The sequence below is a fragment of the Blastococcus sp. TF02-09 genome (assembly GCF_003319105.1).
GTDB lineage: Bacteria > Actinomycetota > Actinomycetes > Mycobacteriales > Geodermatophilaceae > Blastococcus.
In genome coordinates, this window is record NZ_QOHH01000007.1 from 171198 (window position 1) to 227604 (window position 56407).

Annotated in this window: 53 protein-coding genes (2 of these 53 only partly in view); 33 read left to right on the plus strand and 20 right to left on the minus strand. The window is 73.7% G+C overall.

The features are described 5' to 3' along the window. Nucleotides 1-1708, plus strand: the 3' portion of a protein-coding gene (locus DQ239_RS12620) for a catalase (RefSeq protein ID WP_113834758.1). It extends 410 nt beyond the left edge of the window; 1708 of the gene's 2118 nt are visible here — the last part of the coding sequence; its start codon lies off the left edge, out of view; its stop codon occupies nucleotides 1706-1708. Between the two features lie 63 nt (nucleotides 1709-1771). Here the strand turns inward: DQ239_RS12620 and DQ239_RS12625 are convergent, their stop codons facing one another. Genes DQ239_RS12625 through DQ239_RS12635 form a run of 3 tightly spaced genes read right to left on the minus strand, consistent with a single transcriptional unit; the run spans nucleotide 1772 to nucleotide 4694 of the window. Next, nucleotides 1772-3358, minus strand: a complete 1587-nt coding sequence (locus tag DQ239_RS12625; protein WP_113834759.1) for a succinic semialdehyde dehydrogenase — start codon at nucleotides 3356-3358, stop codon at nucleotides 1772-1774. Between the two features lie 27 nt (nucleotides 3359-3385). Then, on the minus strand, nucleotides 3386-4093 hold the full coding sequence (locus tag DQ239_RS12630) for an FAD-binding oxidoreductase (protein WP_233489144.1): 708 nt from the start codon (nucleotides 4091-4093) through the stop codon (nucleotides 3386-3388). Further along, nucleotides 4086-4694, minus strand: a complete 609-nt coding sequence (locus tag DQ239_RS12635; protein WP_113834837.1) for a molybdopterin-dependent oxidoreductase — start codon at nucleotides 4692-4694, stop codon at nucleotides 4086-4088. Before DQ239_RS12635 ends, DQ239_RS12630 begins: the two co-directional genes overlap by 8 nt. Nucleotides 4695-4897: 203 nt before the next feature. Here DQ239_RS12635 and DQ239_RS12640 point away from each other — a divergent pair, with 203 nt between their 5' ends. Genes DQ239_RS12640 through DQ239_RS12650 form a run of 3 tightly spaced genes read left to right on the plus strand, consistent with a single transcriptional unit; the run spans nucleotide 4898 to nucleotide 8393 of the window. Then, nucleotides 4898-5599, plus strand: a complete 702-nt coding sequence (locus tag DQ239_RS12640) for a succinate dehydrogenase cytochrome b subunit (protein WP_113834760.1) — start codon at nucleotides 4898-4900, stop codon at nucleotides 5597-5599. 29 nt (nucleotides 5600-5628) lie between these two features. Then, nucleotides 5629-7575: a fumarate reductase/succinate dehydrogenase flavoprotein subunit gene (locus tag DQ239_RS12645; RefSeq protein ID WP_113834761.1), complete on the plus strand. Its 1947-nt coding sequence runs from the start codon at nucleotides 5629-5631 to the stop codon at nucleotides 7573-7575. Nucleotides 7576-7595: 20 nt separating this feature from the next. Then, on the plus strand, nucleotides 7596-8393 hold the full coding sequence (locus tag DQ239_RS12650) for a succinate dehydrogenase/fumarate reductase iron-sulfur subunit (protein ID WP_233489145.1): 798 nt from the start codon (nucleotides 7596-7598) through the stop codon (nucleotides 8391-8393). A 109-nt stretch (nucleotides 8394-8502) separates the two neighbouring features. On the opposite strand, the gene DQ239_RS12655 is transcribed toward DQ239_RS12650, so the two are convergent. After that, nucleotides 8503-10767 carry an EAL domain-containing protein gene (locus DQ239_RS12655; protein WP_113834762.1) on the minus strand — a complete coding sequence of 755 codons (2265 nt, stop codon included), beginning with the start codon at nucleotides 10765-10767 and terminating at the stop codon, nucleotides 8503-8505. A 136-nt stretch (nucleotides 10768-10903) separates the two neighbouring features. Here DQ239_RS12655 and DQ239_RS12660 point away from each other — a divergent pair, with 136 nt between their 5' ends. Next, nucleotides 10904-11287 (plus strand): MmcQ/YjbR family DNA-binding protein, encoded by a 384-nt coding sequence (locus DQ239_RS12660; RefSeq protein WP_113834763.1) that lies wholly within the window; start codon nucleotides 10904-10906, stop codon nucleotides 11285-11287. Between the two features lie 53 nt (nucleotides 11288-11340). Continuing rightward, nucleotides 11341-11733: an MmcQ/YjbR family DNA-binding protein gene (locus DQ239_RS12665; RefSeq protein ID WP_113834764.1), complete on the plus strand. Its 393-nt coding sequence runs from the start codon at nucleotides 11341-11343 to the stop codon at nucleotides 11731-11733. Between the two features lie 6 nt (nucleotides 11734-11739). Here DQ239_RS12665 and DQ239_RS12670 read toward each other — a convergent pair whose 3' ends face one another. From DQ239_RS12670 to DQ239_RS12685, 4 genes are all read right to left on the minus strand, one after another. Next, the gene (locus tag DQ239_RS12670; RefSeq protein ID WP_113834765.1) at nucleotides 11740-12639 is read right to left on the minus strand and encodes a DUF1028 domain-containing protein; all 900 of its coding nucleotides are present in this window, start codon (nucleotides 12637-12639) and stop codon (nucleotides 11740-11742) included. Further along, nucleotides 12636-13625 carry an LLM class flavin-dependent oxidoreductase gene (locus DQ239_RS12675; protein WP_113834766.1) on the minus strand — a complete coding sequence of 330 codons (990 nt, stop codon included), beginning with the start codon at nucleotides 13623-13625 and terminating at the stop codon, nucleotides 12636-12638. Before DQ239_RS12675 ends, DQ239_RS12670 begins: the two co-directional genes overlap by 4 nt. Before the next feature lie 67 nt (nucleotides 13626-13692). Continuing rightward, entirely contained in the window at nucleotides 13693-15132 is a 1440-nt protein-coding gene (locus DQ239_RS12680; RefSeq protein WP_113834767.1) for a M1 family aminopeptidase, read from the minus strand. Continuing rightward, entirely contained in the window at nucleotides 15038-15880 is an 843-nt protein-coding gene (locus tag DQ239_RS12685; RefSeq protein WP_233489146.1) for a hypothetical protein, read from the minus strand. Before DQ239_RS12685 ends, DQ239_RS12680 begins: the two co-directional genes overlap by 95 nt. Nucleotides 15881-16024: 144 nt before the next feature. Here DQ239_RS12685 and DQ239_RS12690 point away from each other — a divergent pair, with 144 nt between their 5' ends. The 4 genes from DQ239_RS12690 to DQ239_RS12705 all read left to right on the plus strand — a co-directional run bounded on the left by DQ239_RS12690 (nucleotide 16025) and on the right by DQ239_RS12705 (nucleotide 19841). Beyond that, nucleotides 16025-16282, plus strand: coding sequence for a hypothetical protein (locus tag DQ239_RS12690; protein WP_113834768.1), 258 nt, complete (start codon nucleotides 16025-16027; stop codon nucleotides 16280-16282). Between the two features lie 177 nt (nucleotides 16283-16459). Beyond that, on the plus strand, nucleotides 16460-17290 hold the full coding sequence (locus tag DQ239_RS12695; protein ID WP_113834769.1) for a hypothetical protein: 831 nt from the start codon (nucleotides 16460-16462) through the stop codon (nucleotides 17288-17290). Further along, entirely contained in the window at nucleotides 17290-19086 is a 1797-nt protein-coding gene (locus tag DQ239_RS12700; RefSeq protein ID WP_199582956.1) for a fumarate reductase/succinate dehydrogenase flavoprotein subunit, read from the plus strand. Before DQ239_RS12695 ends, DQ239_RS12700 begins: the two co-directional genes overlap by 1 nt. Continuing rightward, the gene (locus DQ239_RS12705) at nucleotides 19083-19841 is read left to right on the plus strand and encodes a succinate dehydrogenase/fumarate reductase iron-sulfur subunit (protein ID WP_113834770.1); all 759 of its coding nucleotides are present in this window, start codon (nucleotides 19083-19085) and stop codon (nucleotides 19839-19841) included. Before DQ239_RS12700 ends, DQ239_RS12705 begins: the two co-directional genes overlap by 4 nt. A 14-nt stretch (nucleotides 19842-19855) precedes the next feature. On the opposite strand, the gene DQ239_RS12710 is transcribed toward DQ239_RS12705, so the two are convergent. After that, nucleotides 19856-20440 carry a gamma carbonic anhydrase family protein gene (locus DQ239_RS12710; protein ID WP_113834771.1) on the minus strand — a complete coding sequence of 195 codons (585 nt, stop codon included), beginning with the start codon at nucleotides 20438-20440 and terminating at the stop codon, nucleotides 19856-19858. Between the two features lie 74 nt (nucleotides 20441-20514). Beyond that, the gene (locus tag DQ239_RS12715) at nucleotides 20515-20853 is read right to left on the minus strand and encodes a PspC domain-containing protein (RefSeq protein WP_113834772.1); all 339 of its coding nucleotides are present in this window, start codon (nucleotides 20851-20853) and stop codon (nucleotides 20515-20517) included. A gap of 134 nt (nucleotides 20854-20987) precedes the next feature. Here DQ239_RS12715 and DQ239_RS12720 point away from each other — a divergent pair, with 134 nt between their 5' ends. From DQ239_RS12720 to DQ239_RS12745, 6 genes are all read left to right on the plus strand, one after another. Next, entirely contained in the window at nucleotides 20988-22445 is a 1458-nt protein-coding gene (locus DQ239_RS12720) for a protein adenylyltransferase SelO (RefSeq protein WP_113834840.1), read from the plus strand. A gap of 401 nt (nucleotides 22446-22846) precedes the next feature. Then, nucleotides 22847-24799, plus strand: coding sequence for an acyltransferase family protein (locus DQ239_RS12725; RefSeq protein ID WP_255411232.1), 1953 nt, complete (start codon nucleotides 22847-22849; stop codon nucleotides 24797-24799). 91 nt (nucleotides 24800-24890) lie between these two features. Continuing rightward, nucleotides 24891-25487 carry a DUF4352 domain-containing protein gene (locus DQ239_RS12730; RefSeq protein ID WP_147252115.1) on the plus strand — a complete coding sequence of 199 codons (597 nt, stop codon included), beginning with the start codon at nucleotides 24891-24893 and terminating at the stop codon, nucleotides 25485-25487. A gap of 161 nt (nucleotides 25488-25648) precedes the next feature. After that, nucleotides 25649-26545: a polysaccharide deacetylase family protein gene (locus DQ239_RS12735; RefSeq protein WP_113834775.1), complete on the plus strand. Its 897-nt coding sequence runs from the start codon at nucleotides 25649-25651 to the stop codon at nucleotides 26543-26545. 146 nt (nucleotides 26546-26691) lie between these two features. Continuing rightward, on the plus strand, nucleotides 26692-28380 hold the full coding sequence (locus DQ239_RS12740; protein WP_113834776.1) for a M48 family metalloprotease: 1689 nt from the start codon (nucleotides 26692-26694) through the stop codon (nucleotides 28378-28380). A 72-nt stretch (nucleotides 28381-28452) separates the two neighbouring features. After that, nucleotides 28453-29022 (plus strand): TIGR03086 family metal-binding protein, encoded by a 570-nt coding sequence (locus DQ239_RS12745; protein ID WP_113834777.1) that lies wholly within the window; start codon nucleotides 28453-28455, stop codon nucleotides 29020-29022. A gap of 40 nt (nucleotides 29023-29062) precedes the next feature. Here DQ239_RS12745 and DQ239_RS12750 read toward each other — a convergent pair whose 3' ends face one another. Together DQ239_RS12750 and DQ239_RS12755 are read right to left on the minus strand one after the other, a co-directional pair. After that, the gene (locus tag DQ239_RS12750) at nucleotides 29063-29683 is read right to left on the minus strand and encodes a maleylpyruvate isomerase family mycothiol-dependent enzyme (RefSeq protein ID WP_113834778.1); all 621 of its coding nucleotides are present in this window, start codon (nucleotides 29681-29683) and stop codon (nucleotides 29063-29065) included. Nucleotides 29684-29823: 140 nt separating this feature from the next. Next, nucleotides 29824-31140: a GAF domain-containing SpoIIE family protein phosphatase gene (locus DQ239_RS12755; protein WP_233489147.1), complete on the minus strand. Its 1317-nt coding sequence runs from the start codon at nucleotides 31138-31140 to the stop codon at nucleotides 29824-29826. Nucleotides 31141-31557: 417 nt separating this feature from the next. On the opposite strand from DQ239_RS12755, the gene DQ239_RS12760 reads away from it, so the two are divergent. Further along, entirely contained in the window at nucleotides 31558-32382 is an 825-nt protein-coding gene (locus DQ239_RS12760; protein WP_113834779.1) for a class I SAM-dependent methyltransferase, read from the plus strand. Between the two features lie 58 nt (nucleotides 32383-32440). Here the strand turns inward: DQ239_RS12760 and ychF are convergent, their stop codons facing one another. After that, on the minus strand, nucleotides 32441-33514 hold the full coding sequence (ychF, locus tag DQ239_RS12765) for a redox-regulated ATPase YchF (protein ID WP_113834780.1): 1074 nt from the start codon (nucleotides 33512-33514) through the stop codon (nucleotides 32441-32443). A 128-nt stretch (nucleotides 33515-33642) separates the two neighbouring features. On the opposite strand from ychF, the gene DQ239_RS12770 reads away from it, so the two are divergent. Continuing rightward, entirely contained in the window at nucleotides 33643-34878 is a 1236-nt protein-coding gene (locus DQ239_RS12770) for an EAL domain-containing protein (protein WP_113834781.1), read from the plus strand. Nucleotides 34879-34896: 18 nt separating this feature from the next. Here DQ239_RS12770 and DQ239_RS12775 read toward each other — a convergent pair whose 3' ends face one another. From DQ239_RS12775 to DQ239_RS12790, 4 genes are read right to left on the minus strand one after another with little or no spacing between them, the layout of a single operon-like run. Continuing rightward, nucleotides 34897-35529, minus strand: coding sequence for a response regulator transcription factor (locus DQ239_RS12775; protein WP_113834842.1), 633 nt, complete (start codon nucleotides 35527-35529; stop codon nucleotides 34897-34899). Between the two features lie 2 nt (nucleotides 35530-35531). Then, nucleotides 35532-36776: a sensor histidine kinase gene (locus DQ239_RS12780; protein WP_113834782.1), complete on the minus strand. Its 1245-nt coding sequence runs from the start codon at nucleotides 36774-36776 to the stop codon at nucleotides 35532-35534. Beyond that, on the minus strand, nucleotides 36773-37600 hold the full coding sequence (locus DQ239_RS12785) for an ABC transporter permease (protein WP_113834783.1): 828 nt from the start codon (nucleotides 37598-37600) through the stop codon (nucleotides 36773-36775). Before DQ239_RS12785 ends, DQ239_RS12780 begins: the two co-directional genes overlap by 4 nt. Next, the gene (locus DQ239_RS12790) at nucleotides 37597-38505 is read right to left on the minus strand and encodes an ABC transporter ATP-binding protein (RefSeq protein WP_113834784.1); all 909 of its coding nucleotides are present in this window, start codon (nucleotides 38503-38505) and stop codon (nucleotides 37597-37599) included. The genes DQ239_RS12785 and DQ239_RS12790 overlap by 4 nt, the downstream gene beginning before the upstream one ends. 150 nt (nucleotides 38506-38655) lie before the next feature. Between DQ239_RS12790 and DQ239_RS12795 the strand changes: the two genes are divergently transcribed. From DQ239_RS12795 to DQ239_RS12815, 5 genes are all read left to right on the plus strand, one after another. Continuing rightward, entirely contained in the window at nucleotides 38656-39705 is a 1050-nt protein-coding gene (locus tag DQ239_RS12795; RefSeq protein WP_113834785.1) for an alcohol dehydrogenase catalytic domain-containing protein, read from the plus strand. 65 nt (nucleotides 39706-39770) lie between these two features. Then, entirely contained in the window at nucleotides 39771-41261 is a 1491-nt protein-coding gene (locus DQ239_RS12800) for an AlkA N-terminal domain-containing protein (protein WP_304543137.1), read from the plus strand. Further along, nucleotides 41261-41794: a methylated-DNA--[protein]-cysteine S-methyltransferase gene (locus DQ239_RS12805; RefSeq protein WP_113834787.1), complete on the plus strand. Its 534-nt coding sequence runs from the start codon at nucleotides 41261-41263 to the stop codon at nucleotides 41792-41794. The genes DQ239_RS12800 and DQ239_RS12805 overlap by 1 nt, the downstream gene beginning before the upstream one ends. 41 nt (nucleotides 41795-41835) lie before the next feature. Then, nucleotides 41836-42960, plus strand: a complete 1125-nt coding sequence (locus DQ239_RS12810; RefSeq protein WP_233489148.1) for a DNA recombination protein RmuC — start codon at nucleotides 41836-41838, stop codon at nucleotides 42958-42960. Nucleotides 42961-43274: 314 nt separating this feature from the next. Continuing rightward, a complete protein-coding gene (locus DQ239_RS12815) occupies nucleotides 43275-43889 on the plus strand; it encodes a DUF6542 domain-containing protein (protein WP_113834788.1) in 615 nt (204 codons plus the stop codon). A gap of 67 nt (nucleotides 43890-43956) precedes the next feature. Here the strand turns inward: DQ239_RS12815 and DQ239_RS12820 are convergent, their stop codons facing one another. Next, a complete protein-coding gene (locus DQ239_RS12820) occupies nucleotides 43957-44925 on the minus strand; it encodes a 4-hydroxy-3-methylbut-2-enyl diphosphate reductase (protein ID WP_113834789.1) in 969 nt (322 codons plus the stop codon). Between the two features lie 125 nt (nucleotides 44926-45050). Here DQ239_RS12820 and DQ239_RS12825 point away from each other — a divergent pair, with 125 nt between their 5' ends. The 3 genes from DQ239_RS12825 to DQ239_RS12835 all read left to right on the plus strand — a co-directional run bounded on the left by DQ239_RS12825 (nucleotide 45051) and on the right by DQ239_RS12835 (nucleotide 47704). After that, nucleotides 45051-46124, plus strand: a complete 1074-nt coding sequence (locus DQ239_RS12825; RefSeq protein WP_113834790.1) for a hypothetical protein — start codon at nucleotides 45051-45053, stop codon at nucleotides 46122-46124. Nucleotides 46125-46268: 144 nt separating this feature from the next. Next, a complete protein-coding gene (xseA, locus tag DQ239_RS12830) occupies nucleotides 46269-47492 on the plus strand; it encodes an exodeoxyribonuclease VII large subunit (RefSeq protein WP_113834791.1) in 1224 nt (407 codons plus the stop codon). Next, nucleotides 47489-47704 carry an exodeoxyribonuclease VII small subunit gene (locus DQ239_RS12835; RefSeq protein WP_113834792.1) on the plus strand — a complete coding sequence of 72 codons (216 nt, stop codon included), beginning with the start codon at nucleotides 47489-47491 and terminating at the stop codon, nucleotides 47702-47704. The genes xseA and DQ239_RS12835 overlap by 4 nt, the downstream gene beginning before the upstream one ends. A 19-nt stretch (nucleotides 47705-47723) precedes the next feature. Here the strand turns inward: DQ239_RS12835 and DQ239_RS12840 are convergent, their stop codons facing one another. Beyond that, nucleotides 47724-48365, minus strand: coding sequence for a DUF4245 domain-containing protein (locus DQ239_RS12840; protein WP_113834793.1), 642 nt, complete (start codon nucleotides 48363-48365; stop codon nucleotides 47724-47726). Nucleotides 48366-48479: 114 nt separating this feature from the next. Here DQ239_RS12840 and glpX point away from each other — a divergent pair, with 114 nt between their 5' ends. After that, nucleotides 48480-49529, plus strand: a complete 1050-nt coding sequence (glpX, locus tag DQ239_RS12845) for a class II fructose-bisphosphatase (protein ID WP_199582957.1) — start codon at nucleotides 48480-48482, stop codon at nucleotides 49527-49529. A gap of 12 nt (nucleotides 49530-49541) precedes the next feature. On the opposite strand, the gene DQ239_RS12850 is transcribed toward glpX, so the two are convergent. Further along, on the minus strand, nucleotides 49542-50138 hold the full coding sequence (locus DQ239_RS12850) for a hypothetical protein (RefSeq protein ID WP_113834794.1): 597 nt from the start codon (nucleotides 50136-50138) through the stop codon (nucleotides 49542-49544). 151 nt (nucleotides 50139-50289) lie between these two features. Between DQ239_RS12850 and DQ239_RS12855 the strand changes: the two genes are divergently transcribed. The 6 genes from DQ239_RS12855 to DQ239_RS12880 form a co-directional block, all read left to right on the plus strand. Beyond that, nucleotides 50290-50979, plus strand: coding sequence for a hypothetical protein (locus DQ239_RS12855; RefSeq protein ID WP_158544830.1), 690 nt, complete (start codon nucleotides 50290-50292; stop codon nucleotides 50977-50979). A gap of 70 nt (nucleotides 50980-51049) precedes the next feature. Further along, nucleotides 51050-52444 carry a class II fumarate hydratase gene (locus DQ239_RS12860; RefSeq protein ID WP_113834796.1) on the plus strand — a complete coding sequence of 465 codons (1395 nt, stop codon included), beginning with the start codon at nucleotides 51050-51052 and terminating at the stop codon, nucleotides 52442-52444. Between the two features lie 96 nt (nucleotides 52445-52540). Beyond that, the gene (locus DQ239_RS12865) at nucleotides 52541-53074 is read left to right on the plus strand and encodes an FdtA/QdtA family cupin domain-containing protein (protein WP_233489149.1); all 534 of its coding nucleotides are present in this window, start codon (nucleotides 52541-52543) and stop codon (nucleotides 53072-53074) included. Beyond that, nucleotides 53071-54189, plus strand: a complete 1119-nt coding sequence (locus tag DQ239_RS12870) for a DegT/DnrJ/EryC1/StrS family aminotransferase (protein ID WP_304543149.1) — start codon at nucleotides 53071-53073, stop codon at nucleotides 54187-54189. Before DQ239_RS12865 ends, DQ239_RS12870 begins: the two co-directional genes overlap by 4 nt. A 33-nt stretch (nucleotides 54190-54222) precedes the next feature. Beyond that, nucleotides 54223-56181 carry a hypothetical protein gene (locus DQ239_RS12875; protein WP_113834798.1) on the plus strand — a complete coding sequence of 653 codons (1959 nt, stop codon included), beginning with the start codon at nucleotides 54223-54225 and terminating at the stop codon, nucleotides 56179-56181. Next, nucleotides 56181-56407, plus strand: the 5' portion of a protein-coding gene (locus DQ239_RS12880; RefSeq protein ID WP_113834799.1) for a citrate synthase. It continues 1075 nt past the right edge of the window; the window shows 227 of its 1302 coding nt (coding positions 1-227); it begins with the start codon at nucleotides 56181-56183; its stop codon lies off the right edge, out of view. Before DQ239_RS12875 ends, DQ239_RS12880 begins: the two co-directional genes overlap by 1 nt.

Here is a 56407-nt window from a genome sequence, read left to right on the forward strand (position 1 = left end):
GGTGCGCGACACCCGCGGCTTCGCGACGAAGTTCTACACGAAGGAAGGGACCTGGGACCTGGTCGGCAACAACATGCCGGTCTTCTTCATCCAGGACGCGATCAAGTTCCCCGACATCATCCACGCGGGCAAGCCGCACCCGGACCGGGAGATCCCGCAGGCGCAGTCGGCGCACGACACCTTCTGGGACTTCGTCACCCTCCACACCGAGGCGACCCACCACACGATCTGGAACATGAGCGACCGCGGCATCCCGCGCAGCTACCGGACGATGGAGGGCTTCGGCGTCCACACCTTCCGGCTGGTGAACGGCGAGCGGGGCACGACCCTGGTCAAGTTCCACTGGAAGCCGCGGCTCGGCGTGCACTCCCTCACCTGGGAGGAGGCGCAGATCGCCGCGGGCGTCGACCCCGACTTCCACCGCCGCGACCTCTACGACGCCATCGAGAACGGCGCCTTCCCCGAGTGGGACCTCGGCATCCAGGTCTTCCCCGACACCCCGGACGAGACCTTCGAGGGGATCGACCTGCTCGACCCGACCAAGATCGTGCCGGAGGAGCTGGCACCGGTGCAGATCATCGGCACCCTGGTCCTGAACGCCAATCCGACGAACTTCTTCGCCGAGACCGAGCAGGTCGCCTTCCACACCGGCCACCTCGTCCCGGGCATCGAGGGCACCAACGACCCGCTGCTGCAGGGCCGCAACTTCTCCTACCTCGACACCCAGCTGACCCGGCTGGGCGGACCCAACTTCACGCAGATCCCGATCAACCGGCCGCACGCCCCGGTGAACGACAACACCAGGGACGGCTTCCACCAGCACGCGGTGCACACCGGGCAGGCGCCGTACACGCCCAACAGCATCGACGACGGCGTGCCCTTCCCGTCCGACTGGTCCGAGGGCGGCTACGTGCAGGTGCCCCGGCACGTCGAGGGCGAGGTGGGCCGGACCGCGCCCGCGTCGTTCGACGACCACTTCTCGCAGCCGGCGCTGTTCTACCAGAGCCTGACCAGCGTCGAGCAGCAGCACGTGATCGACGCGTACACCTTCGAGCTCGGCAAGTGCTACGAGCAGGCGATCAAGGAGCGCGCGCTGACGGTGCTGGCCCGCATCGACGCGACGCTCTGCGCGCAGGTCGCCGCCGGTCTGGGCCTGCCGGTGCCGAAGAAGATCAAGGCGGAGAAGACGCGGTCGCAGTCCCCCGCCCTGCGCCAGATCACGCCGACCCCCTTCCCGATCGAGGGCCGGATCGTCGGCGTGGTGGCCGGCCCCGGCGCCGACCTGGACGGCATCGCCACGCTGCGGAAGGCCCTGGAGGCCGAGGGCGCGCTGCTGCGGGTCATCGCCCCGCACGGCGGTCAGCTGGTCAAGGGCAAGACCGTCGAGATCGTGGAGCGCACCTTCGCGACCGGCCGGTCGATCGAGTTCGACGCCCTCGTCGTCGCCCACGGCGCCCCGAAGGACGGCGACTTCCGCGCGCTGGTGATGCTGCAGGAGGCCTTCCGCCACCTGAAGGCGGTCGGCGCCTGGGGTGACGGCGTCGAGGTGCTGAAGGCGGCCGGCATCGACCCGGAGGCGCCCGGCGTCCTCACCGGGAAGAAGGCCAACGCCAAGCTGGCGGCTGCCACGGTGGCGGCGCTCGGCATGCACCGGGCCTGGGACCGCACCCCGCTGGTGCGCTCTTCGATGGTGCCGCCCACCGTCTGACCCGGTAGGCCGACGAGGGGCGGGGCGGTAGCTGCCGTCCCGCCCCTCATCGGCTCCGCCGCATCACTTGAGGAAGGGCGCCCGCTTCAGCAGCTTGAGCCCGGCGGTCATCACCGAGGCGTACTTCTCCAGCGGCTGGCCCGGGACCGGGCCCATGGACATCCCGCGCTGGACCGCGACGGTCTGCGCCTCGGTGTACTTGAGGATGCCCTCGCGCCCGTGCCGCCGGCCGACGCCGGAGTCCTTCATCCCGCCCATCGGTGCGTCGTGCGAGGCCCACGCCGCGGCATACCCCTCGTTGACGTTGACCGTGCCGGCCTGGATGCGGGTGGCCAGCTGCGCGCCGCGCTTCGGCGTGGTCCAGATGCTGGCGTTGAGCCCGTAGTCGGTGTCATTGGCGCGACGCACCGCCTCCTCGGCGTCGGCCACCCGGGCGACCGCCACGACCGGCCCGAAGGTCTCGTCGCGGGCCAGCGCCATCTCGTCGGTCACGCCCTCGAGCACGGTCGGCTCGTAGAACAGCGGGCCCAGGTCGGGGCGCGGCTTCCCGCCCGCGAGCACCCGGGCCCCCTTGGCGACGGCGTCGTCGACGTGCCGGGTGACGACGTCGAGCTGGTCGGCGCTGACCAGCGAGCTCATGTCGGCGTCCCAGCCCAGCCCGGCGCCGAGCTTCATCGCCCTGACCCGCTCGGCGAAGGCCGGGACGAAGCGGTCGTAGATCGCGTCCTCGACGTACATCCGCTCGACGCTGATGCACAGCTGCCCGGAGTTGGAGAAGCAGGCCCGGATCGCCCCGTCGACCGCCTTGTCGAGGTCGGCGTCGGCCAGCACGATCATCGGGTTCTTGCCGCCCAGCTCGGCGGAGAAGCCGATCAGCCGCCGCGCGCACTGCTCGGCCACGATCCGGCCGGTCGCGGTGGACCCGGTGAACATCAGGTACTCGACGCCCTCGATCAGCGGCGCGCCGAGCACCCGGCCCGCGCCGGTGACGACCTGGAACAGGTCCCGGGGCAGGCCGGCCTCGAACAGGAGCTCGACGGCGATGAGCGCGGTGAACGGCGTCTGCGCGTCGGGCTTGAGCACGATGCCGTTGCCGGCGAGCAGGGCGGGGATGGCGTCGGACACCGCGAGGGTCAGCGGGTAGTTCCACGGGCTGATGACGCCGATCAGGCCCTTGGGGTGGTGGTGCTCCACGGTGCGGGTCAGCAGCGGGAGCGCCCCCTGCCGGCGCGTGGGCCGCAGGTGCGACGCCGCGGTGTTGGCGTAGTACCGCGCGGTCGCGGCGACGTCGGCCAGCTCCTCGAAGGCGCTGACCCGGTTCTTGCCGGTCTCGACCTGGGTGATGTCGAGGATCTGCTCCTGCCGCTCGAGGACCAGGTCGTGGTACCGGTCCAGCACCGCCCGCCGCTCGGACAGGGGGCGGGCCGCCCACTCGACCTGCGCGGCGCGCGCCCGGCGCTGGGCCTCGGCGACGTCCTCGGCGGTGCAGGTGGGCACCTCGCCGACGAGCGCCCCGTCGAACGGGGCGCGCGACGCCTGCCGCGGGCGGCCGGGCGCGGCGGTGACCAGCGCGGCCAGGCGGGCCACGAGGGCGGGGTCGAGGGGGCCGGGTGCGGCGGTGCCCGTCGGGGCGAGCTCGGCGGTCGTCATGCGACCTTCCTACTCCTGACCCGCAGATCAGGCAGGCGAGCCGCTGGGACCGAACCGTTCCACCCGGATGGACGACGCCGGCACGCCCGCGGTCTCGAGCAGCTGGGTGGCCGCCTCGGCGAAGGACGCCGACCCGCAGACGTAGGCTGTCTGCCCCGGTTCCCACAGCGGCACCAGCTCGTGGGCGGCCAGCCGTCCGGCCGGGCGGATGCCGTGCTGCTCGCGGGTGAGCGCGATCAGCGCCCCGGCGTCGGCGAGCTCGTCGGCGTAGGGCAGCCCGGCGAGGGTGCGCGAGGAGACGGCGATCCGCAGCAGGTCCTCCTGCCCGGTCGCGCGGGCGTGCCGCAGCATCGACACGAAGGGGACGACGCCCGATCCGCCGGCCACCAGCAGCGCCGGGGTCCCGCCGTCCCACACGAACCAGCCGCCGATCGGCCCGCGCACCTCCAGCTCGTCACCGGGCTCGACGACGTCGGCGAGGTAGGTGGACACCTCGCCGTCGTCCAGCCGCTCCACGAACAGCTCGACCAGCGGGTCGCCGGGCGCGGAGGCCACCGAGTACGAGCGCTGCGCGGTGTAGCCGTCCTCGGCGGTCAGCCGGACGACGTAGTGCTGCCCCGGCAGGTGGTCGATCCGGTCGTGCACGTCCAGCCGCAGCTGCACCGAGCGCTGGATCGGGCGCCGCACCCCCGACACCGTCGCCGTCGTCCAGCCACCCGCGGGGGCCTTAGTCACCTTGGTACCGCTGCTGGCGCCAGGGGTCCCCGAGGTCGTGGTAGCCGTTCTGCTCCCAGAAGCCGGGCTGGTCGCGCTGCAGGAGGGTGAGCCGGGTGACCCACTTGGCGCTCTTCCAGAAGTAGAGGTGCGGCACGAGCAGCCGGACCGGCCCGCCGTGCTCGATCGGCAGCGGCTTGCCGTCGTACTCCCACACGACCCAGGCCTGGCCGCCGGTGACGTGCTCCAGCGGCAGGTTGGTGGTGTAGCCGGTCTTCGAGGTCGCCATGACGAAGCGCGCGTCGGCCGTCGGCCGGGCCGCCGCCAGCAGGGAGTCGACGGAGACGCCGGCGAACCAGGTGCCGAACTTCGACCAGGTGGTGACGCAGTGGATGTCGCCGCGGTACTCCGACCGGGGCAGGGCGTGCGCCTGGTCCCAGTCCCACGTGGTCGGGGACTCCACCTCGCCGTCGACGGTGATCGACCACGTCTCCGGTGCGATGCGCGGCGTCGGCTCGGCGGTGAGCACGGGCCAGTCGGTGCCGACGTCGTACTGGCCGGGCGGGAGGCGGGGGTCGCGGTCGCGGCGGCGGCCCAGGAAGCCGCGGGTGGGTCCAGGCATGGGGCCCACTCTTCCGCATCCGGCGGGTGGGAACCCCACGTCCGCGGCCGCCGTTGCTGGATGTGGACTCCCCGCCACGGCGCGGTGAACGCGGGCCGACCTGTCAGTGAACGGGGCGGGGCCCGGTAAGGCACCCCTTACGAGAGCTGTGTCACCGCGCGTTGACGTGGTGGGCGGCCCGGGAAGGTCCTAGTTTGGGCGCCGTGGTGACGGTGACGGACTCGACGCAGCGCAGGGCCCCCAAGGCGGCGAAGACCACCTCGGTCTTCAAGAAGGCCGTCATGGCGATCAGCGGCATCATCCTGGTGCTGTACCTGATCGCCCACATGATCGGGAACCTCAAGGCCTTCGCCGGCGAAGAGGACTTCAACCACTACTCGGAGTGGCTCCGCACCATCGGCAACCCGGCGCTGCCGGGCGCGACGGCGCTGTGGCTGATCCGGATCGTCCTGCTGGTCGCCGTGTTCGCCCACATGTGGGCCGCGATCTCGCTGTGGCGCCAGGCCAAGCGGGCCCGCCCCCAGGGGTACGTCACCAAGAAGGCCGTCGCCCAGAGCTACGCCTCGCGGACCATGCGCTGGGGCGGCGTCATCATCGCCGCCTTCGTCATCTGGCACCTGCTCGACCTCACGTGGGGCACGGTCAACAGCGCGGGCGACTCCGGGCCCTACGACAAGCTGGTCGCCAGCTTCTCCAACCCCGTCTCCACCGCCTTCTACGCGATCGCGGTGATCCTCGTGGGCATGCACCTCCGCCACGGCATCTGGAGCGCCACCCAGACCCTCGGTCAGAGCAACCGCCGCCGGGAGGTGACCGTGAACTACACCGCCACCGCCATCGCCACGGTCCTCACCCTGGGCTTCCTGCTCGTGCCCTTCTCCGTCCTCTTCGGTCTGATCGACTAATGACTCTTCTGCCTAGGAGACCCGCAGGCATGGCTCTCGAACTCTTCACCGAAGGCGACCCGATCGCCGACACCAAGGCGCCGATGGACGTGCCGATCGGCGAGCGCTGGAGCGAGCGCAAGTTCCGCGGTCGCCTGGTCAACCCGACCAACCGCCGCAAGATGACGATCATCGTCGTCGGCACCGGCCTGGCCGGTGGCTCGGCCGCCGCGACGCTGGGCGAGGCCGGCTACCACGTCAAGTCCTTCTGGTACCAGGACAGCCCGCGCCGCGCGCACAGCGTCGCCGCGCAGGGTGGCATCAACGCCGCGAAGAACTACCGCAACGACGGCGACAGCGTGCACCGGCTGTTCTACGACACGGTCAAGGGCGGCGACTTCCGCGCCCGCGAGAACAACGTGCACCGCCTCGCCGAGGTCAGCGTCAACATCATCGACCAGGCGGTCGCCCAGGGCGTGCCCTTCGCCCGCGAGTACGGCGGGCTGCTGGACAACCGCTCCTTCGGTGGCACCCAGGTCTCGCGCACCTTCTACGCCCGCGGCCAGACGGGGCAGCAGCTGCTCTACGGCGCCTACCAGGCCCTCGAGCGGCAGATCGCGGCCGGCAGCGTCGAGCAGAACGCCCGCACCGAGATGCTCGACCTGATCGTCGTCGACGGCCGCGCCCGCGGGATCGTCGCCCGCGACCTGGTCACCGGCGAGCTCAGCACCCACTTCGGCGACGCCGTGGTGCTCGCCAGCGGCGGGTACAGCAACGTCTTCTACCTCTCCACGAACGCCAAGGGCTCCAACACCACGGCGATCTGGCGGGCGCACAAGCGGGGCGCGTACTTCGCCAACCCCTGCTACACGCAGATCCACCCGACCTGCATCCCGGTCAAGGGCGACTACCAGTCGAAGCTCACCCTGATGTCGGAGTCGCTGCGCAACGACGGCCGCGTGTGGGTGCCCAAGGAGCGCGGCGACGACCGCGACCCCCGCGACATCCCCGAGTCCGAGCGGGACTACTACCTCGAGCGGCTCTACCCGTCATTCGGCAACCTGGTGCCCCGCGACATCGCCTCCCGCCAGGCGAAGAACGTGTGCGACGAGGGCCGTGGCGTCGGCCCCGGCGGTCTGGGCGTGTATCTGGACTTCGCCGAGGCCATCCAGCGCCTGGGCCGCCCCGCCGTCGAGGCGAAGTACGGCAACCTCTTCGACATGTACGCCCAGATCACCGGCGAGGACCCGTACGCCACCCCGATGCGGATCTACCCTGCCGTGCACTACACGATGGGCGGGCTGTGGGTGGACTACGACCTGCAGTCGACGATCCCCGGCATGTTCGTGATCGGTGAGGCGAACTTCTCCGACCACGGCGCCAACCGCCTCGGGGCGAGCGCGCTCATGCAGGGCCTGGCCGACGGCTACTTCGTCCTGCCGTCGACCATCAGCAGCTACCTGGCCGACGGCCCGTTCGAGAAGGTCGACGAGAGCCACCCCGCCGCCGTCGAGGCGCTGCAGGGCGTGCAGGAGCAGGTGCAGAAGCTGCTCAGCATCAACGGCACCCGCACGCCGGCGTCCTTCCACCGCGAGCTCGGCCAGCTGATGTGGGACCTGTGCGGCATGGAGCGCACCGACGAGGGCCTGCGCAAGGCCATCGACCGCATCCGCGAGATCCGCCAGGAGTTCTGGACCGACCTCAAGGTCACCGGCGACTGGCACTCGTTCAACCAGACGCTCGAGCACGCCGGCCGCGTCGCCGACTTCATCGAGCTCGGCGAGCTCATGTGCATCGACGCACTGCACCGCCGCGAGAGCTGCGGCGGGCACTTCCGGGCGGAGAGCCAGACCCCCGAGGGCGAGGCACTGCGCGACGACGAGCACTTCGCCTACGTCGCCGCCTGGGAGTGGACGCCGGAGAACCAGCCCCCGGTCCTCCACAAGGAAGACCTCATCTACGAGTACGTCCACCTCGCGCAGCGGAGCTACAAGTGACAGCGACCCACGAAGGCACCATGCGCTCCAGCGTCGGCGACCCCGGCGCGGAGAAGCGCGGCATGAACCTGACGCTGCGCGTCTGGCGTCAGCAGGGCCCGACGGTGAAGGGCAAGATGGTGACCTACAAGGTCACCGACATCTCCCCCGACATGTCGTTCCTGGAGATGCTCGACGTCCTCAACGAGCAGCTGATCCTGCAGGGCGACGACCCGGTCGCCTTCGACCACGACTGCCGCGAGGGCATCTGCGGCATGTGCGGGCTCATGATCAACGGGCAGGCGCACGGTCCCCAGCAGACCACCACCTGCCAGCTGCACATGCGCTCGTTCAAGGACGGCGACTCGATCGACATCGAGCCGTGGCGCGCCTCGCCGTTCCCGGTGATCAAGGACCTCGCCGTCGACCGGCGGGCGTTCGACCGGATCATCCAGGCCGGCGGCTACATCAGCGTCCCGACCGGCACCGCGCCGGAGGCGCACGCCACCCCGGTGCCGAAGAAGGACGCCGACAACGCCTTCGACGCCGCCACCTGCATCGGCTGCGGCGCGTGCGTGGCGGCCTGCCCGAACGCCTCGTCGATGCTGTTCACCGCCGCGAAGGTCACCCACCTCGGGCTGCTCCCCCAGGGCCAGCCCGAGCGCAACGACCGCGTGGTCAACATGGTCGCCCAGCAGGACCGCGAGGGCTTCGGTGGCTGCACCAACATCGGCGAGTGCTCCGCGGCGTGCCCGAAGGGCATCTCCATGGAGACCATCTCGCGGCTGAACCACGACCTGCTCGGCGCCCTGCGCGCGGGGGCCCGCCCCAAGAGCTGAGCACATCGTCATCCTCCGGATGACACCGCGGCCACGTGCCGTCCCCGACGAGGGTTGAGCCTCCGCGAGCCCTCGTCGGGGAGGCCTCCGGCCCCCCGCTCCTCGGGACTCAGACGACGAGAGCCCTCCCCCGCTCGTCGAGCCACGTCCACAGCACCTCGGGCGGCAGCGGGCGGCTGAGGTGGTAGCCCTGGACGACGTCGCAGCCGTGGAAGGTGAGCACGTCGACCGTGGCCTGGTCCTCCGCGCCCTCGGCGACGAGCACCAGCCCGAGGGCGTGGGCCAGCTGGAGGGTCGAGGTGACGATCGCCTCGGCCCGGGGGCTCTCGGTCATGCCGGTCACGAAGGTGCGGTCCAGCTTGAGCTCGGTGACCGGCAGCGTCGCGAGGTAGGCCAGGCTGGAGTAACCGGTGCCGTAGTCGTCGATGGCGACGCCGATGCCGTCGTCCCGCAGCCGGCGGAGCACCCGCACGGCGCGGTCGCGGTCCTCCATGAGCAGGCTCTCGGTGACCTCGAGGACCAGGCACCCGGCGGACAGCTCGTACCGCGCCAGCAGGGCGCGCACCTGGTCGGGGAAGGCCTCGTCCACCAGGTTGGACGGGCTGACGTTGACCGCCATGGTGAGCAGGCGGCCGCGGTCGTACCACGACCGGCACTGGGCCAGCGCCAGGTCGATGACCTGGGCGGTCAGCTGCGCCATCAGGCCGGCTGACTCGGCGAGGTCGATGAACGCGTCGGGGTAGAGCAGGCCGCGGGTGGGGTGCTGCCAGCGGACCAGCGCCTCCACGCCGTCGACCGAGCCGGTCGCGAGCGCCAGCTTGGGCTGGTAGTGCAGCACCAGCTCGTCCTGCTCGAGGGCGCGGCGCAGCTGGGCGACGTCCTCGAGCCGGTGCCGGCCGTGCCCGTCGCGGTCCCGGTCGTACACCTCGACACCGGTGCGGGTGGACTTGGCCGCATACATGGCCAGGTCGGCCAGCTGCAGCAGCTCGACGGCGCTGCCCGACTCGTCGGGGCCGATGGCGACGCCCACGCTCACGTCGACGTGGAGGACCACGCCGCTGACGGCGAAGGGCCGCTGCAGGCGGGAGCGCAGCCGCCGGGCCATGGTCCGGGCGTCGTCGGCGGACAGGTCCCGGGTCAGGACCACGAACTCGTCACCGCCGAGGCGGGCCAGCAGGTCCTCGGCCCGGAGCTCGCCGCGCAGCCGCGGGCCCACCTGGGCCAGCAGCGCGTCGCCGACGGCGTGGCCCAGCGAGTCGTTGATCTCCTTGAACCGGTCCAGGTCGAGCACCAGGACGGCGGTGCGCTCACCGGCCGCCAGGCGGACGTCGGCCTCCGCCAGCGCCTCGAACACCGAGCGACGGTTCGGCAGCCCGGTCAGCTCGTCGGTGCGCGCCTGCCGGCGGCTGTCGGCCAGCGCCCGCACGTCGCGGAAGGTCAGGCCGGTACGGGCCAGCGCGGCCAGGACGGCGACCAGCGCCAGTACGCCGGCGACGGGGTCCCCGCTGGCGAGGTAGCCGGTGAAGAGCAGGGCGAGCGCGGCCAGGGCGCAGACGCCCGGGATGACCAGGGCGCCCCGCCCGTCCACCCGCCCGCTGCCGCCGGCCGACGTCCGCTGGGTGGCGGCCATGCCGCAGCAGACGAAGGCCAGACCCCAGGCGAGGTCCAGCGGGCCGCCGATGACGTAGGTGCCGTGGGCCAGCTGGTAGGCGTAGACGGTGTCGGTCACGACGAACAGGCCGAGGGCGGCGGTGACCCACCACCAGCCCGGCCCCGCACCGCGGCGCATCAGGGCCAGCCCGCCGGCCACGAGGCTGAGCAGCAGCAGGTCGCCGATCGGGTAGAGCATCGCGATCGCCACCACCGGAGCGCCGCCCTCGGCCGCCTGGAGCAGCGCCCCGAGGCCGGCCGCGGCCGCGACCGCGGCGGCGGTGCACCCGGTGACGGCGGAGTCGAGCCACATGCTCGCCGTGAGCCGGCCGACGCGGCTGCGGAGCAGCAGGAGGAAGGCGGCGAAGGCGAGCGGGAAGAACCCGAGGAAGGCCACGTCGGACCACCGGAGATCGGGCAGCTCCGCGAGACCCCGGTAGTGGAACTCGTAGACGGCGGCCCCCGTGAAGTAGGACAGCACCGCCGCGGCGAAGCACCACCAGGAGGCCCGGTCGGCCGACCCGGCACCACGGACGACCAGGACCAGCACGAGACCGGCGAGGAAGACGAGCTTGCCCTGGGCGGCCAGCAGGTCACCGACGGCGTCCGCGCCCAGCGCCACCGCGGTCAGCGCCACGACCCACATCCCGACCAGCGCGACGGCCAGCCGGCGGACCAGGCGCAGCGAGCGCGCGTCGTCGCACGCCTCGTCGGAGAGGTCCACGAGGACCTCCGGTTCCCCTTGCCGCATGCTCTCCCCATCGGCCGGACGCCCGGTGATCTGGAACACCCGGGGCCCGCTTCCCGCCTGCCCTCCCCCTCGCGGGGGAGGTCCGGCCCGGCAGGTTTACCGTCCACCCGTGCTGACCTGGGACGACGTCGCGCGCGCCTGCCTGGCGCTGCCGGCCACGACCGAGGCCGTGTCCGCGTCCGGACGGCGCCGCTGGCTGGTGCGCGGGCGGACGTTCGTGCGCGAGCGGCCGCTGCACCGCGTGGACCTCGACGAGCTCGGCGCGGCGGCTCCCGAGGGCCCGGTGCTGGTCGCCTACGTGCCCGACGAAGGGGCCAAGGCGGCCCTGCTGGCCACCGAGCCCGACGTCTGGTTCACCACGTCGCACTTCGACGGCCGGCCGGTGCTGATGTGCCGCCTCGAGCGCCTCGACCGGCAGGGGCTGAGGGAGCTGGTCGCCGAGGCGTGGGCCGCCCGGGCGCCACGGCGGCTCGTGGCGAGCCACCTCGGCTGAGCCGGCGCCTCGGGGCTGTCCCCCGGACCCGCCGAGGCTCTACCGTCCCCGGCATGGCGACGTGGGACGACGTGGCACGCACCTGTCTGGCGCTGCCGGACACGACCGAGGTCACCTCGCGCGGCTCCCGGCAGTGGAAGGTGGCCGACAAGCTCTTCGTGTGGGAGCGCCCCCTCGGCCGCAAGGACCTCGCCGAGCTGGGAGTGACGTCCCAGGAGTGGCCGGTCGTGGCCGCCCGCGTCCCGGACGAGGGCGCCAAGGCGGCGCTGATCGCCGAGGAGCCGGAGCTCTACTTCACGACGTCGCACTTCGACGGCTACGCCGCGGTGCTGTGCCGCCTGGACCGGCTGGACCAGGAGGACCTGACCGAGCTCGCGGCCGACGCGTGGGCCTGCCGGGCGCCGCGCCGGCTCCTGGCCCGGGGCCCGCTGCCGCCGGCCGGCTGACCCGTGTCAGGCGCGCGCCGGCAGGATCCGCTCGATGACGTCGGCCGGCATGAGCCCCGCCTTGCCGAAGCGGCGGGCCGCCTCCACGAACTGGGGCGAGCACGACTGGAGCTCGCCGAGCATCTCGCGGGCGGCGTCCTCCCGGCCGGCCAGGGCCGCGACCACCGCGCGCCACAGGAGCTGGTCGGGCTCGGTGGCGGCGTCCATCGGCCGCAGCAGTTCCAGCTCGCGGTCCGCGGTGACCGGGTCGCCGTCGATGGCCAGCTGGAACGCGCGGACGACGTCCTGGTAGCGGGCCCGGGTGGCCATGAGGCCGGCCAGCGCCTCGATCGGGTCGGTCGAGTCGTCGATCCGCAGGTCGACCACCGTGTCGTGCCAGGGGCGACCCGTGGTCGTCGCGCGGATGACCATGATCGCGGCCGACCGGCGCCCGCGGAAGTCGCCACCGGCCTCCTCCCCCGCCTGCAGCGCACTGAGCAGCCGCTCGGCCAGCTGCCCCCCGGAGCTCTCGAACCGCTCCACCATCGACTCCCACACCTGCGGGGAGTCGGCCATGTTGGCCAGGGCCACGCAGGTGTCGCCGACCAGGTGGCCGGCGGCGTCGACGCACTGGCGGCCGGTGTAGGCGGCGAGGTCGCCGTTGACCCCGAGGACGGCGACCTGCCGTCGCTCCGGCTGCGGGTCGACGCTGCTCAGCGCGGTGAGCACCTCCTGGGCGGTGAACCCGCCCCGCAGGAGGTCCAGTCCCACCGCGCCGTACATGGGCTCGGCCATCGACTGGGTGGCGATGACCCCGTGGCCGGGGAGCGCGAACGGCACGCTGTTGCCGACGGCGAAGGCCTGGGACTGGGTGGCTACGCCCAGGTCCCCGCTCACGGGGTCGCGGGCGACGATCGAGTAGGTCACGCGCGCACCGGCTCCATCGCCTGCGCCAGCAGCTCGACCGACCGCAGCCGGCCCTCCACGGACGTCGACTGGTGGGCGACGATCAGCTCGTCGGCGTCGGCGTGCTCCCGGAAGGACTCGACGTACTCGGCGAGCTGGGCCGGGGCGCCGACGGCGGTGTGCGTGAGCATCCCCTCGACGTGGTGGCCGGCGCCCTGGGCGAGCAGCTGGTCGGCCTGCTCATCGGTGAGCGACTGCCCCCGGCCGAACAGGCTGATGGCGAGGGTGCGCTTCACGCCCTGCAGCGTCTCGCGGGCGGCCGCCTCGGTGTCGGCGCCGACGACGTTCAGCCCGGCGATCACGTAGGGCCGGTCCAGCTGGTCGGAGGGCTTGAACTGGCCGCGGTAGGCCTCGACGGCCGGCTGGAGCATCTGCGGCGCGAAGTGGGAGGCGAAGGCGAAGGGCAGCCCGAGCGCGGCCGCGAGCGTGGCACCGAACATCGAGGAGCCGAGGATGTACAGCGGCACCTTGGAGCCCTTGCCGGGGATCGCGTCGACGCCGGCCACCCGCGTCTCGCCGGCCAGGTACCCCTGCAGCTCCAGGACGTCCTGCGGGAAGCGGTCGGCGGAGTCCGGGGTGCGGCGCAGCGCGTACATCGTGTTCTGGTCGCTGCCGGGCGCGCGGCCCAGGCCCAGGTCGATGCGGCCGGGGTACATCGCGTCGAGGGTGCCGAACTGCTCGGCGATGGTCAGCGGCGAGTGGTTGGGCAGCATGACCCCGCCGGCGCCCAGCCGGATGGTGCGGGTGTGCGCCCCCACGTGGGAGATGAGCACGCTGGTCGCCGAGGACGCGATGCGCGGCATGTTGTGGTGCTCGGCGTACCAGACCCGCTCGTAGCCGTGCTCCTCCGCGCGCTGGGCCAGGGCGACGCTCGCGGCGATGCTGCTGGTCGCGGTCTCCCCGCGGTTGATCGGCGCGAGGTCGAGGACGGACAACGGGATGCGCATGAGGAGGTGCCTTTCACGTCGGTTGCCCTGAGCAACCCCGGCACCGGCGCCAGGCTTCCCGGGCGGCTCAGCCGCCGACGGACAGGTCCGCGCGGTCGAGGGCGCCGGCCTCGACGAGGACCTCCAGCGCCTCCGGCAGGTCCGCCAGCGCGCGGGCGAGGTCCTCCGGGCGGCTGAGCGTCCACGCCTGGGTCTCGACGTAGCAGCGCACCGCCCGGTCGAAGTCGTCCGCGCCGACGGCGTCGCGGGCCGCCCAGAGCGCGGCGGCGCCCTTGCCGTAGACCCGGTGCTCGTAGTCGTCCTGGTCGCTGAAGTCGGCCATGCTCCCGCCCACGCTGCCCCCGCGGTCGAGGTCGTCCTCGGGGTCGTGCGGCTCGTCGGCCACGCTCTCCGCGTACGTGGCGAACGCCTCGTCCAGCCACGGATCGCGGAACTGCGAGTTGCCCACCATCCCGTAGAACCACATGTGCGCGACCTCGTGCACCACCAGGCCGAAGTCGTCGCCGCCCAGCAGGATCGACGACGAGTACTCCTCTCCGCCGCCGTCGCGCCCGTCGGAGACCAGCGCCACGGTCAGCGTCGGGTACGGGAAGGGGCCGAAGCGGCCGGCCACCAGCCGGATCGCATCGGAGGTGGCGTCGGCCAGGTCCTCGGCCGAGCTGTCCGCACCAGGGACGGCGCCCACCGTGACCGCGGTGCCGTCGACCTCGACCTCGGCGGTCTCGAACTCCCCCGCCGCCACGTGCACGTCGCGGGCGACCGGCTCGTGCGACTCCCAGACCCGGCGGCCGCTCCCCTCGTCCCGCGGCTCCTCCTGGTCGCCGGACATGAGGACGACGAGCTCTTCGGGCGCCGACACGCTGATCGTCGTGTCCGCGACCGCGTTGGCCGTCGTCTCCCCGGAGACCTCGACGAACGGGTCGCGCGCCCACCCCGCGCCGGGCTCCCAGGTCAGGAGGGGGAAGCCGCTGGCCCACCAGGTCACGTCGTCGTCGACACCGAGGCGGTCGAAGCCGGCCGGCGTCCGCTCGGAGGTCAGCCGGAGCGTGAAGTCCACCTCGACGTCGACGGTCTCCCCCGCGGGCACCGCCCGGCGCAGGTCCACCCGGTAGAGCCCGCCCGGGGTGCCCGGCTCGGCGTCGGCGTCCACGTAGCCGCCCCCGGCCACGTCGTCGCCGCGCACGGCGTCCACCCGCAGCTCGTGGCCCGCCGACTGCGGCGCGTTGGGGATCAGCCGGAACCACACCTCCTCCACCGGCATATCGGGGGTGAAGGCGACGGCCTCGGTCCCGGTGACGGTCCGCCGGTCGTCCTCCAGCCGGAAATCCAGGTCGATCACCGGCCGGCCGGGATCGGGCGCGGCGCGTTCCGTCGACGGGCACCCGGGCGCCGGGCCGGTGCTCCCGGCGTCGTCACGCCGGGAGGAGGTGCACCCGGCGAGCAGGATCAGGACGCCGGCGGCCAGCGCCGTCCGGCGTCGTCCCGTGGGGTCGGCCTGCTGCTGCATCGTTCCCGCCCGCCCAGCAGAGGTCGGCCCGGCCCGGCGCGGTCGGCGCGACCACCCCCGCTGGCGGCGAATGTAGGCAACCGGACGGAGCCCGGGAAGCGCCTGCCGCGCGCCGGCTCCGGGCGCCGGCCCTCAGCGGCTCTGCAGCGCGTCCAGGGCCACCGCCATGGCCGCGGCCACGCGGAAGTCCAGCCGCGGGTCGGGCACGGTGACGTCGTAGCGGTCGCGGATGGCCTTGCGGCGCTCGCTGACCAGCACCCGGCGCGCCGGTGGCGGTGTCGTGGAAGTCGAAGTGGAAGACGAAGGGCACCCAGACGTCGCCGAGGTAGGGGATCAGCTCCCAGATGCGGCGGACGACGGCGAGGACCGGCCGGCGTTCGCGGCCGACGGCCTCCAGGCCCGGGGCCGACAGCTCCCAGGTCGACCGCAGCAGGCTGGCGCCGAACTTCTTCGCGAAGCTGCCCAGCGGGGTGCCGTGCTCGTCCAGCACGTCGTGTCGGGCGTGCACGTCCAGCCGCTGGCGCGCCTTGAAGGAGAAGACCGCCCGGCTCCGGGACTCGTCGGAGAAGAAGACCACCTCCTCCTTGAGCTTCATGCGCTTCTGCTCGGCGAGGGCCAGCAGCGCGCCCTCGGTCCCGTCCGGGTTCACGGCCCGGATCTCGTACCGGTTGACCATCACGGTGATCCGCTGGGCGACGGAGAACCGCGGCACCACCATCGGCGCGGGAGAGGCGGGGCACGTGCTCACGTGCGGCTCCTTGCGGGTCGCCGGGCGGGCCGGAGGACGGCCGGTCGGAGGGCCATCATGGCAGCGGCACGGGCCGGTCGGATCTCCATCGGATGTTCCGGCCGCCGTCATCGGATCGACACCTCGGGTGGAGATCCTCCTGGCATGACAGCCAGCCTCTTCGTGACCGGTACGCCCGTGGTGTGGACCGGCCACGACCCGCGCGGTCCGGTGGCCTCCGGCTCGGACGTCGTGCACGCCGTCGCCCGGCCGACCGTCGACGGGCTGGACTCCTCGCTCTGCGGCGAACTGGTCGCCGCCACGTCCGGCCGGGACTGGGCCGCCGAGCCGGGCGCGACCCGCTGCGCCGAGTGCGCCCGGGTCGCCGCGCCACGGCGGACGGGTTCCCCCGGGGCCCGCTGACCCCGGTGGGCCCTCCGCCCGACGCGCCGGAAGCCCTTTCCCGCGCCCGGTGTCCGTGGTGCACTGCCCTCCTCCCGCCGCGCGGGCGGCGTCAGCGACGATGCTGGAGGCAGCGATGCCGGTCGGGTCGGACGGAGCTGCGCCAGGCACTGCCGGCGGGCACCGGAGCGGGACACCGTGACGACGACGGCGCCGCGCGGCACCGGCGCGGTGGCCCCCGGCGGGGGTGAGGGCAGCCCCGCCCCGCGCCGGGCGACGATCGCCGCCCGCCACCTGCGCACCGACCGGTGGTGGCTGCTGCCGCTGACCACCGTCGTCGTCCTGCTGTCGTTCGTCGGCTACTCGACGTTCCGCGCCTTCCAGAACGCCTACTACTTCTCCGAGCCCTACATCTCGCCGTTCTACTCGCCGTGCATCAGCACCCGGTGCGAGGGCGACACCTTCCCGGAGTTCGTCAGCGGGCCGTCGTTCATCTCCCCGGCGATCTACATCCTGGTGATCCCGCTGGGCCTGCGGGCGACCTGCTACTACTACCGCAAGGCCTACTACCGGTCCTTCTGGCTCTCGCCGCCGGCGTGCGCCGTCGGGGAGCCGCACCGGCGCTACACCGGTGAGTCCCGGCCGCCGCTGCTGCTGCAGAACCTGCACCGCTACGCGCTCTACGGCGCCCTGGTCTTCAACGTGATCCTCACCTACGACGCGGTGCTCGGGTTCCGCGACGAGACCGGCGAGTGGGGCCACATGGGGCTCGGCACGCTGGTGCTGCTGGCCAACGCGGCGCTGCTCTGGCTGTACTCGCTGTCCTGCCACTCCTGCCGGCACATCGTCGGCGGCCGGCTCAACCACTTCTCCCGGCATCCCGTCCGCTACCGGCTGTGGACGCAGGCCTCACGGCTCAACGCCTCCCACGCGCGGTTCGCCTGGCTCTCGCTGTTCAGCGTCGCGATCGCCGACGGCTACGTCTTCCTGCTGGCCACGGACACGATCAGCGATCTGAGGTTCTTCTGATGGAGCTGGAGCGGCAGGACTACGACGTCGTGGTCGTCGGGGCGGGCGGCGCGGGCCTGCGGGCGGCGATCGAGGCCCACGCGAGCGGTGCGCGCACCGCCGTCGTGTGCAAGTCACTGCTGGGCAAGGCGCACACGGTCATGGCCGAGGGCGGCATCGCCGCGGCGATGGGCAACACCTGGCCGGACGACAACTGGCGGGTGCACTTCCGCGACACCATGCGCGGCGGGAAGATGCTCAACCACTGGCGGATGGCGCAGTTGCACGCCCAGGAGGCGCCCGACCGGGTCCGCGAGCTCGAGGACTGGGGCGCGCTGTTCGACCGGACGGCCGACGGCCTGATCAGCCAGCGCGACTTCGGCGGGCACCGCTACGCGCGGCTGGCACACGTCGGCGACCGCACCGGGCTGGAGCTGATCCGCACCCTCCAGCAGCGGACCGTCGCCCTCGGCATCGACGTGTACATGGAGTGCACGGTCACCCGGCTGCTGACCGGCCCCGACGGGGTCACCGGCGCGTTCGGCTACTGGCGGGAGTCCGGGCGCTTCGTCGCCTGGCGGGCGCCGTCGGTGGTGCTGGCGACCGGCGGGATCGGCAAGTCGTACAAGGTGACGTCGAACTCGTGGGAGTACACCGGCGACGGCCACTCCCTGGCGCTGCAGGCCGGCGCGACGCTGGTGAACATGGAGTTCGTCCAGTTCCACCCGACGGGGATGGTCTGGCCGCCGTCGGTGCGCGGGATCCTGGTGACGGAGAGCGTCCGCGGCGACGGCGGGGTCCTCAAGAACTCGGCGGGCAACCGGTTCATGTTCGACTACATCCCGGACTTCTTCCGCAAGGAGACGGCGGAGACCGAGGACGAGGCCGACCGCTGGTACGAGGACAAGAAGAACAACCGGCGGCCGCCCGAGCTGCTCCCCCGCGACGAGGTGGCCCGCGCCATCAACAGCGAGGTCAAGGCCGGCCGCGGCACCCCGCACGGCGGCGTCTTCCTGGACATCGCCTCCCGCCGGTCGGCCGAGTACATCCGCAAGCGGCTGCCCTCGATGTACCACCAGTTCCGCGAGCTGGCGGAGGTCGACATCACCGCGGAGGCGATGGAGGTGGGGCCCACCTGCCACTACGTGATGGGCGGGGTGGAGGTCGACCCGGACACCGAGGCCGCCCGCGTGCCCGGGCTCTTCGCCGCCGGCGAGGTCGCCGGCGGCATGCACGGCTCCAACCGGCTGGGCGGGAACTCGCTGTCGGACCTGCTGGTGTTCGGACGGCGCGCGGGCCTCGCGGCCGCCGAGCACGCGCTGATGCGGAGCGGGCGGAGCGAGCTCCCGGACGACGCCCTGGCCGACGCGGCGCGTGCGGCGCTCGCCCCGTTCGACCGCGAGGGCGGCGAGAACCCCTACACGGTGCAGCACGACCTGCAGCAGACGATGCACGACCTGGTCGGGATCATCCGCACCGAGAAGGAGATGCTCGAGGCGCTGGAGCGCATCGGGGAGCTCAAGGAGCGGGTCGCGAACCTGTCGGTCGAGGGGCACCGGCAGTACAACCCGGGCTGGCACCTGGCGCTGGACCTGCCGCACATGCTCCTCGTCGGCGAGTGCATCGCCCGTGCCGCGCTGGAGCGGCAGGAGAGCCGCGGTGGGCACACCCGCGACGACTTCCCCGCGACCGATGCCGAGTGGGCGCGGACCAACCTGGTCTGCTCCCTCGCCGGGGACGGGTCGGTGGCGCTGACCCGGCAGCCGCTCCCGGTCATGCCGGCCGAGCTGGCCGAGATCTTCGAGGAGTCGGCATGAGCTACGACGCGACGTTCCGGGTCTGGCGCGGGGACGCCTCCGGTGGGGACCTGCAGACGTTCACGGTGGAGGTGAACGAGGGCGAGGTGGTCCTCGACGTCGTCCACCGGTTGCAGGCCACCCAGGCCGGCGACCTCGCCGTCCGGTGGAACTGCAAGGCCGGGAAGTGCGGCTCGTGCAGCGCCGAGATCAACGGCCGCCCGCTGCTGATGTGCATGACCCGGATGAGCACGTTCGGCGAGGCGGAGACGGTGACCGTGACGCCGTTGCGGACCTTCCCGGTCATCCGCGACCTGGTCACCGACGTGTCGTTCAACTACGAGCAGGCGGCACGCATCCCGGCCTTCGCCCCGCAGGCCCGCGACGCCGACGGCAACCACCGGATGCAGCAGGTGGACGTCGAGCGCTCCCAGGAGTTCCGCAAGTGCATCGAGTGCTGGCTCTGCCAGGACACCTGCCACGTCATCCGCGACCACGAGGACAACAAGGCCGCGTTCTCCGGTCCGCGCTTCCTGATCCGGCTCGCCGAGCTGGACATGCACCCGCTCGACGTCACCGACCGGCGGGACGTCGCGCAGGACGAGTTCGGTCTGGGCTACTGCAACATCACCAAGTGCTGCAGCGAGGTGTGCCCGGAAGGCATCCACCTCACCGACAACGGGATCATCCCGCTCAAGGAGCGCGTGGTGGACCGGCGGTTCGACCCGCTCACCTTCCTCGGCGCCACCATCCGCCGGCGGCGGCGCGGGGACTGAGCCGGCTCCGGCGGTCAGGGCATCCCGTCGTCGAAGAAGGTGCCGGCCGGGGGCAGCGGCGTGCGGACCACCGGGCGGACCCGGCGCGCGGCCGGGAGCCGGGTGGTGTAGCTCGCCGCGTTGGCGCGGATGTGCGCGAGGTCGTCGTCGGTGGCCCGGCGGACCACCGTGGCCGGGATGCCGGCGACCACCGATCCCGGCGGCACCTCGGTGTGCTGCGTGACCACCGCCCCGGCGGCGACGATCGAGCCGGCGCCGATGTGCGCGCCGTTCATCACGACGCTGCCCATGCCCACCAGGACGTCGTCGTCGACCCGCGCCCCGTGGAGGACGACGCGGTGCCCGACGGTCACGCCCCGGCCCACCGTCAGCGGGAAGCCCGGATCGGAGTGCAGGGTGCACCCGTCCTGCACGTTGGTGTCCGGCCCGATGACGATCGCCTCCTCGTCGGCGCGGGCGACGGCGCCGTACCAGATGCTCGCCCGGGAGCCGAGGGTGACCGCGCCGACGACCACCGCGGTGGGGGCGACGAAGGCCTCCTCGTCGATCTTCGGCGCCCCGAACTGCAGCTCCGCGATGTAGTTGACGTTCCCGGTCATCGGCAGCCTCCCGGTCGTAGGCAGCGAGTGTGGCGGGTCCGGCGGCGTTCGGGGAGTGGATCGGCCCCGCGGGATCAGCGGGGCGGCGCGGCCGTCGCCCCGGACCCGTTGACGGCGGCGTGCAGCCGGCGGGCCAGCCGCTCGAGCGGGCTCACCGGCTCGTCCGCTCCGGTCAGCGGCGGGGGCAGCAGCACCCACAGCAGCAGGTAGAGGAGGACGCCGCTGCCGCCCAGGAGCGTCAGCGCGACGAAGCCGACCCGCACGAGGACGGCGTCGACGCCGAGGTGGTCGGCAAGACCGCCGCAGACGCCGCCGGCCATCCGGTCGGTGGCGCTGCGTCGCGCTTCGGGACGGGCGGCGGGCGGTGCGGTCGGCTGCTCGGCGGGCGGGGTGGGGAACGCTGCATCGGTCATGGGGAGAGCCTGTCGAGGACGGATGCCGCGGACCATCGGGTGATGCCCGGATCCGTCCCCCATGCCGGCGTCAGGGTCCTCCCCGGCGGACGACCCACCGGCATCCCGCCCCGCGCGGACGTACCGTCGTGGGGGTGAGTGAACTCCTGGCCCCGGCCGTGCGCCTCGACGACCGCTTCGCCCGCGCGCTGCCGGAGCTGGCGCTGCCGTGGCAGGCCGAGGAGGCGCCCGAGCCGGACCTGCTGCTGCTGAACGAGCCGCTGGCCGCCGAGCTGGGCCTCGACCCGGCCGCGCTGCGCACCCCCGAGGGCGTCGGCCTGCTCGTCGGCACCGCCGTCCCCGACGGCGCGCGGCCGGTCGCGCAGGCCTACTCTGGCCACCAGTTCGGCGGCTACTCCCCCCGGCTCGGGGACGGCCGCGCCCTCCTGCTGGGCGAACTGGTGGACGGCCACGGCGCCGTGCGCGACCTGCACCTCAAGGGCTCGGGTCGCACCCCCTTCGCGCGCGGGGGCGACGGCCTGGCCGCCGTCGGCCCGATGCTGCGCGAGTACGTCGTCAGCGAGGCGATGCACGCCCTCGGCATCCCGACGACCCGCGCGCTCGCCGTCGTCGCCACCGGCCGGCAGGTCCGGCGGGAGACGCTGCTGCCGGGCGCCGTCCTGGCGCGGGTGGCGAGCAGCCACCTGCGGGTCGGCAGCTTCCAGTACGCCCGCGCCACCGACGACGTCGACCTGCTCCGCCGCCTCGCCGACCTCGCGATCGAGCGGCACCACCCGCACGCCGCCCAGGCGGAGAACCGCTACCTGGCGCTGTTCGAGGCGGTGCTCGAGGTGCAGGCGTCGCTGGTCGCGCAGTGGATGCTGGTCGGCTTCATCCACGGCGTGATGAACACCGACAACATGACGATCTCGGGCGAGACGATCGACTACGGCCCGTGCGCCTTCCTGGAGGCCTACGACCCCGACACCGTCTACAGCTCGATCGACGAGGGCGGCCGGTACCGCCTCGGCAACCAGCCGCTGGCGGCGGAGTGGAACCTCGCCCGGCTGGCCGAGGCGCTGCTCCCGCTGATCGCCGAGGACACCGACCGGGCCGTCGCGCTGGCGGTCGAGACGCTGAAGACGTTCCGGCCGCGCTACGACGCCGCCCTGGCCGACGGGATGCGGGCCAAGCTGGGGCTGCCCGCCGACGCCGACACGGCCGGACTCGTCGACGACCTGCTGGAGCTGCTGCGGGCGGGCCACGTCGACTGGACCTCCTTCTTCCGGCGGCTGGCCGACGCCGCGCGGGGCGACGCGGAGCCGGTGCGGCTGCTGTTCCTCGACCTGGCCGGGATCGACGGCTGGCTGGAGCGCTGGCGGGCGCTGGGGCCGGACGGGACGGCGATGGACCGGGTCAACCCGGTGTACATCCCGCGCAACCACCTGGTGGAGGAGGCGCTCGACGCCGCGGCCGCCGGCGACACCACCCTCGTCGAGGAGCTGCTGGCGGTGCTCGCGGCGCCGTTCGACGAGCGCCCGGACCACGAGCGGTACGCCGCACCGGCACCGCAGGACTTCGGCGCCACGTTCCGCACCTTCTGCGGCACCTGATCCCGCTGTCGGCTGGGGCCGGCGTGACCCTCGACACAGCTGGTGTCGGTGGAGCTCAGGGGGAGGCGATGATCCCTCGGAAGCGCAGCGGTGCGACCGCTGCGCCGACCCCGGGAGATATTGATCAGTCGGCGGTCGTTCCCCTGCGGCACCAGATGAGTGATGGAGGCATGTGATGGCGGGCGCGAGCACCTCGGCCGACCTGCGCCATCCCGAGCCCGTCACCGCCGGCGACAGCGGCGCACCGGCGGTGAAGCAGCACTACCGCCGGGACATCCAGGGCCTCCGCGCGGTCGCCGTCGGTCTCGTCGTCGCCGACCACGTGTTCGGGTGGCCGGCGGGCGGCTTCATCGGCGTCGACGTCTTCTTCGTGATCTCCGGCTTCCCTCATCACCGGCCTACTGGTGCGCGAGCGCGGTCGGACCGGGCGGCTCTCGTTCCGCGCCTTCTACGCCCGGCGTGCCCGCCGCCTGCTCCCGGCCGCTCTCGTGACCCTGGCCGCCACGACGGCGGTGGCGTGGTTCATCTTCCTCGCCGGCCGTTTCCGGGAGACCGTCGAGGACGTCGTCTGGGCGGGGCTGTTCGGGGCGAACCTCAACTTCGCACGGCAGGAGACCGACTACTTCGCGGCCGGCGAGCCGCCGTCGATGGTGCAGCACTTCTGGTCGCTGTCCGTGGAGGAGCAGTTCTACCTGTTCTGGCCGGCGCTGATCCTGCTCGCCTTCGCGTTCCCCGTGGCCGGCGGACGCCACCGGCGAGCCGGGCGGGCGGGCGTCGACCCCCGCACGGTGGCGCTGTGGGTGGTGCTCGGCACGGTCACGGCCGCCTCCGTCGCCTGGTCCCTGCACGCCACGGCTTCCTCCCCCGTGACCGCCTACTTCTCCACCTTCACCCGCGCCTGGGAGCTGGGGGTGGGCGCACTCCTCGCGGTGTCGGCCACCCAGCTCGACCGGCTCCCGGCGCTGCTGCGCGCCACGCTCGCCTGGATCGGGCTGGCCGTGGTCGTCTGGTCGGCGTTCGTCATCGACGGCGGGACACCGTTCCCGGGCGGTGCGGCCGCGCTGCCCGTCGTGGGAGCGGCGCTCGTGCTCGCCTTCGGTGCCACACCGGGCGGACCGGGCACCCGCTGGGCGCTGGGCAGCGCGCCCGCGGGTTTCGTCGGGGCGATCTCCTACTCGCTGTACCTCTGGCACTGGCCGGTCCTGATCACCGCCGGAGTGCTGCTGACGCCGGCCTCCCCGGTCTTCTACGCCGCGACGATCGGCGCCTCGCTGGCACTGGCGACGGTGTCGTACTACTGCGTCGAGCAGCCGGTGCTGCACACCAACTGGCTGCTCTCGCACCGACCCGTGAACCGCGCTCGTGCGCGGCCCGTCTTCCGCCGCGCGCTCGCCGTCGGCCTGGGAGCCACGGTGGTGGCGACGGCGACCGTCGTGACCGTCGTCCTCGCGCCATGGAGCGAGGGCGGGGACGCCCGGGCCGAGGCGGCGCGGGCCGTGGCCGCGACCAACCAGGACGCCGCCTCCGAGGGGCGCCCGCCGCTCACCCCGCTCCAGGAGGAGATCCAGCGGGCGACGTTCATGACGGAGTGGCCGGCCGACCTGACCCCGCGGCTGGAGGACCTGGATTCCTACGGCACCAGCGTGTGGCCGGGCAAGTGCCTGCTCGTGAACGAGGAGGGGCTCGACGACTGCACTTTCGGCGACCCGGACGCGCCGCAGGCCGCGGTCCTGCTGGGCGACTCCTACGCCGCGGCGTGGGTACCGGGGTTCCAGCAGGAGCTCGTCCCCAGGGGCTGGTCGGTCGTGGGGCTGACCGACGGGGACTGCCCGAACATCACCGCGCTGACGATTCGGGATGGCGAACCGAACACCATGTGCGCGGAGCACAGGGACTGGGCCATCGAGCACATCGTGCAGACCCGTCCGGCGCTCGTGGTGCTCAGCAACAGGTGGAAGGCGGAACTGGTCGACGCCTCCGCCGACCGCGCCACGGTGTACGGGCAGGGCCTGGCCGACATCGTCCGCCGGCTCCAGCCGTCGGGCGCGAAGATCGTCATCCTGTCCGCCCCGCCGGGGTCGGCGGACCTCCGTTCCTGCCCGACGGCCCTGAACAGCCCCGCCGACTGCGTCAACGCGCCGGCGGACACCTTCGACGCCCAGGTGGCGACCGAGCAGCGGGTGGCCGCGGAGACCGGGGTCCGCGCGATCGACCCGGAGGACTGGTTCTGCGTCGATGACCGCTGTCCGAGCGTCGTCGGCTCGACGGCGCTGTACTTCGACGGAGGTCACATCACGGGCGAGTGGGCCCGTCGCATCGCGCCGCAGGTGGTCGGGGCGGCCCTCCAGCCGTGACCGGCGGCGGGATCGGAACCGCGATCCTCCAGCGGCCCGGGGCGGCGGGATGGTTACCTTGCGGTGCACACACACGAGTACAGGGATGGTCATGCGCCGTTCGGTTCTGCCCGCGCTGCTGCTGACGGTCGCGCTGTCCGCGTGCGGCTTCAGCGACGAGGACGGGGCCGCCGAGGGATCGGCCCCGACCGCGTCGTCGAGCACCCCCGCGGACGAGTCCGCCGGCGCGACGGAGGCGGCGCGCAACGAGCGGGGCAACATCCCCGTGCAGGTCGGCGAGGAGATCGCCCTCCGTCCCTCGGCGGACCCCGACGAACCGCCGGCGGTCACGCTGAGCGTCGAGGAGATCGTCGTGGACGTCGTCTGCGACGACGACAACGAGGAGCCGCCGGAGAACGGGCACTACCTCGCGGTCCGCCTGATCGCGACGGCGACCGACCGGTACGACCCGCGGCTGGTCACCCCGATCTCGGACTACGACTTCGCCGTCATCGGGGAGGACGGCGAGACGTACAACCCCGTCAGCGAGGCCGCCCAGGTGTGCCTCGAGCAGGAGCGGTTGATCCAGAACATGCGCATCGCGCCGGGGGTCGACTACGACGGCTGGCTGGTGTTCGACGTGCCGGTCACCACCGGCGCCCTGGTCTACGCACCCGAGGGGCCCACCGGCTGGGAGTGGGCGTTCTGACGCTCCCGCGCGCGTCCTGACGCCCGGCCATCGCGGCGGCATACTCTCTGCCCGGCGCCGCGCGGCGCTCGTTCGGCGGGGACACGGGGGCGTGCCGCCGGGCGACGGGTGGTCGGAGCGTGCGCTCCGCGGGTCGACGGTCCCCGGAGACGAGGGCGACCGTGCGCAGTCCTGCTCCTCCCGGCACCGCATCCCCGGGCCGCCGGGCGTTCCTGCTGCTGGGCGCCGCCGGTCTGGCGACCGCCTGCGCCCCGTCGTCCAGGGCGCCTCGCGAGCGGGCGCCGGAGCCGACCAGTGCTCCGTCCGCTCCCCCGACGTCAGCGCCACCCGACCCGCCGGCGACGGCGCCGGCGGCTCCGACGCGGGAGGAGGTCGTCGCCCGGTACGCAGGGGTGGCGCCGACGGCGTTCGGCCTGGACGTCCTCGGTGTCGTGAACCGGCTGCCCACGCAGGAGCGCGTGGTCGCGCTGACCTTCGACGCGTGCGGGGGCGCCCGCGGCAGCGGTTACGACGCCGCGCTGATCGACACCCTCCGGACGACCGGGACCCCGGCCACGCTGTTCCTCAACCAGCGCTGGATCCTCGTGCACCCCGACCTCGCCGCCGAGCTGGCTGCCGACCCGCTGTTCGAGCTGGCCAACCACGGCACCGTCCACCTGCCGCTGTCGGTCCGCGGCGCCGCGGCGTACGGCATCACCGGGACGACCGACCCCGGTGCGGTCTTCGACGAGATCAGCGGCAACCGGCGGACGCTGACCGAGCTGACCGGCGTCGCCCCTCGCTTCTTCCGGTCCGGGACGGCGCACTACGACGACGTCGCCGTCCGGATCGCCGGTGACATCGGCGAGACGGTGGTGAACTTCGACGTCAACGGGGACGCCGGCGCGACGTTCGGCCCGCGGGAGGTGACCGCCGCGCTGGGCTCCGTGTCGGCGGGGTCGATCGTGATCGGGCACATGAACCAGCCCAGCGGGGGCACGGCCGCGGGTGTGGCCGCCGCACTCCCCCGGCTGACGGGTGACGGCTTCCGCTTCGCCCGGCTGTCGGAGCACCTGTAGGCCGTCACCGGCCACTGTTCCGGCGGGTCCCGCGCGCGAGAACGTGCTGGTCCGGGCGCATTCGGCCACGATGAGCCCGCACGGCCCGGCCGGCGCGACGGCGGTGCGGGCACCACGCCGAGCACCGACGCCGCCAGGAGAAGACCGTGACTGGTTACGTACTGCGCCGCTCGCTGATGTCACTCGCCGCTCTCACGGCCCTGCTGGCCGCGGCCGGTGCTCTGCTCCTCCTGTGGGGCGCGCCGCCCTGGCTGCCGTTCGTGCTCGCCGTCGTGGTCGTCGGCGCGCAGTGGGCGCTCGCGCCCTACCTGATCGCCTGGTTGATCCCGGCCTACGAACTCCCGCGGACGACGGGCGGGTACGACACCTTCGAGTACGACGTCAGGGGCTATCCGAGGACCCGGTTGCTCGCCGAGACGGTGGCGCGCCGCTGCCGGGAGGCCGGGGTCGAGCCGGTCCGGCTCGGCGTCGTGGACGACGGCACCCCCAACGCCTTCACCTTCGGGCACACGCGGGGCAACGCGCGCATCTACGTCACCCGCGGCCTGCTCGACCGGCTCGACGAGCGAGAGCTCGACGCGGTGGTCAGCCACGAGGTGGGCCACGTGCGGCAGAACGACGTCGTCGTCATGGCGATCGCCGCGACCGTGCCGATCGTCCTGTACTACGCCTACCTCGCGCTGCGGGACAGCCGGCAGCAGACCACCGTCGTGCCCGCCCTGGTCAGCTTCGTCGGCTACCTGCTGTCCCAGCTGGTGGTGCTGTCGCTGAGCCGGGCGCGGGAGCTGGGCGCGGACCACTACAGCTGCCGCGTGACCGGCGACGGCGACGCGCTCTGCAGCGCTCTGGTCTCCATCGGGTTCGGCATGGGCCAGGTGGACGCCGAGCGCGCGTCCCGGACCACCGCCGCGCACGCGGGCAAGGACAAGGGCCTCCAGCGCGCAGCAGCGAAGGAGGAGCGCCGGGCCTCCCGGCTGCGCGCGGCCGGGCTGCTCGGCATCGCCGACTCCCGCCAGGGCGCGACGGTGCTCGCGGCCACCGAGCGGGGTCTCGAGCCGACGGAGGTCATCGGCGCGCTGCGCTGGGACACGTGCACCCCGTGGGCCCGGTTCAGCCAGCTGTTCTCCACCCACCCCCTCGTGGTGCGGCGCATCGCGGCCCTCGAGGACAGCGGCCTGCCCGGTGCGCCGCAGCGCTGGAGCGCGCGGGACGTCGGGGCCAGCTGCTCCGGCCCTGACCTGGACCGTGCTCGCCGGCGCTTCCTCCCTGAGCTCGTCGTCCGGTACGCACCGTTCCTGGCTCTGGCCGTCGGTGTCGTCGCCTGGTCGTCCGAGGACTGGGAGCTGCTGGCACAGGCGGCCGCAGCCGGGGGGCTGGCTCTGTGCGTACGCACCGCGCTGCAGCGCCCGCTCCGTGCCGCGGAACCGACCGGGCGGATCGCCGCGCTGCTGCCCCGCCTGGATGCGAACCCCGCCAGCGGGATCCCGGTCGAGGTCCGTGGACACGTGACCGGGCGCGGAATGCCCGGCTACGTGCTCTCCCCCGACCTCGTCGTCCAGGACGAGTCGGGCTTCGTCCCCGTGCTGTACCAGCAGCCCTGGCCGTTCGCGCGCAGCATCTTCGGCCTGCTGCGCGTGCCCGACCTCCTGGAGCAGGAGGTCGTCGTGCGCGGCTGGTACCGCCGGACGCCCGCGCCCGTGCTCGAGCTCCGCGAACTGGTGCCCGCCCAGGGGCGGCGGGTGCGCGGCTTCGCCTGGGTCGCCGCCTACGTCCTGTCGCTGGTCATCGCACTGGCCGGTGGCATTACCTGGTGGTTGTTGATGCTCGCCGGCTGACGACTTCCGCTTCGTCCGGCTGTCGGAGCACCTCTGGCCCCCGACAGCGCGGTCCCGTGAGAGGTTGCCGGGATGGATCCCGCCCAGCCCCCCGCCGACGAGTACCGCGAGATCGGCGGCCGCTTCACCCGCCTGGTCGAGGGGGTGCCCGACGCCGCGACCTGGGACCGGCCGGCCCCCGTCGACGGCTGGACCGCACGCGACGTCGTCCGGCACCTGGTCGAGTGGTTCCCCGGCTTCCTGCGCGCGGGTGCGGGTGTCGAGCTGCCCACCGGGCCGCCGGTCGACGACGACCCGGTGGCCGCCTGGCGGACCTTCAGTGACGGGGTGCAGGTCCTGCTCGACGACCCCGCGTCCGCCGACCTCGTGGTCCGCAACCCGCACATCGGCGACGTCCCGCTGCCACGTGCGGTGTCGCAGTTCTTCACCGCCGACGTCTTCATGCACTCGTGGGACCTGGCCCGCGCCACCGGTCAGGACGAGACGCTGGACCCGGACCGCTGTGCGGCGATGCTCCAGGGCATGGAGCCGATGGACGAGCTCCTGCGGTCCAGCGGGCAGTACGGGCCCAAGGTGCCGGTGCCGGCGGATTCCGATGCGCAGACGAAGCTGCTGGCGTTCATCGGCCGCGACCCCCGCTGACCGCCCGGCGGGCAGGGCGCGCCCGGACCGGGTCGGACCGTCAGCCCGGCACGAGGGCCGTGACCCCTGGCCCGTCGAGGTCGGCCGGCGTCACCCGGCGCCCGGAGACGGCCAGGAGCAGGGCGAGCGCGGAGCCGCGCACCTCCGGGCCGTCGCCGAGGGAGACGTCCGCGTCCGCCGCCGTGAGCCGGACCCGGCCCACCAGCTCCTTGGCTCCACCGAAGGACGCCGGGGTGCGCGCCTGCAGGCGGAGCGAGCGGACGACCGCCTCCTGCGGGTAGGAGCGCACGAGGCCCAGCGGCCGCCGGATGTCCTCGCCGTGGACGACCTCCTCGACGAGCCGGCTGTCGAGGGGCGCGGGAGGGGTCGACCTCCGGGACGCCACCTGCCGGAGCCGGTCGAGCGTCTCCTGGGGCGACGCACCGCGGTGGCGCGCCACGCCGCGGGCGTTCTGGCGGTGGAAGTCGAAGCCCGCGCGGGCGAGGCCGACCACGAAGCCGAGCCGCGTCGTCCGCGCGGTGTCGACGAGATGGGCGACGACGTCGTGCACGGTCCAGCCCGCGCACAGGGACTGCTCCTCCCACCGCGCCTCGTCGAGGGTCTCGAGGTCGTCGATCAGCGCCGCCCGTTCCGCGTGCACCATCGACCAGACATCCGCCACGCGCGTCTCCCGTCGTCCGTCAGGCGTCTCGCAGAAGACCCTCGCCGCGACGAGAACTGATCGGCGCCGCTCGCACGCCGCTGCGGCGGACCGGAGCGCCGCCGAGGGGTACGGCAGTCGCGGCGGCCGCTGGGGTGGAGTCAGCGCGGTCGGACGACCAGCAGGGCGACGTCGTCGTCGGCGGGCCCGGTGACCACACGGCGGAGGACCTCGTCGCAGATCTCGTCGGCGGAGCGGCCGGCGAGACCGGAGAGGACGGCGGACAGCCGCTGCAGCCCCTCGTCGATACCGGTGCGGTGGTGCTCGAGCAGACCGTCGGTGTAGAGCACCACGGTGTCCCCGGGGGCGAGCTCCAGCACGTGGTCGGTGCGCCGGGTCGGGACGTCGAGTCCCAGGAGGCGCTCGGAGGGGCGCTCCAGCACCTCCACGCCGCCGTGTGCCCGCAGCAGCAGCGGGGGCGGATGACCGGCCGAGGACCAGCACAGTGTCCACCGCCCGGCGGCGGCCGAGGGGGATCGCTCGAGGGAGGCGACCAGCACGGTGGCCAGGGTGTCGAAGCCCAGCCCCCGCAGCGCCCGCTCGGTGCGCTGCAGCGTGGCCGCCGGACCATCGCCGTGGTCGTAGGCGAGGGCCCGCACGGTGCTGCGCAGCTCCGACATGGCCGCCGTCGCGTCGACGGAGTGCCCGGCGACGTCGCCGACGACCACCAGCATCGCGCCGTCGGGCTGGAGGAAGGCGTCGTAGAAGTCGCCACCCACGAGCGTGTGCCGGCTCGCGGGCCGGTACCGGACGGCGACGTCGAGGGCGTCGGTGTGCGGGGGCGGGGTCAGCAGGCTCCGCTGCAACGTCTCGGCGACCTTCAGCTGGCGGCCGTAGAGCAGGGCGTTGTCCAGCGCCAGGGCACCGCGGCGAGCGACCTCCACGGCCGTGTCCACCTCGGCGGGGGTCAGCGGAGGCCGATCACCGGCGTTGACGAGCGACAGCGCACCGATGGTCTCGCCGTGCACGGTCAGCGGCAGGAGCACGACGGACGTCGCGGCCAGCCGCTTCCAGGCGGCCCTGACCGGCTCGCCGGGCGACGGATCGCGGAGCTCGGGGTCCACCCGGGTCAGCTGCACCGGCTGACCGGAGAGCAGCGCCGTCATCAACGCCGGGCGGTCCCTCGCGCCCCCCAGGCGCCCGGCGAGGTAGGTGTCGAGGTCCTCGAGCCGGTCGGGGTCACGATGCGCGCGCGCCGTCCGCGGCTCGCCGCCGTCGTCGCTGAGCACGGTGACCGTCGCCCAGTCGGCCAGCCGCGGAACCATCAGCCGGGCCAGCCGGTCGGCCGTCTCCCCCGTGTCGAGACTCGCGAACATCGCGTCGCTGACCTCGGCGAGGAACGCCAGCCGACCACTGTTGTCGGGCGGCAGCTCCTCAGGACCGGTCGAGTCGGGAGAGCCCGTGGCTGCGTCGGTCACGTTCCCTCCGTCCCGTCCACGCTCCGGAGTGTCCGGCGAGCAGGCACCCTACGGCGACGAGTTGGACGGAATCCACAACTCGCTGGTGTCCGCACGCGGGCGTGATCAGGACGTCGGTCTTACGGTGGCTGGCCATCGACCAGCCCACATGCCTCCCCATGCTTCGCGACAGACGTCGCCGTGGCGGGCGTAGAAGGCTCTGGACGTGAGGCACCGGCGGGCGACACCATCGACTCGTAGCGGAGTACAAGGCTCCAGAGGTCCAGGCCCCTGGTGAGCCAGTTGGTCGAGCTGGGGCGGGGAGAGCTGGCGCCGTCCGCCGACTATCTCCTCTCCACGTGAACCACTCCGGCTGAGGAGCGAGGAGGAGATGGCCATGCTTCTCGGGTCCTCCATCCGAGATGCCGGGAGTCCTCGATGACCACCGCGGTCGCCGAGCACTGGGCCAGCGGGGATGTCTACGGTCGGATCGTCACCGCGCTCCAGGCTGCGGGGAAGTCACTCGACGCGCTGACCATCGAGGACCTCGCGCCGGTCGACCACTTCCACGCTCGCGGCTTACCGGCCACGATCGAGCTGGGTGACTCCCTTCCAGCGAGGGCCGGGGACCACGTGCTCGACGTCGGTTGCGGGCTCGGGGGGCCGGCTCGCTACTTCGCCCGGCGCTTCGGTTGCCGGGTCAGCGGCATCGACGTGACTGGACCGTTCATCGACGCCGGCCGGCGGCTGACGGAGTTGCTCGGGATGGGGGCAGTGGTCGACCTGCGACAGGGGGACGGTCAGGCCCTGCCGTACGGTGACGGAACGTTCGACGGCGGCTACGCCCAGCACGTCACGATGAACGTGCCGGACCGGCCCTCCTTCTTCGGTGAGGCCTGGCGGGTGATCCGACCTGGTGGATTCTTCGCGATCACCGAACACGGCCGAGGAGACGCGGGTCCGACACACCACCCGGTGCCCTGGTCGGAGGACGGCCGGGGGGAGTTCCTCGTGACGCCCGAGGAGACCGTAGAACTCCTCGGCGCAGCGGGTTTCGTCGACATCGACGTCACCGACACCGGCCAGGACGACCTGCACAGATACCGGGCGACCCTGGCACTGGCGGAACGTGGCGAACTGCCGGCCCTCGGCCTGCATGTGCTCATAGGGCCTGGGGCTGCTGAGAAGTGGCGCAACTCGGCCCGCAACATCGAGGAGGGCCGCACGCATCCGGTGAGGGTGATCTGCCGCAAGCCAGGATGAGGCTTGCTCGCCGGCCTGGACGTCGAGTACCTCAGCTGACCAGCGGGTTCAGGCTGGGTCAGACGTTGAAGCGGAACTCCACGACGTCGCCGTCGTGCATGACGTAGTCCTTGCCCTCCATGCGCACCCAGCCCCGGGACTTGGCCTCGGCCATGGAACCGGCCTCGACCAGCTGGTCGAAGGAGACGATCTCGGCCTTGATGAACCCGCGCTGGAAGTCGGTGTGGATGACCCCGGCGGCCTGCGGGGCGGTCGCGCCGACCGGGATGGTCCAGGCGCGCGACTCCTTGGGGCCGGCGGTCAGGTAGGTCTGCAGGCCGAGGGTGCGGAAGCCGACCTTCGCGAGCTGGTCCAGGCCCGGCTCGCTCTGCCCGATCGACTCGAGCAGCTCCGCGGCCTCCTCGTCGGGCAGCTCGATCAGCTCGGACTCGGTCTGCGCGTCCAGGAAGATCGCCTCGGCCGGGGCGACCAGCGCGCGCAGCTCGTCGAGCATCGCGGTGTTGGCCAGCTCGTCGGCGTCGACGTTGAAGACGTACAGGAACGGCTTGGTCGTGAGCAGGCTCAGCTCGCGCAGCGGCTCCGGGTCGACGCCGGCGGAGAACAGGGTGCGGCCCTCGTCGAGGATCTTCTGCGCGTCCTGGGCGGCGGACAGCAGCGCGGCGCGCTCCTTGTCCTTCTTCGCCTCCTTCTCCAGCCGCGGGATCGCCTTCTCCAGCGTCTGCATGTCGGCCAGCACCAGCTCGGTGTTGATCGTCTCGATGTCGTCGGCCGGGCTGACCTTGCCTTCGACGTGCACGACGTCGGGGTCGGTGAACACGCGGATGACCTGGCAGATCGCGTCGCTCTCGCGGATGTTGGCGAGGAACTTGTTGCCGAGGCCCGCGCCCTCGCTGGCGCCGCGCACGATGCCGGCGATGTCCACGAAGGACACGGTCGCCGGGATGATCTTCTGGCTGCCGAAGATCTCGGCGAGCTTCTCCAGCCGCGGGTCGGGCACGCCCACGACGCCGACGTTGGGCTCGATGGTCGCGAACGGGTAGTTCGCCGCCAGGACGTCGTTCTTGGTCAGGGCGTTGAAGAGGGTCGACTTGCCGACGTTGGGCAGACCGACGATCCCGATGGTGAGGCTCACGGACGTCGAGGTTACGTGCCGCCGGTCCCTCGCCGGTCCGCGCGCACCCACCCCGGACGGGTGACGTCCGCTCCAGTTCCGCGCCCGGGCCGCCGACGACTGATGCGGACCAGTCGAAGGGACGCGCCATGGGGAAGACCCGCACCGACGCCGAGGAGCAGATCGCCGAGCTGCTCCGCACGGCGAAGAAGTCGCTGCGCCTGTCCGTGGCCTTCCTGTCCCGGCTCGACGGCACCACCCAACACCTGGAGGTCGTGGAGTCCTCGGTGCCCTTCCTGTTCCAGGAGGGCTACCAGCAGGTGCAAGAGGTGACCCTCTGCCAGGCGGTCCTCGACAAGAAGCTGCCCGCGGTGATCCCGAACCTCAAGGACTTCCCGGAGGCGATGAAGCTGCCCGCGGCGCGCATGCCGCGCCTGCGCAGCTACGTCTCCGTGCCGGTCACCCTCTCCGACGGGACCCTCTACGGGACGTTCTGCGCGGCCGGCCTCACCTCGGACAAGGACCTCACCAAGCGGGACAAGGCGCTGATGGACGTCCTCGCCTCGGCCGCCTCGGTGATCATCGAGCCGCAGGTCAAGGAGACCGAGCGGCGCTCCGGCATCGGGCACCGCCTGGACCCGGTCGTGGCCGGCGGCGGCCCGCTGGTCGCCCTCCAGCCGATCGTCGACCTCAGGACCGGCCTCCGCATCGGCTCCGAGGCCCTCAGCCGCTTCCCCGCCGAGTGGGAGCGGACCCCCGACGTCGTCTTCGCCGAGGCGCACAGCGTGGGCCGCGGCGACGAGCTCGAGCTCCTGGCCCTGCGCCGTGCGGCCGAGCACCTCGAGCACGCGGAGGGCTACGTCGCCATGAACGTCTCCCCCGGCACGCTGCTCACCCCGGCATGCACTGAGCTGCTCTCCGAGCTGCCCGTCGAGCGCGTGCTGCTGGAGCTCTCCGAGCACGACCCCGTCGACGACTACGACGCGCTCGCCGCCGTCCTCGACCCGTTCCGCGCGGCCGGTCTGCGCCTGGCAATCGACGACGTCGGCGCCGGCTTCTCCTCGCTGCGCCACATCGTCGTCACCTCGCCCGACGTGATCAAGATCGACCGCAGCCTGGTCACCGGCGTCCACGTCGACCCGGTCCGGACCATCCTGATCCGCTCGCTGGTCGACTTCGCCCGCGGCCTGGGCGCCCGCGTCGTGGCCGAGGGCGTCGAGACCGCCGCGGAGGCCGCCGTCCTCCGCGACCTCGCCGTCGACCACGGGCAGGGCTGGTACTTCGGCCGGCCGGCCGTGCCGGAGCCGGTCAGCACCCCCGCTCCGGAGCCCGTGCTCGCCATCCCGGCGCCCCGCCCGCACCCGGCCGTCGCCCGCCGCGGCTGACCCGACCGGGCTCTCGGGTCAGCGTCCGGGGGCCGGCAGCAGCCCGCGCTCCACCGCGACCAGCACCGCCCGCGTCCGATCGTCGACGCCGAGCTTCGCGAACACCCGCAGCAGGTGCGTCTTCACCGTCGCCTCGCCGATGTACAGCTCCCGGCCGATCTCGGCGTTGGTCAGGCCCCGGGCCACACCGGCCAGCACCTCCAGCTCCCGCGCCGTGGGCGCGTCCGCCGCCGGGGCCCGCATCCGCGACACCAGCCGGGCCGCCACCGGCGGCGCGAGCACCGTCTCGCCCCGTGCCGCGGCGCGCACCGCGTCGGCCAGCTGCGGCAGCGGGGTGTCCTTGAGCAGGTAGCCGGTGGCACCCGCCTCGACGGCGCGCACGATGTCAGCGTCGGTGTCGTAGGTGGTCAGCACCAGCACCCGGACGGCGGGATGGTTCGCCGCGAGCCGCCCGGTCGCGGTGGCGCCGTCCATCCGCGGCATCCGCAGGTCCATGAGGACGACGTCCGGGGTGAGCGCGGCGACCATCGCCAGCGCCTCGAGACCGTCGCCCGCCTCGCCGACGACGTCGATGTCCGGCTGCGCCGCCAGCCACCCGACCACCCCGCCCCGGACGACGGGATGGTCGTCCACCACCAGCACGCGGATCACGCTCACCGGACCGGCACCCGCACCGTCACCCGGGTGCCCTCCCCCGGCGCCGACCGCACGTCGACGTCGCCACCGACCTCCTGCGCCCGGTCGCGGAGACCGGCCAGCCCCACCCCCACGGAGACGGCCGGGTCGAAGCCCACGCCGTCGTCCTCGACGTGGACCGACACCTGGGCGTTCCCACCCGAGCCCGTCCGGGTCACCCGCAGCACCACCGCGCTGGCCGACGCGTGCCGGCGCACGTTGGCCAGCGCCTCCTGGGCACCGCGCAGCAGCACGATCTCCTCGGTTCGGCTGAGCGCCGGGCCCACCCCGCCGAGCGCCGCGGTGTCCACCCGGGTGGCGGTCCCGGTCTCGCGGCCGAACCGCTCCGCCAGCCGCTGCAGCGCCTCGACGAGGGTGGCCGAGTCCAGGGCCACCGGCGCGAACGCCGCGACCATGGCGCGGGCCTCGGCCAGGTTCTCCCGGGCGACCTCCTCGATGACGGCCAGCCGCTCCCCCGCGGCCGCCGGGTCGCCGGGCAGCGCGGCCGCCGCGGTCTGGGCCAGGACGACGATGCTCGTGTAGCCCTGCGCCAGCGTGTCGTGCACCTCGCGCGCCAGCCGTTCCCGCTCGGCGACCATGCCCTGCTGGTGGTGCAGGTCGGCCAACTCCGACCGCGTGGACTCCAGCTCGCGGATCAGCTCGGCCCGCTGCTCGCTGTGCTCGAGCACGCTGAACACCCAGGCGCCCATGGCCAGGCTGAAGCCCAGGCCGACCAGGGTCTGCAGGTCGAACGGCTCGGTGCCCTGCGCCCAGTGCACCATCGGGCCGGTCACGGCGGCGGCACCCAGCGCCAGCGTCCACCGCACCCCGGCGTCCAGGCCGGACACCAGGAACCACACCTGCGGGAACGCCAGGAACAGCAGGAAGAGCAGCTCGGGCAGCACCCACGCGAGGACGGCGACCACGGCGACGAGCACCGCCAGGTAGACCGCCGCCCGCCGGTCGTCGCGGCTGGCCAGCGCCGGTCCGCCGACGCCGACGTAGGCCACGGCCAGGACGCCCAGCGCCACGAGCAGGAGCGCCTGCCGGCTCCCCGACTCCTCGACGGCGGCGTCCACGGCCGCGACGCCGACGAGGACGGTGAACACCACGTGGTGCACCACCAGGGTCACCCGCCAGCTGCGCTCGGACAGCGGCAGCCCGCCACCCTCCCCCTCGGACGGGAGGAGAGCGGCGGGCCGGGCCGCGGAGGCCGAGCTCATCCCTCGCCCCGGCGCCAGCGGAACGTGCGCATGCACACCATGACGCCGATGATCACCCATGCGGCCAGCACCAGGGCGGTCCGGCCGTGCTCCCATCCGCCGGCCACCTCGAACGCCCCGGCCTCCTCGGGCAGGAACGCCGACCGCATGCCCTGCGTGAGCCACTTCAGCGGGAACAGCGCCGCCGCCTGCTGCATCCAGCCGGGCAGCTCCAGGAAGCCGAAGAAGACGCCCGAGAAGAACTGCAGCACGATCGCCAGCGCCGAGATGGCGGTGGTCGTCGCGGTGGCGCTGCCGGGGAGCGCCGAGGCGGCGATGCCCAGGACGGTGCCGGCCAGCGCACCGAGGGCGGCCACCCACAGGAACGTGGCCCAGTGGGCCAGGTCGGCCGGCAACGGCACGTCGTAGCCGTAGCGGGCCACCGGCAGGAGCAGCGCCAGCTGCGCCGCGGCGGTCACCAGGACCTGCCCGGCCTTGCCGGCGAAGTAGGCGACCGGCGGGGTGCCGAGCAGCTGCAGCCGCTCCAGCTGCCCGCTCTCCCGCTCCCCCGCGATCGCCGTCCCGACCGCCTGGAAGCTGGTCAGCATGATGCCGGTCGCCGCGATGCCGGCCAGGAAGTACTGGGCGAACGGGATGCCGCCGGGCCGCTCGTCGGCGCCCAGGACCGACGCGAAGATCACCAGCATCACCGGCGGATAGGCGAAGGAGAACACCACCTGCTGCCGCTCGCGGAAGAACAGCCGCAGCTCCAGGCCCACGCGGGAGAGGCCGATCCGGGCGGCGGACGGGGGTGCCGGCCGGGCGGACGTCGGGACGGCGGTCATCGGAGGTCTCCGTCGGCAGCAGTGGGGACGGCGCCGACGAGCCGGAGGTAGACGTCCTCGAGCCCGGGGCGGGTGACGGTCAGGCCGGGCACCTCGGCGTGCACGGCGAGCAGGTCGCGCAGCACCGCTCCGGGCTCCTCGGTGCGCACCCGCCGGCGCGCACCGTCCTCCAGCCAGCTCACCGTCGACTGCCGGCGCAGGGCGGCACCCAGCTCGTCGGGCGGCGCCACGTCGGCCAGCCGGCCCCCGGCGAGAACCCCGACCCGGTCGGCGAGCTCGGCGGCCTCGTCGAGGTAGTGGGTGGTGAGCAGGATCGTCGTCCCGTCCGACCGCAGCTCCCGGATCAGCTCCCAGAACCGGCGGCGGGCGACCGGGTCCATGCCGGTGGTCGGCTCGTCCAGGACGAGCAGCTCCGGCCGGCCCTGGACACCGAGGGCGACGGCGAGCCGACGACGCTGGCCGCCGGAGAGCCGCTCCACCCGCACGCCGGCCGACTCCTCCAGGCCGACCGCGGACAGCAGCTCGGCGGTCGACCGGCTGGTCGCGTGGTACCCGGCGAAGTGGTCGAGGGTCTCGCGCACCGACAGCGCCGCCCCGCCGCCCTCGCCCTGGGCCACCACGCCGATCCGGTCGCGCCAGCCGCGCCCCGCGACCGCCGGGTCCTCCCCCAGCACGACGACGTCCCCACCGTCGCGCGGCCGCACGCCCTCGAGGATCTCGATGGTCGTGGTCTTCCCGGCGCCGTTGGGCCCCAGCAGCGCGAAGCACTCACCCCGCCGCACGTCCAGGTCCAGCCCGGCGAGAACCGGGCGGCCGCCGTACCGCTTGGTCAGGCCGCGCACGGTCACCGCGGCGGAGGTGGTTCCGCTGCCCACGGGGAGCGGGGCGAGCTCTGTGGTCGTCATGCACCGAGCCTGTCCGCGCGCTGCGCCGCCCGGGACCGTCGAGGCGCTGGTCCGCCGTCCACCGACCGGTGGACGGCGGCGTCTCACGACGAGACCGGCCGACCCCGCGCACGTGGCTAGGTTCGGGCGTCCGCCACCTGGGAGGCAGCCATGAAGGCACTCGTGTACCACGGTCCGGGGAGCAAGGCATGGGAGGACGTGCCCGACCCGGGGATTCAGGACCCGACGGACGCCGTCGCGCGCATCGACACCACCACGATCTGCGGCACCGACCTGCACATCCTCCACGGCGACGTCCCCACCGTGGACGAGGGCCGCATCCTCGGGCACGAGGCCGTGGGCACGGTCACCGAGATCGGCTCCGCGGTGACCGGCTTCGCCGTCGGTGACCGCGTCCTGGTCCCGGCGATCAACCGCTGCGGGCGGTGCGCCTACTGCCAGCGCGGCATGCCGTCGCACTGCCAGACGCTGGGGGGCATCGGCTGGGTGCTGGGTCACCTGATCGACGGGACCCAGGCCGAGTTCACCCGCATCCCGTACGCCGACACCTCGCTGTACGCCGTCCCGGAGGGCGTCAGCAACCAGCAGGCGGTCTTCCTCGCCGACTCGCTGCCCACCGGCTACGAGGTCGGCGTGCTCGCCGGTGGCGTCCGGCCCGGGAACACCGTCGCCGTCGTCGGTGCCGGCGCCGTCGGGCTGGGCGCGATCATGACGACGGGGCTCTGGGGCGCCTCCGAGGTCATCGCGATCGACTCCGACAAGTTCCGGCTGGAGACCGCGCGCGAATTCGGTGCGACCGACACCGTCGAGGCCGGTCCGGACACCGTCGCCGAGGTGCTGGCACACACCGACGGGCTCGGCGTCGACGTCTCGATCGAGGCGGTCGGCTACCCCGAGACCCTGCAGACGGCGGCGCGGCTCGTCCGGCCCGGCGGCACGATCGCCAACATCGGCGTGCACGGAGTGCCGGTCGAGCTGCCGCTGCAGGACATGTGGATCCAGAACGTCACCCTGACCATGGGCCTGGTCGACACCGTCTCCATCCCCACGCTCCTCACGATGGTCGCCTCCGGGCGCCTGCCCTCGGAGAAGATGGGGACGCACTCGTTCGGCCTGGACCAGGTGGAGGAGGCGTACGAGGTCTTCGGCCACGCCGCCGACAACTCCGCGCTGAAGATGGTGATCGACCGGGCGGGATGAGCCCCGTCGCAGCGACGTCCGGAAACCGCCAGTCCGGGGTCCGGCCGGGTGTCATGCTCGACGGCGTGACCGAGGCCCTGGACCACGAGCGCTGCTACCGCGCCGTCGCCGGCCGGGACGCGCGCTTCGACGGCTGGTTCTTCACCGCGGTGCACACGACCGGCATCTACTGCCGTCCGTCGTGCCCGGCGCGCACCCCGCTGGCGCGCAACGTCAGCTTCTTCACCACCGCCGCCGCGGCCCAGGGGGCCGGCTTCCGCGCCTGCCGGCGCTGCCGCCCCGACGCCGTGCCCGGGTCGCCCGAGTGGGACGTCCGCGCCGACGTCGTCGCGCGGGCCATGCGGCTGATCGCCGACGGCGAGGTGGAGCGGTCCGGCGTCCCCGGGCTGGCGGCGCGGCTCGGCTACTCCGAGCGGCAGCTGCACCGGCTGCTGGTCGGGGAGCTCGGTGTGGGACCGCTCGCGCTGGCCCGCGCGCAGCGTGCGCAGACCGCCCGCGTGCTCGTCGAGACCACCGAGCTGCCGATGGCCGACGTCGCCTTCGCCGCCGGGTTCGCCAGCATCCGGCAGTTCAACGACACCGTCCGCGAGGTGTTCGCCTGCACGCCCACGGCGCTGCGGAGCACCCGCCGGGGGGCCGACGGCGGAGCCCCCGGCTGGCTCACCCTCCGGCTGGCCGCCCGCGCCCCGTACGACGCCGCCGAGGTGCTCCTGTTCCTCGGCGCGCACGCGGTGCCCGGCCTGGAGGAGTGGGACGGGACGACGTTCTCCCGCGTCCTGGACCTGCCGCGCGGTCCCGCCGTCGTCCGGCTCTCCCCCGCCCCGGACGGCGGTGCCGCCGTGACCGCGCGCCTACGGCTGTCCGCGCTGCGCGACCTGGGCGCGGCCGTGACCCGCTGCCGCCGGCTGCTCGACCTGGACGCCGACCCGGCCGCGGTCGACGAGCTGCTCGGCGCCGACCCGGCGCTGGCCCCGCTCGTGGCCGCCGCGCCGGGGCGCCGGGTGCCGGCCTCCCCGGACGCCGCCGAGCTGGCGATCCGGGCGGTGCTGGGTCAGCAGGTCTCGGTCGCCGGCGCGCGGACCCTCACCGCACGGCTGCTGACCGCGGGCCCGCCGCTGGCCGAACCGGTCGGGTCGCTGACCCACGCCTTCCCGCGGCCCACCGCGCTGGCCGACGCCGACCTGTCCGCGGTCGGCCTGACCGGCGCCCGGCGGCGGACCGTCCACGCGCTGGCCGCCGCACTGGCGGACGGCGACATCGCGCTCGACCCCGGTGCCGATCGGGAGGAGGCCGGCCGCGCGCTGCTCGCCGTCCCCGGGATCGGCCCGTGGACCGCCGCCCTCGTCGCCATGCGCGGCCTGGCCGACCCCGATGTGTGGCTGCCCGGTGACCTCGCGCTGCGACGCTCCCTGACCGCCCTCGGCAGCACCGACGACGAGGCGGCGACCCGCTGGCGCCCGTGGCGTTCCTACGCGGTGATGCACCTGTGGGCGCTAGCCGTGCCGTCCCTCTTTACCCGACCCACCCCGCCGATCTCCCTCCCGAGGAGCGCCTGATGACCACCACTGCGCGGCACGCGACCGTTGCCACGCCTCCGGGGCCGTTCACGGTCGTCGTCACGCAGGACGCCGACGGACGCGACACCGTCCTCGCGTCCGGCTGGACCGACGACGTCTCCGTGCTCCTGCCGGTGATCCACCGCTCGCTGCGCCCCGCATGGGTCGAGAGCGCCGACCGGCTGCCGGTCCTGGGAGCCGTCGAGGAGTTCTTCGCCGGCGACCTGGGCGCGATCGACGACGTGGTCGTGCGGCAGCGTTCCGGCCCGTTCCTCGAAGACGCCTGGGAGGTGCTGCGCACCGTCCCCGCCGGGCAGCCGGACACCTATGCCGCCTTCGCGGCCCGCTGCGGCCGGCCCGCTGCCGTGCGGGCGGCGGCGAACGCCTGCGCCCGCAACGCCGCGGCGCTCTTCGTCCCCTGCCACCGGGTGCTCGGCTCCGACGGCGGGCTGGGCGGCTTCCGCTGGGGGACGGCGGTCAAGCGCCGGCTGCTCGACCACGAGGCACGGCACGCACCGGTCGCCGTGGGCTGATCTCCCCCGAACTGTCGGACCCTTCGGGCAGCGTGTCGGACATGGACGCCGCTTCCCTGCTCCTCGGGCTCCTCCTGGGTGCGCTGCTGGCCACCGCCGCCACCCTCGGCGTAGTTGCCCTGCTCGCCCGCCGCCGGCCCACCGACACCGGCCTGGAGCCGGTGCACGAGTCCCTCGACCACCTGCACCGGCTGCTCGCCGGGATGGAGCGGGCCCGCGCCACCGCCCACGGCGAGCTGCGCGAGCAGATGGGCACGGTGGGCCAGAGCTCGGCCCAGCTCAAGCAGGAGACCGCCGCCCTGGTGACGGCGCTGCGCACTCCGCACGTGCGCGGCCGGTGGGGCGAGGTGCAGCTGCGCCGGGTGGTCGAGGTGGCCGGCCTGCTCGAGCACTGCGACTTCGTCGAGCAGCCGTCGGGCACCAATGACGAGGGCGCCGGCGTCCGGCCCGACCTCGTCGTCACCCTCTCCGACGGCCGGCAGGTGGTGGTCGACGCGAAGGTGCCCTTCACCGGCTACATCGAAGCGGTCCAGGCCACCGACCAGGGCGTGCGCGACCACCGGGTCGCCGCCCACGCCCGGCAACTGCGCACTCACATGGACCAGCTGGCCGCCCGGCGCTACCCGACCGCCTTCCGCCCGGCTACTCCCTTCACCGTGCTGTTCGTCCCCTCCGACGGGTTCCTCGTCACCGCGCTGGAGGCCGAGCCCGGGCTGCTGGAGTACGGCTTCTCCCGCGATGTCGTCCTGGCCACGCCCAGCACGCTGCTCGCCCTGCTGCGCACGGTGGCCTACTCCTGGCGGCAGGAGCGGCTGGCCCGCGACGCCGACCAGGTGCTGGAGGTGGGACGCCGGCTGCACGCCCGGCTGAGCACGCTGTCCGGGCACCTCACCCGGCTGGGCTCGGCCCTGGGCACCACGATGACCCGGTTCAACGAGACGGTCGGCTCCTACGAGCGATCGGTGCTCACCGCGGCCCGGCGCTTCGACGACCTGGGCATCGCCGAGCAGCCGGTGCCGACGCCGGAACCGGTCGAGGCCACGGTGCGCACCCTGCGCCCCGCGGAGCCGGCCGCGGGCACCGACGCGGTGGTCCTCGACGGCGAGGACCGGTTCGAGGCCGGCCGCCGCTTCGAGGACGAGGGGCGGGACGGCACCCGCGGCTGACCCCACGGCGGGTGACGGCACCCCCGGCGACGGCTCCGGAGCCGTGTCACCGGAGTCCGTGCTGACCCGCTCGTCCCACCACTCACGCCACGTCGCCGGATCGACACGGTTGGCGGCCGATTCGGGCCCGTCTTCCGCCGTACCGGCGCCTCCACTCGTTACCGTGACCAGCCAGGGACGGCCGCCCGGGCCGGACCGCGCTGGAACGGAGGTGCGCCATGGCCACGGCGAGTACGGCCGACTCCTGGCGGCACGGCGGGGGCTCCCCCGACCGCTCGTTCCGCGGGTCGCGCACGCCCCGGGAGGATCGCCCCATGGACCCCGACCGCAGCGCTCGTCCGGGTCGCCCGCCGGTCCCGCCCCGCGGGCGCCCCGCCGACCGCCTCCGCTCCGACGTCGACCGCGGCCGTCCGGTTCCGCCCCGCCGCGACTCGCTGCGGCCCGACCGCGGGCACCCCGACGATGTGCGGCAGCCCGGCGCCCGCCCGGCCGGCGCTCGTCCGGTCGACGGACGACCGGTCGACGGACGGCCCGCGTCAGCGCGCGCCCGCGCCGAGGCCGCACCCGTCACCGGCGGCGGCCGTCTCCGCGGCGCCGTCGCGGTGCTCGGCATGTTCCTGGTGACGCTCGTCGGCGCCGGGATCGACTCCTTCGTGGGCGTCGGCCTGGGCGTGATCACCCTCGCCGCCCTGCTCTTGTCCACGACCGTGGCCATGCTCGTGGTGCGCCGACGCGACATGTTCTCCGTCGTCGCGGCGCCGCCCCTGGTGTTCATCGCCGTCGCCGCGCTCAACATCGCGCTGGCCCCCTCGGCCATGTTCACCCTGCCGACGATCGCCACCCTGCTGATCCGCGGCTTCCCCACGATGGCCATGGCGGCCGGTGTGGCCGTCGTGATCGCCGTCGGCCGGCTGATCACCCGCCGCTGACCCGCACTTCCGGCCCCTCCCGGGTCCCGCCCTGAGCGTACGAAGGGTGGGGAGGAGGGGTCCTCTTTCAGTCGCCGGCGTTCTGGGCCTTCTCGGCGCGGCGCAGCTCGTGGGGCAACGCGAAGACCAGACGCTCCTCGGCGGCCTTCACCGTCTCCACGTCGGCGAATCCACGGGCGGCCAGCCAGTCCAGCACCTCGCTGACGAGGATCTCCGGCACCGACGCACCGCTGGTGACCCCCACCGTGCCCACGCCCTCGAGCCACGCCTCGTCGATCTCCGAGGCGAAGTCGACCAGGTAGGACGCGCGGGACCCGGCCTCGAGCGCCACCTCCACCAGGCGCACCGAGTTGGACGAGTTCGTGGAACCGACGACGAGCACGAGGTCGCACTCGGCGGCCATCTGCTTCACCGCCTGCTGCCGGTTCTGCGTGGCGTAGCAGATGTCGTCGCTGGGGGGGGACTGCAAGCCGGGGAAGCGGTTCTTCAGCTGGTCCACCGTCGCCAGCGTCTCGTCCACCGAGAGCGTGGTCTGCGACAGCCACACGACCTTCTCGGGGTCGCGGACCTGGACGTTCGCGACGTCCTCCGCGCCGTCGACCAGCTGGATGTGCGACGGCGCCTCACCGGCGGTGCCCTCGACCTCCTCGTGACCGCGGTGGCCGATCAGCAGGATGTCGTAGTCGTCGCGGGCGAAGCGCTTGGCCTCCTGGTGCACCTTGGTCACCAGCGGGCAGGTCGCGTCGATGGTGCGCAGCTGCCGGTCGGCCGCCTCCTGGTGCACCGCCGGCGAGACGCCGTGGGCGCTGAAGACGACGACGGAGCCCTCGGGCACCTCGGTGGTCTCGTCGACGAAGATGGCGCCGCGCCGCTCGAGGGTGGCGACCACGTGCTTGTTGTGCACGATCTGCTTCCGGACGTAGACCGGGGCGCCGTGGATCTCCAGGGCGCGCTCGACGGCGACCACCGCCCGGTCCACCCCGGCGCAGTAGCCCCGGGGATCGGCCAGCAGGACACGTCCGCGCTGATCTGCCATGCACCCAGCGTACGTGGGCGAGGACGCCCGCCCGGGACGGTGAGCGTGGCCCGGAACACCATCCGAACGGGGACGAGAGCCGGGGTCGGGGTGTCGGGGCGTGATCCGTGGGGCAAGGTGGGCCCATGTCCCGTGAGATCCCTGAGGTTGTCCGCGCTGCTGCCGGCCTGGCCGCGACCGTCGTCGACGAGGCCCGCAGGCTGCCCGAGACGCTTCCCGGCCTGCCGGTGCGGCTCATCGGCCTGGCCATGCAGCACGCGATGAAGGTGCAGCAGCAGTACGCCGGACTCGTCGCCCGCGGTGACGAGCTGTTCACCGGGATCCGCGGCAACGCCGAGCCCGGGCTCGCCACCTTCGACGACGACGACGAGGCCGCGCCCGCCGAGGGCTTCCGTGGCTCGGCCTTCGACCGCGCGGACGTCGTCCCGGACGAGGTCCCCGACCGCGTGGGCGCCCAGACCACGATCGAGGAGTCCCTCGAGGACGCGCCGGCCACCGAGGAGATCCTCGAGGAACTGGCCATCGACGAGGCCATCGAGACCGCTCCCACGCTCGAGGAGACCGATCCCACCGCCCTGGCCGACCCCCCGGCGGCGGAGCTCACCGAGCCCGAGGACACCGCCGTCGAGCTCCCGGTCGCGGGTGCGGCCGTCATCGAGGACATCCCCACCGCCGTGGACGTGCTGGACGCCGACGGCAGCGACGTCACCACGGTCGAGGCGGCCGTCACCGACGAGGGCATCGCCGCCCCGGTGCCCGCCGACAATGCCGCCGACGACGGCACCGACGTCGCCCGGGGCGACGGGCCCATCGCCGTCGAGGTGGGTGTGGACGACACCGTCGCCGACGCCGACGCCGCCATCGCGGCGGGTGCGGCCGTGGACGCGGCCGGTGCGGGCTCGGTGGAGTCGGCCGACACCGCCGCCACCGACAGCACCTCGACCGACAGCACCGCGACCGACAGCACCTCGACCAGCAGCGCGCCGGCCGAGGCCCCGATCGCGGGCTACGACAGCTTCTCCATCGCCCAGCTGCGCGGCCGGCTCCGCGGCTATGCGCTCTCCACCGTGGCCGACCTGGTCGCCTACGAGGAGGCGAACCAGGCCCGCGAGCCCTACCTCCGGATGCTGCGCAACCGGCTGGAGAAGCTCGAGGAGCAGGCGGTCGAGGCCAGCCCGCTGGCGCCGCGCGGCGTGTGAACCCACCCGGCGCCCGGCGCCGGGAGAAAACCCGAGAGGCCCAGGACCATGTCGGTCCTGGGCCTCTCGGGTTCACCGGTCCGCCGACCCGCAGTGTCGGGCGGTGCGGCGAGGCTCCGGTGCCGTCCGTGACAGGCTGGCGGAGTGACCGCTCCCTCCTCCCCCGAGACCCCGTGGCCGGTCCGGACGGTCGCGCGCAAGATCGCCGACTGGATCGGCCGGCTCGGCGAGGTGTGGGTCGAGGGCCAGGTCGCACAGCTGTCCCGGCGCGGCAGCGCGGCCACCGTCTTCCTGACCCTGCGGGACCCGGTCGCCGACCTGTCGGTCCCGGTGACCTGCCACCGGGACATCGCCGACCGTCCCGGGCTGGAGCTCACCGAGGGCGCCCGGGTCATCGTCCGCGCCCGGCCCGACTACTACGTCGCCCGCGGCTCCTTCTCGCTGCGCGCCACGGAGATCCGCGCCGTCGGCCTCGGTGAGCTGCTCGCCCGCATCGAGCGGATCCGGCAGCTGCTGGCCGCCGAGGGCCTCTTCGACGCCGCCCGGAAAAGGCCGCTGCCCTTCGCGCCCGCCGTCGTCGGTGTGATCACCGGCCGGGACAGCGCCGCCGAGCGCGACGTCCTGGTCACCGCCCGGCGCCGCTGGCCGGCCGTGCGCTTCGAGATGTACAACTGCGCCGTCCAGGGGCCGCAGGCCGCGCAGAACGTGATCGACGGGCTGCGCCGGCTGGACGCCGACGCCGCGGTGGAGGTCATCGTCATCGCCCGCGGCGGAGGCTCGGTCGAGGACCTGCTGCCCTTCTCCGACGAGGGGCTGGTGCGCGCGATCGCGGCCACCCGCACCCCCGTGGTCACCGCGGTCGGGCACGAGACCGACACGACGCTGGTCGACCACGTCGCCGACGTCCGCGCCGCCACCCCGACCGACGCCGCCCACCGGATCGTGCCGGAGATCGGCGAGCAGCGGCGCCTGGTCGAGAGCCTGCGCGGCCGCGCCCGGCACCTGGTGTCCTCGCGGGTGGAGCAGCAGGAGCGCTGGCTGGAGTCGGTCCGCAGCCGCCCGGTGCTGGCCAGCCCCGACCGGCTGCTGCACGGTCGGGCCGACGACGTCGCGCAGCTGCGCGCCCGCGCCCGGCGCACCGTCGTGCAGCGGGTGGAGGCCGCCGACCGGGATCTCGAGCACGCCCGGGCCCGCGTCACCGCGCTGTCGCCGGCGGCCACCCTCGCCCGGGGGTACGCGGTGGTGCAGCGCGACGACGGTGCGCTGGTCCGCGACCCGGCCGAGGTGGCCGACGGCGAGCGCCTGCGCGTCCGGGTCAGCGGCGGTCAGCTGAGGGTCCGGGTCGACCGGCAGGATGGGCAACCGTGAGCGAGCAGACCGACGAGCCGACGACCACCTACGAGCAGGCGCGGGAGGAGCTCGCCGACGTCGTCCGGCGGCTCGAGGCCGGCGGCCTGACCCTCGAGGAGTCGCTGGCGCTGTGGGAGCGCGGCGAGCAGCTGGCGACGCTGTGCCAGCACTGGCTGGACCGCGCCCGGGAGCGTCTCGCCGCGGCCGCGCCCGCCGACGACGGGAACTGATCCGCGCCGGCCCGGCGGGTCAGCCCTCCGCGGGGCGCACCGCGGCGGCGACCTCACGCAGCTCGTCGTCGGGAGCGGATCCGGTGACGACGAGGACCACCTCGCCGGACTCCCGGGTCAGGGCCGTCTCGCCGCGCCCGGTGGTCAGCCGGGTCCAGGGCTCGCCGTCGACGTCGACCGTCCCCTCCTCGGTCGCGCCCTCCAGCACTGCGCGGACCGGTTCGGCGCCGGCATCGTCGCTCGCGATGAAGCCGGCGTACTCCCCGGACGGGGTCAGGTAGCCCAGCTGGAGGGTCACCGGATCGCCCTCGCCGGCCGTTCCGGCGTCGGTGCGCGCGCTCGTGGTGCGGTACTCCTCGGGCAGCCCGGCCGGCGCCTGCACCTCGTAGCCGGCGCGCGCCGCGGCCAGCTGCACGGTGCCCGTCGGGTCGACGGTGCGCACGGTCTCCTCGTTGCTGGCGCGGAACGCCTGCCACGCCACGAGCAGCAGGCAGATGACGACCAGCGGGACCAGCGACCGGATCATGTTCGCCGCGCTCATCCGGTTCGCCCGCTCCACCGCCGGAGACGTCGCCCCCGCGGGGGCCTGCTCCGCCGTGCCCGCCACCACCGGGGACTCCGGCCGGTCGGTGGGTCGCGGGTTCGTCGGGCCTGTGGTCATGCACCTAGGATCGCAGCAACGCTCTCCCCGCCCTGCCGCCCATGGCCTGCGTCCCGGGCCCGCCCTGCGCTCTCCGGCGGGTGGACGGGACCGGGTCCCTCTCCTGGAGGTCCCGTGTCGCTGCCCGTCCCCGAAGGCCCCGTCTCGTCGAGCGGGCGGGCGTTCGCCACCGACCGCCCCGCCCCCGACCGCAATCTGGCCCTCGAGCTCGTGCGGGTGACCGAGGCCGCCGCGATGGCCGCCGGCCGGTGGGTCGGGCGCGGTGACAAGAACGGCGGTGACGGCGCCGCGGTCGACGCCATGCGGGCCCTCATCGGCACGGTGAGCATGAAGGGCGTCGTCGTCATCGGGGAGGGCGAGAAGGACGAGGCCCCGATGCTCTACAACGGCGAGCAGGTGGGCGACGGCCAGGGCCCGGAGTGCGACGTCGCCGTCGACCCGATCGACGGCACCACGCTGATGGCCAAGGGCATGCCGAACGCCATCGCCGTCATGGCGGTGGCCGACCGCGGCGCGATGTACGACCCGTCCGCGGTCTTCTACATGGAGAAGCTGGCCACCGGCCCGGCCGCCGCGGACGTCGTCGACATCACCGCGCCCGTCGCGGAGAACATCCGCCGCATCGCCAAGGCGAAGAAGAGCTCGGTCGGCGACGTCACCGTCTGCATCCTCGACCGGCCGCGCCACGCCGAGCTGGTGCAGGAGGTCCGCGAGGCCGGCGCCCGCATCAGGTTCATCACCGACGGCGACGTCGCCGGCGCCATCGCCGCGGCCCGCGAGGGCACGGGCGTCGACCTGCTGCTCGGCATCGGCGGGACGCCCGAGGGCATCATCGCCGCCTGCGCGCTCAAGTGCATGGGTGGCGCGCTGCAGGGCAAGCTCTGGCCCAAGGACGACGAGGAGCGCCAGAAGGCCCTCGACGCCGGGCACGACCTCGACCGGGTGCTGCACATCGACGACCTCGTGCGCGGTGACGTCTTCTTCGTCGCGACCGGCATCACCGACGGCGAGCTGCTGCGCGGCGTGCAGTACCGCGCCGGCGGCTGCACCACCCAGTCGCTCGTCATGCGCTCGCGGTCGGGCACCATCCGGTCGATCGAGAGCCTGCACTCGCTGGAGAAGCTGCGCGCCTACTCCGCCGTGCCCTTCGACCGGGAGGCCTGACCCCGGAGCGGCTCAGCTGGCCGGCGGGAAGGCGTCCACGCAGTAGACCTTCGAGGCGTCGGCGTTGGGCTGCCGGCCCGCGCAGGTGCCGCCGTACAGCTCGTAGGCCGAGCTCCGCGGCGACTCCCGGTAGAGGTCGTCGCAGGCGTCCATGTCGCCGTCGTAGCACTCCTCGGCGTACTCGTCGAGGTCCGGGTCGTCGCCCAGGCCCTCGGGCTCCGAGGCCGCCGCCGGGATCGAGGAGTCGCCGCTGCCGCCGTCCCCGCCGTCGTCCGAGCCCGACCCGACGAGCAGCGCGATCGCGAGCCCGGCGACGACGAGCGCAGCCAGGACCCCCGCCACGACGACGGCGACCGTGCTGGTCCGCCGAGGCGCCGCCGCACCCTGCCCCCAGGGCGGGGTGGGCCCACCCGGCCCCTGCGGCGGCTGCCCGTACGGCGGCTGTCCGTAGGGGGGCTGGCCGTACGGGGGCTGGCCGTACTGGGGCTGGCCGTAGGGCGGCTGCCACTCGGGGTACGGCCGGGCGGACGGGTCGGGCTGCGGCGGGCCGGCGGGGCGGTCGTCCCCCGCGCCGGAACCACCCGTGGGCGGGTAGGGCGGCTGGGACATCGGAACTCCTCGCTCGGGGCACGGGCTGCCGCCGGGGATGCTAGGGCCTCGCGGCTCCGATCCCGGCGTTGCCGTCGCCGCGTCCGGCTGTGCCGCGTGGGCTCACTACGCTGCGCCCGACAGCCACCACTGCGTCGGAAGTGCGGTGTCCATGGACAACGACATCCATCCCACCGCGGTCATCGAGGGCGACGTCCAGCTCGGGAACCGCAACACCATCGGTCCGTTCTGCCACTTGCGCGGCCCGCTCGTCATGGGCGACGACAACCTGCTCTCCTCGCACGTGTGCATCGGGCTGCCGGGCCAGGACACCCGCAACCCCCGGTACGACGACTCGACCAAGCGGGTCGTCATCGGCAGCCGCACCACGATCCGGGAGTTCGTCTCGGTGCAGAAGGCCTGCTACGAGGACGTGACCACCATCGGCGACGACGTGTTCCTGATGCAGAGCGTGCACGTGCCCCACGACGCGCACCTGGAGGACCAGGTCGTGCTCACGCCGATGGTCGCGCTGGCCGGCCTGGTCCGGGTGCTCCGGGGCGCCAACCTGGCGCTGGGGAGCGGCGTCGTCCAGGACGTCGTCGTGGGCCAGTACTCCATCGTGGCCGCCGGAGCCGTGGTCCGCCGCCACGTGCGACCGTTCACCCGGTCCATCCCCGGCAAGCCCGACAGCGTCAACCACTACGCCGTCGAGAAGTTCGGCTTCGCCGAGCACGCCGCCGACATCGCGGCGTACGTCCTCGAGGAACGCATGCCGGCCGAGGGTCCGGTGCGGGGCGTCGTCGAGCACTACGAGGCCACCGTCCGGGACCGGGAACGCTCCCGCGGACGCCGGGGCTGATCGCAGCCCGCGGCGGGGGTGTCTAGGGTCGCTGCCGAGCACTGTCCCCACCACCAACCGGGAGCGCACCGTGGCCACCGAGCCGGAGTACCGCGTCGAGCACGACTCCATGGGGGAGGTCCGCGTTCCCGCCTGGGCCAAGTGGCGGGCGCAGACCCAGCGCGCCGTCGAGAACTTCCCGATCTCCGGCACCCCGATCGAGCGCGAGCTCATCGCCGCGCTGGCCGCCATCAAGGGCGCGGCCGCCGCCGTCAACGCCGACCTCGGGGTCGTCGACCCCGCCGTCGCCGGGGCGATCGGCGAGGCCGCGGCCGCCGTGGCCCGGGGCGAGTGGGACGACCACTTCCCCATCGACGTCTTCCAGACCGGCTCGGGGACGTCGAGCAACATGAACACCAACGAGGTCATCGCGACCCTCGCGACGGAGTCGCTGGGCAGCCCCGTGCACCCGAACGACCACGTCAACGCCTCGCAGTCGTCCAACGACGTCTTCCCGTCGGCCATCCACATCGCCGCCACCCGGGCCATCGTCACGACCCTGATCCCGGCGTTGCAGCACCTCGAGGCCTCCCTGGAGCGCAAGGCCGAGGAGTTCGCGACGGTCGTCAAGAGCGGCCGCACGCACCTCATGGACGCCACCCCGGTGACGCTCGGGCAGGAGTTCGGCGGCTACGCGGCGGCCGTCCGCTACGGCGTCGAGCGGCTGCAGGCCTCCCTCCCCCGCATCGGCGAGCTGCCCCTGGGCGGCACCGCCGTCGGTACCGGCATCAACACCCCGCCCGGGTTCGCCGCGGCCATCATCGAGAAGCTGGCCCGCGAGCTGGACCTCCCGCTGACCGAGGCGCGGAACCACTTCGAGGCGCAGAGCTCCCGCGACGGCCTGGTCGAGGCCTCCGGCCAGCTCCGGACGATCGCCGTCGGACTGATCAAGATCGTCAACGACCTGCGGTGGATGGGCTCGGGCCCGCGCACCGGGCTGGGCGAGATCCAGCTGCCCGACCTCCAGCCCGGCAGCTCGATCATGCCCGGCAAGGTGAACCCGGTGATCCCCGAGGCGGTCATCCAGGTGGGCGCCCAGGTCATCGGCAACGACGCCGCGGTCACCTACGCCGGCACCACCGGTGTCTTCGAGCTCAACGTGACCCTGCCGCTCATGGCGCGCAACGTCCTGGAATCGATCCGCCTGCTGGCCAACGTCAGCCGGCTGCTGGCCGACCGCTGCGTCGACGGCATCGTGGCCGACGTCGACCAATGCCGGACCTACGCCGAGTCCTCCCCCTCGATCGTGACGCCGCTGAACAAGTACATCGGCTACGAGGAGGCCGCGGTCGTGGCCAAGCAGTCGCTCAAGGAGCAGAAGACCATCCGCCAGGTGGTGCTGGAGCGCGGCTACGTCGAGCAGGGCAAGCTCACCGAGCAGCAGCTCGACGAGGCCCTCGACGTGCTCTCCATGACCCACCCCTGACACCGGGCCGCCCCTCCCCTCCGGTCCGCCCCGGAGGGGACGGGCGGCCGGGTGGCGGTGGTTCGCCCGGACCCGTGGGCTGCCGATGAGGTCTGGGTGACTGCTCAGCCGACGGCCCAGGACGACCGCCGCTCCTCCGCACCCGGGCGCCGGGTGACCGACTGGACCCCGACTCCTGCGGGTGGGGGCGCCGGGTGCCGGATCGTCGATCTGCCGCGGATCACCGACCCGCGCGGCAACCTGACCTTCGTGGAGGGCGGCGGGCAGCTGCCCTTCGACATCGCCCGCGTCTACTACCTCTACGACGTGCCGGGCGGTGAGTCGCGCGGCGGCCACGCCCACCACGACCTCCAGCAGCTGATCATCGCGGCCGCCGGGAGTTTCGACGTGCTCGTCGACGACGGCTCGGGCACCGCGCGGTTCCACCTCAACCGCTCGTACTACGGCCTGATGGTGCCGAGGCTGACGTGGCGCGAGCTCGGGAACTTCTCGAGCGGCAGCGTCTGCCTGGTGCTCGCCTCCCAGCGGTACGAGGAGGACGACTACTACCGCAGCTACGACGACTTCGTCGCCGCGCGCCGGGCCGCCGAGGCAGCGGGCGAGATCCCCGCGCCGACGAGCAACCGGTGAGCGCGCCGACCCGCCGCCCGGTCCCCTTCCTGGACCTGGCGGCCGTGCACGCGGAGATGCAGCCGGAGATCGAGGACGCCGTGCTGCGCGTCGTGCGCAGCGGCCGGGTGCTGCTCGGTCCCGAGCTGGAGACCTTCGAGGACTCCTGGGCGCGCACGGTCGGCGCCCGCTTCGCCGTCGGTGTCGGCAACGGGCTCGACGCGCTGTCGCTCGGACTGCGGGCGCTGGGCGTCGGGCCCGGCGACGAGGTCCTGGTGCCCTCGCACACGTTCGTCGCCACCTGGCTGGCCGTCGCCCACGTCGGTGCCGTCCCGGTGCCGGTGGACGTCCGGTCCGCCTCCGCCGACTGGGACGAAGCGGCCCTCGTCGCCGCCGTCACGCCACGGACGCGCGCCGTCCTGCCGGTCCACCTCTACGGCCACCCGGTCGACCTCGACGTCGTCCTGCGGGTGGCGCGCGACCACGACCTGGTGGTCCTCGACGACGCCGCACAAGCCCACGGCGCCCGGCTCCGGGGACGGCCGGTCGGCGGCCTGACCCACGCGACCGCCTGGAGCTTCTACCCCGGGAAGAACCTGGGCGCCCTCGGCGACGGCGGGGCCGTGACGACGTCGGACCCGGAGACCGCCGAACGGCTGCGCCGGCTGCGGAACTACGGGTCGGTCGAGAAGTACCACCACGACGTCGTGGGCTGGAACAGCCGGCTCGACGAGGTGCAGGCGGCCGTCCTCTCGGTGAAGCTCCGCCGGCTCGACGAGCACAACGCCCGCCGCGAGGCGGTGGCCCGGCGCTACGACGAGGGGTTGCGGGGCCTGGACCTGGTCCTCCCGGAAAGCGCCGAGTGGGCGACCCCGGTCTGGCACCTGTACGTCGTCCGCAGCGAGCACCGGGACCGGCTGCGCGACCACCTGACGGCCGCGGGCGTGGAGACCGGCCTGCACTACCCCGTCCCCTGCCACCGTCAGGGCGCGTTCGCCGGCACGCCCCTCGCCGACGCGCACCTCCCCGTCGCCGACGCCCTCGCGCGCGAGGCGCTCAGCCTGCCCTTGGGCCCGGCCCTCGGCACGGACGACCAGGACGCCGTCATCGCCGCCCTGCAGTCCTTCCGCCCCTGATCCGCTCCGGTCGACACCACAGGAGACACGAACGTGCACCGCTTCCCTGCCGAGGCGCCCCGGGTGCTGGCCGCGCATCGACAGACCTACGACCGGCTCGTGGAGATCGTGCAGCGGTACGCCGTCGACGGCGACGTCGAGCGCGTCCTCCGGAGCGCGACCCTCGCCGCCGCCTACGGGTGGTGGGCTCCGATGGGGATGCTGGCCGACCCGCTGCTGGAGCGACTGGTGATCGACGCCGTGCGCGACGGGCAGCCGCCGGTCGTCGACCGGGCCCGCTCCACCGGACGCGTGCTGCACGTGCTGTCGGAGGCCTACGCGGTCGGCGGCCACACCCGGCTGGCCCGTCGCTGGATGTCCCGGGACGGCGGCCGGACCAGCGACGTCGCCCTGACCAACCAGTCCGTCGCCCTCCCCGCCGAGCTCACCGACGTGGTGCACACCTCCGGCGGACGGGTGCACCACCTCCGCAGCGATTCCCCCGACCTGCTCGCCCGGGCCGTCGCCCTGCGGGCCCTCTTCGACGACGTCGACGTCGTCGTGCTGCACGTGCACCCCTACGACGCCGTCGCACTGGCCGCGGTGCACCTGCCCGGACCGCGCCCGCCGGTGATCGTCGAGAACCACGCCGACCACGCGTTCTGGCTGGGCGTGGGCGCCGCCGACCTGGTCTGCGACTTCCGCGCCACGCAGCTGAGCACCGGGCTGCGCGGCATCGAGCCCGAGCGGCTCGCCGTGCTCCCCCTGCCCATCGACCCCCCGCTCGTGCACGGCGTGGCCGCCGAGCTGCGCGGCCGGCTGGGGATCGACCCCGACGCCGTCGTGGCGGTCTGCGTCGCGTCCGACGCCAAGGTGGCGCCGTCCTGGGGTCGGGGAATGGCCGCCCTGGTCGACCGGGCGCTGGGCTGGGCCCCGCGGCTCACCGTCGTGATGGTCGGCGTGCCGGCCGCCGGCGAGTGGGCCCGGGTGGCCGCGCGCCACCCGGGACGCCTGCTCGCCGTCGGGGGCGTGCCCGACCCGGACCCCTGGTACGAGCTGGCCGACATCTACCTGGAGTCCTATCCGAGCCGCGCCGGGACGTCGGTGCTGGAGGCCGCCGTCGCCGGCACGCCGGTGCTCACTCTCGAGGACCTGCCCGCCACCGAGCCGGCGCACATCTTCCAGGCTGACTCGCCCGGGCTGGTCGGGCTGCCCCGGGTCGGCCGACCCGAGCAGTACGTCACCGCGCTGCGCCGGCTCGTCGACGACGCCGACCTCCGGGACCGCGAGGGAGCACGCGCCCGGGCGGCGGTGCAGGCCGTGCACGCCGGCCCGGAGTGGGACGCCGCACTAGAACGGGTCTACCGGCAGGCGCGCAGCACGACCGCCGCCTCGGTCGAGGGGCGTCGCCGGGTCCGCGACGACGGCTACGGGGCGATGCTCCTCGCCTTCATGCACACGCACCGGCCGCTGTCCCCGCTGGCCGTCGACGCCGTCGCGGCGCCCCTCGGCGACCGCTACGACGAGGCCCTGCAGCTGGACGTCTTCGCCGCCCTGAACCGGGACGCCGAGGCGCCGCTGACCGTCCGCGTGGCCGGCGGCTGGGAGCGCGCCGACGACTGGATCTCGGACCTGCTGGTGCTCGCGGAGCAGCAACCACGACTCGCGGTCAGCCTGCCCTTCGTGCCGGGCGACGACCGCGCCGGCTCGGAGACCACGGCCATCCTGGTCCGGATCCTCGCGAGCATCGGGCAGACGCCGGAGAACTGCGGGACGATCGCCGTGGAGTCCGCCGTCCCCACCGACGCGCGGCTGGCACTGCCGGGCGAGCTGCCGTGCACGACCCAGGCGCTGGAGCGGCTCGCGCTCCTGCTCCGCTCGCCGCTGTGGACCCCTCCGCAGCCGATCCACGACGTGGATCCGGGGCCGGGGACCGGCCGCCCGGTGGAAACCGTCGCGGCGCTCGACTCCTCGTGCACCGAGGCGGCCGTTCGCAGTAGCGTGCCCTCTTGATGACTGAGACCGCGAGCACCTCAGACGTAGCCCTCCGCTACCCCGGGGGCGAACTGCCCCTGGCCGTCAAGCACGCGTCCGAGGGCGCCGACGGCCTCGACACGAGCAAGCTGCTGGCCACGACCGGCACGGTCGCGCTGGACATCGGGTTCGTGAACACCGCCGCCTGCACCTCGGCGATCACCTACATCGACGGTGACGCGGGGATCCTGCGCTACCGCGGGTA

Bases quoted from the DNA above. Each gene is read 5' to 3' on its own strand.
- DQ239_RS12700 (WP_199582956.1), top strand. From the start codon at position 17,290: ATGGAGCTGGAGCGGCAGGACTACGACGTCGTGGTCGTCGGGGCGGGC.
- DQ239_RS12710 (WP_113834771.1), bottom strand. From the start codon at position 20,440: ATGACCGGGAACGTCAACTACATCGCGGAGCTGCAGTTCGGGGCGCCG.
- DQ239_RS12645 (WP_113834761.1), top strand. From the start codon at position 5,629: ATGGCTCTCGAACTCTTCACCGAAGGCGACCCGATCGCCGACACCAAG.
- DQ239_RS12650 (WP_233489145.1), top strand. From the start codon at position 7,596: ATGCGCTCCAGCGTCGGCGACCCCGGCGCGGAGAAGCGCGGCATGAAC.
- DQ239_RS12810 (WP_233489148.1), top strand. From the start codon at position 41,836: ATGGACGCCGCTTCCCTGCTCCTCGGGCTCCTCCTGGGTGCGCTGCTG.
- DQ239_RS12730 (WP_147252115.1), top strand. From the start codon at position 24,891: ATGCGCCGTTCGGTTCTGCCCGCGCTGCTGCTGACGGTCGCGCTGTCC.
- DQ239_RS12815 (WP_113834788.1), top strand. From the start codon at position 43,275: ATGGACCCCGACCGCAGCGCTCGTCCGGGTCGCCCGCCGGTCCCGCCC.
- DQ239_RS12785 (WP_113834783.1), bottom strand. From the start codon at position 37,600: ATGACCGCCGTCCCGACGTCCGCCCGGCCGGCACCCCCGTCCGCCGCC.
- DQ239_RS12770 (WP_113834781.1), top strand. From the start codon at position 33,643: ATGGGGAAGACCCGCACCGACGCCGAGGAGCAGATCGCCGAGCTGCTC.
- DQ239_RS12820 (WP_113834789.1), bottom strand. From the start codon at position 44,925: ATGGCAGATCAGCGCGGACGTGTCCTGCTGGCCGATCCCCGGGGCTAC.
- DQ239_RS12745 (WP_113834777.1), top strand. From the start codon at position 28,453: ATGGATCCCGCCCAGCCCCCCGCCGACGAGTACCGCGAGATCGGCGGC.
- DQ239_RS12840 (WP_113834793.1), bottom strand. From the start codon at position 48,365: ATGACCACAGGCCCGACGAACCCGCGACCCACCGACCGGCCGGAGTCC.
- DQ239_RS12805 (WP_113834787.1), top strand. From the start codon at position 41,261: ATGACCACCACTGCGCGGCACGCGACCGTTGCCACGCCTCCGGGGCCG.
- DQ239_RS12715 (WP_113834772.1), bottom strand. From the start codon at position 20,853: ATGACCGATGCAGCGTTCCCCACCCCGCCCGCCGAGCAGCCGACCGCA.
- DQ239_RS12790 (WP_113834784.1), bottom strand. From the start codon at position 38,505: ATGACGACCACAGAGCTCGCCCCGCTCCCCGTGGGCAGCGGAACCACC.
- DQ239_RS12855 (WP_158544830.1), top strand. From the start codon at position 50,290: ATGGACAACGACATCCATCCCACCGCGGTCATCGAGGGCGACGTCCAG.
- DQ239_RS12665 (WP_113834764.1), top strand. From the start codon at position 11,341: ATGGCGACGTGGGACGACGTGGCACGCACCTGTCTGGCGCTGCCGGAC.
- DQ239_RS12635 (WP_113834837.1), bottom strand. From the start codon at position 4,694: ATGCCTGGACCCACCCGCGGCTTCCTGGGCCGCCGCCGCGACCGCGAC.
- DQ239_RS12795 (WP_113834785.1), top strand. From the start codon at position 38,656: ATGAAGGCACTCGTGTACCACGGTCCGGGGAGCAAGGCATGGGAGGAC.
- DQ239_RS12780 (WP_113834782.1), bottom strand. From the start codon at position 36,776: ATGAGCTCGGCCTCCGCGGCCCGGCCCGCCGCTCTCCTCCCGTCCGAG.
- DQ239_RS12705 (WP_113834770.1), top strand. From the start codon at position 19,083: ATGAGCTACGACGCGACGTTCCGGGTCTGGCGCGGGGACGCCTCCGGT.
- DQ239_RS12825 (WP_113834790.1), top strand. From the start codon at position 45,051: ATGTCCCGTGAGATCCCTGAGGTTGTCCGCGCTGCTGCCGGCCTGGCC.
- DQ239_RS12850 (WP_113834794.1), bottom strand. From the start codon at position 50,138: ATGTCCCAGCCGCCCTACCCGCCCACGGGTGGTTCCGGCGCGGGGGAC.
- DQ239_RS12680 (WP_113834767.1), bottom strand. From the start codon at position 15,132: ATGCAGCAGCAGGCCGACCCCACGGGACGACGCCGGACGGCGCTGGCC.
- DQ239_RS12760 (WP_113834779.1), top strand. From the start codon at position 31,558: ATGACCACCGCGGTCGCCGAGCACTGGGCCAGCGGGGATGTCTACGGT.
- DQ239_RS12690 (WP_113834768.1), top strand. From the start codon at position 16,025: ATGACAGCCAGCCTCTTCGTGACCGGTACGCCCGTGGTGTGGACCGGC.
- DQ239_RS12625 (WP_113834759.1), bottom strand. From the start codon at position 3,358: ATGACGACCGCCGAGCTCGCCCCGACGGGCACCGCCGCACCCGGCCCC.
- DQ239_RS12675 (WP_113834766.1), bottom strand. From the start codon at position 13,625: ATGCGCATCCCGTTGTCCGTCCTCGACCTCGCGCCGATCAACCGCGGG.